This is a genomic window from Idiomarina fontislapidosi (assembly GCF_003226255.1).
GTDB lineage: Bacteria > Pseudomonadota > Gammaproteobacteria > Enterobacterales > Alteromonadaceae > Idiomarina > Idiomarina fontislapidosi.
In genome coordinates this window covers 1-54,963 of sequence record NZ_QJST01000009.1, presented here as the reverse complement: position 1 = coordinate 54,963, position 54,963 = coordinate 1, and the positions used below count along the sequence as shown (strand labels likewise).

The window sequence follows — 54,963 nt, the reverse complement described above, 5'->3', positions numbered from 1 at the left end:
AAAGCCACTTCCTTGACCAAGGTTGATGAAATAAACGAGTTTTCTTCAGCAGGGGTCAAAAAAACACTTTCAAGGTCGGGGAATAAACGGCGATTCATGTTCGCAAGTTGAAACTCATACTCAAAGTCAGAGACCGCACGCAAACCACGAATCAATACCGATGCCTCATGGCTCTTAGCGAAGTTTACCAGTAATCCAGAAAAACCAACCACACGTACATTATCAAGCTTTTCGGTTACTTGCTGAGCCAACAGCACACGCTCTTGTAAACTAAATAGCGGCTTTTTGCTTGGGCTCTCTGCAACACCCACAATGATCTCACTAAATAAGCTTGCCGCACGTTCGATAAGGTCGGCATGACCATTCGTGATGGGGTCAAAAGTGCCAGGGTAAATCGCTCTACGGTGCATAGGTTCCTCGTCTTAACGTTGTGCAAACTTTACAGTACATCTTAAAAACTGGCTCATCATCATGCCTTTTGCAAATTAGGGATGCGGCTTTCAATGAACATGCGTAAAATACAGGGTAATGTTAAGAAAGCCAAATCACTGAACAGGATTTCGTAATGAACACAAATTTTTATCAACACCTGAACGAACAACTCGAACAGACAAAAGCAGACGGTCTGTATAAAAAAGAACGTGTCATCACCTCTGATCAAAGCTCAGAAATCACCGTCAATGGTCAGCAAGTATTGAACTTTTGTGCCAATAACTACTTAGGCCTCGCTAACCACCCTGAGCTCATCAAAGCTGCAAAACAAGGGCTCGATGAGCACGGCTTTGGCACCGCATCGGTGCGCTTCATTTGCGGGACGCAGGATATTCACAAGACACTTGAAACTAAGTTAAGTGACTTCTTGGGCACTGAAGATACTATTCTTTATTCATCGTGCTTTGATGCGAACGGCGGCTTATTCGAAACCTTGATGGGCCCTGAAGATGCCATCATCAGCGATGAGTTGAATCATGCGAGTATCATTGACGGTATTCGCCTTAGCAAAGCTAAACGCTATCGCTACAAAAACAATAACCTCAACGATCTTGAGCAACAATTAAAACAAGCGGATGCTGATGGCGCACGCTTTAAGTTGATTGCCACCGACGGTGTCTTCTCAATGGACGGCGTAATTGCCGATCTGAAAGGTATTTGCGATTTAGCTGACAAGTACAATGCGTTAGTGATGATGGATGACTGTCACGCAACAGGCTTTTTAGGCGCTAATGGTAAAGGCACTCATGAATATTGCGACGTACTCGGTCGCGTCGACATCATTACCGGTACGCTCGGTAAAGCACTTGGTGGTGCTTCAGGCGGATACACATCGGGTAAAAAAGAAGTCATCGACTGGTTACGTCAGCGTTCACGCCCGTACTTGTTCTCTAACTCAGTAGCGCCTGCGATTGTTCAGGCGTCGATTAAAGTGATTGAAATGCTTGAGCAAGGTAATCAATTACGCGAGCAACTATGGGATAACGCGAGTTATTTCAGAACACAAATGGAAGCCGCTGGTTTCACCTTGAGTGGTGCTGACCATGCGATTATTCCGGTCATGATCGGTGACGCACGTTTAGCTTCTGAAATGGCTGATCGCCTATTGGAAGAGGGCATTTATGTCATTGGCTTCTCTTTCCCTGTCGTACCGAAGGGTAAAGCGCGTATCCGTACACAGATGTCTGCGGCGCACACCCGCGAACAACTCGATCGCACTATCGAAGCATTCACACGTATTGGTAAAGAGCTGGGTGTTATTTAACACCCGGTCTAAGGACTGATTATGAAAGCATTAGCTAAATTACATTCTAAACCGGGCATCTGGATGACCGACGTTGAAAAACCAGAATATGGTTACAACGACGTGCTCATCAAGATCAAAAAAACCGCTATCTGCGGCACCGATGTGCATATCTATAAATGGGACGATTGGTCACAAAAAACCATTCCTGTACCGATGGTCGTGGGTCACGAATACGTCGGTGAGATCGCTGCGATGGGCGACGGTGTGCGCGGTTTTGAGATTGGCGACCGTGTATCAGGCGAAGGTCACATTACCTGTGGTCACTGCCGCAACTGTCGCGCGGGTCGTCGTCATTTATGCCGCAATACCTATGGCGTGGGCGTCAACCGTCCTGGTGCATTTGCAGAGTACTTAGTGATCCCTGCCGATAACGCGTTTAAATTACCTGACGACGTTACGGATGATATGGCCGCCATCATGGATCCGTTGGGCAATGCCGTACATACCGCATTGGCATTTGATTTAGTCGGCGAAGACGTACTCATTACAGGTGCGGGTCCGATTGGCATCATGGCGGCTGCCGTTGCTCGTCACGTGGGTGCGCGCCACGTTGTGATTACTGACGTTAACGAATACCGACTTGAACTCGCCAAGAAAATGGGTGTGACGCGCGCAGTTAACGTAGCGAAGGAGAGCCTCAAAGACGTCATGTCAGAGTTGGGCATGAAAGAAGGCTTTGACGTCGGCTTGGAAATGTCTGGCGTTCCATCTGCATTCTCTCAAATGCTGGCAACCATGAATCACGGTGGCAAGATCGCGATGTTGGGCATTCCGCCTGAAAACGTTGCGATTGATTGGAACGAAGTTATTTTCAAAGGACTTGTTATCAAGGGCATCTATGGTCGTGAGATGTTTGAAACCTGGTACAAGATGGCGAGTTTACTGCAATCAGGCTTAGATATTTCGCCTATTCTGACGCATCAAATGTCAGTTGATGATTATGAGGAAGGCTTTGAAACCATGGTTTCAGGTCAATCGGGTAAAGTCATCTTAAACTGGGATTAATCATGACACAGTCTGTACGTCATATAGCACTCTCTGAAGCCCATCAAGCATGGGCTTCAGACAAGCCACCCCTGTTTGTAGATATTAGAGACCCGCAGTCTTTCCACGCAGGACATATCCCAACAGCCCAACCGCTTAATAATGATAATATCAGTGAGTTTCTTGCCAACACCGATAAAGATGCTCAGGTTATTGTCGTTTGCTATCACGGTATTAGCAGTCAACAAGCCGCGTTGGTGTTAGAGGCACAGGGCTTAACGCACGTAAGTAGCATGGACGGTGGGTTTACGGCGTGGCAAACAGCCTACCCTGATGCGGTGGAGCAAGGATAATTCGATGAAACGCTTACTGACGACACAGGACGGACCCTATCTACAACAGTTATATGCATGGCTCCGTAGCCAAGGTATTCCCGTCAGTGTCAGTGAGCGCAATGGCAAACTCGATCTGTTGCTGCATCAAAGTAGTTATGAAGCACGAGCGCGCCAACTTATCGATGAATTTAAAGCAAACCCAGATATTGTCGCAGTGCGCGAAGAAGGCAAGAGTCGACAGCTGTTTGCCGATCTAATGAAAAACACCGGCTGGCTAACGCGGGTTATTGCGGCCATTTGTGCGCTGGTGTTCGTCGGCGTTATGCTCGGTGGCGACACCTTTGTGCGTTATTTTATTATCAGCGATAGTTTTACTGAGTTACCATTAAACACACCGTGGCGACTGCTAACCCCTGCATTTTTGCACTTTTCAGCAACGCACATTGTTTTTAATCTGTTCTGGTGGTGGTACCTCGGTGGTCGCATAGAGGTCTATTTAGGGACTCGCTGGCTACTTGCCTTATTTGTACTCACGGCTATTAGCGCGAACGTTATTCAGTTTTATGTCAGTGGACCTAACTTTGGTGGTATGTCAGGGGTGGTCTATGGTCTTCTCGGCTTTTGCTGGTTATACAGCGGTCAGCGCAATACACCGTTGAAGCTGCCCCCTGCCTTGATCATCTTCATGTTGGGCTGGTTGATACTTGGCTACACCGACGTGCTGTGGGTTAACGTGGCAAATGAAGCGCACTTAGCCGGACTTATTGCGGGTTGTATTGCGGGCATTACTGTGCGCCAGTTAAAACCCCAACCTCGTTATTGATACAGGTACTTCGTAAATATCACTTGTTTAATGATCGGGTTGCCTGTTTCTTGTGTCATTAGCTCTTGTGCACGTTCAAAGCACTTTAGGCGTAGCTGGTCACGACCTGTCATCGTCTTAATTTGATGTTCACTGGCGGTACTTAAAATTTGAATAAATGCATCGCGTAGCAGCGGTGCATGGTGTTCGACGACACTTACATTCTGCGGGTTATCAATCATTACCTCGACTGCAACACGAATAAAACCGAGTCGGTACTCCTCCTGGTCTTTGACGAAGTTGGTAATAATATCGGGTTCAAATCCGTAGTAAGCGATGTCTTGCGCCCGCACTGTCATCGTCGATAAGACGGTTAAACTCAAAAGCAATAATATATTGGCTAACCAACGTTGTACGGTCATAATTCTGTAGCCTTGATAATGTTTAACGGCAATGGCTTTGGTATGATAGCTAAAGAATATCTTGAGTACCAATACCTATGTCCGTTGAATTCTTAAGTACTGAGCCCTGTGACTGGCAACTTGCGACCCATGCCCAACTTCCACCGCTAACACGAGAGTGGTTGCTTGACGAAGGCTCATTGACAGCAAAACTCCGCGCGCTTCCTGGAGACTTTGCGGTGCACCTCATTGGTCAGGCAGTGGCAACCCCTTTTGCAAACGAACGTTCGGAGTTTCCTCAACAAACACACTTTGTTATTCGAGAGGTGCTACTCACACTCGACGAGCAGCCATTCATATTTGCCCGCAGTGTTTTTCCTATATCGGCGGCGGAGCACAAAAACCTTAATCTTGCCGAACTTGGGACGCAGTCACTCGGGCAGTCATTGTTTAACCAACCCGATCTGACACGTTCGACTTTTGAGGTGACTCAACTACCATTAACTCATGGCATCAGCCAACTTAATCGTTTGTTTCATGATTGCGATGAGCTGATATGGGGCCGACGTAGTTTGTTTGAGACTCGGGGTCAAAGCGTATTAGTCAGCGAGTTCTTTTTAACGCCTGTGCCGATATACTGAGGTATCCAATGACTAAACTAAACAGCTACTGGCGCTTAATGCGCGCTGATCGTCCAATAGGCACCTATTTACTGGCATGGCCCACGCTTTGGGCATTACTCATTGCGGGCGCAGGCAACCCACCACTGAAAGTCGTGGTGGTGTTTATGTTAGGTACATTTCTGATGCGTTCTGCAGGTTGCGTTATTAATGACTTCGCCGATCGTAATTTAGATGGTCATGTGGAACGCACCAAATTACGCCCACTCGCGGCTGGGGAGGTCACCAGCACCGAAGCCATCATGTTGTTTTTTGGGCTACTATTGCTGGCTTTTCTCTTAGTTATACAATTTAACATACACACCATTATGCTCGCCTTTGCGGCAGCGGGTGTTGCGGCATTGTACCCATTTTGCAAACGTTGGACACAGCTACCCCAAGTGGTGCTCGGGGTGGCTTTCAGTTTTGGTATATTGATGGCGTTTAGTGCGTTAAATAATGACCAGTGGTGGCTCGCTAGCGGGCTGTTTTTAGCGAATATCGTGTGGACCGTCGCTTACGACACCGAGTACGCAATGGCTGATCGACCCGATGACTTAAAAGTCGGTATTAAAAGTACCGCCATTTTGTTTGGTCAGTACGACAAGATCATCATTGCAGGATTGCAACTGATCACGCTACTGATTCTTGCCGCTGTATGGTGGCACTTAGATGTGCAGTGGTATGCGTGGGCTGGTCTTATTGCAGCAGTCGCGCTATTTGGCTATCAACATTGGATGATACGCGAACGTGCCCCCAAGGCGTGCTTCCAGGCCTTTCTCCACAACCATTATGTAGGTATGGCGATCGGTGTCGGCCTGGCACTGCATTACTGGTACTAGCTTAGCTCAGGGGTTGTCAGCGCGATTATTCTGCGCTGACAATTAATTGCTGAACTGACTGGCGGATTGTCTGCAGGATAGTCGGATCTAACAATTCATCAATGCCATCGCTCAGCGCACTAATTTCTGGTGCGGCCACCTGATCGCCGTCGTCGTTCACTTGCAACAACGACTGTGCTTTTAGGCTTGCGATGAAGCTCGTCATGACCTTTTTGTCATAAAACTCAGGTGCGTCGATGCCGTGGATCGAGCTTAAACGCTCGGCGAGTGTAATTGACTGTCGCTCCAGCTCTGCTCGTTTAATCGGTTGCGCCTGCTGTAACAGCTCCAATACGATGGCATAACGCTGCAGCGTCTCACTCGCGCTTCCGGCTAATAATTTAAGTTGTAACCAAGCGGCTGTCTCGCGGCTTGCAGCACTCACCGTCTCACCATCGCAAGTCACTAATTGCTGACGTTCTAATTCCTCGACGATAGCCGCCACCCATGTGTTTAACTCGTCTTGCTCGTGGGACAAGAACAACTCCGCCTGCAACATTGGATAAACCGCGCGACACCGTTCGACAATAGTTGTAATAGAGACGTTTTGTTTGGCGTGAATCAACGACGCAACGACGCCCGGGACAATCATGAGATGCAAGACGTTATTGCGGTAATAAGTCATCGCAATCGCATTCGCAGCATGAAGCGACACCACTTGCCCCATCGAGTCGTCTTGCACTTCGAACTTATCGGTACGCAATGCTAACGCCAACAACTCATCAGCCGATTGTTCAGGCACATTAACATGGTGTGTGTATGGCACTTCGCGAAGTAAGTTAAGGTACACATTAATTTGTGCGATCAGCTCTTCACGCGTCAACGCATTGTGCTCAGAGCTTAATAAGGCCAACGCAGTTAAATTAACGCTATTGGCGGCCGCACAGTCATTGATGCCACGCATAACTTGCTCAGCTAAGCCATTAACCGTTGGGGTTAACCAGCTGGGACGTTCCGGCTCTTCAGCACCGCGAGTAACAGAACGTTGCCAGTCATCCACGTGAGTATCCAGATGGCTCTTCAAGTCGATAGGCGAGCCGAAGGTAACAAAACCCTGCCCAAAGTTTTTTAACTTAGTGACCGATTTAAGCACTTGGAAGAGCGATTCCTTCTCTTTGTTTTTACCCTTAAGCTCTTTAAGGTAAGTCGCAACTTCCATCACATGCTCGTACCCCAAATACACGGGTACAATTGAGATAGGTCGTTGCTGACCGCGCAGCATACCCTGCACCGTCATCGCAAACATCCCAGTCTTAGGCGGTAATAAACGACCTGTGCGCGAACGCCCGCCTTCAGTAAAGTACTCAACAGGATAACCTTTTTGAAATAACCAACAGAGGTATTCCCGAAATACCGACGAATACAGCTTGTTGCCGCGAAACGAACGACGGATAAAGAACGCGCCACCACGGCGAAAAATCGAGCCCACAGGGAAAAAGTTTAAGTTAACCCCTGCCGCAATGTGGGGAGGCACCAAACCTTGCTTATAAATCACATAACTTAGCAACAAATAGTCCATGTGACTGCGGTGGCAAGGCACATATATGATTTCATGGCCCTGTTGTGCGAGCTTTCGTACTTCATCGGCACCGCGAACATCAATACCGTTATAAATCCGGCTCCACATCCACGTCATAAAGCGGTCGAGAATACGCACCAGGGTTTCGCTGTAATTGGCTGCGATCTCGTTTAAATAACTTTTGGCTTTTTTTACTGCCTGCTCTTCGTCTGACTTGTTGGAGCGTTGCTCGTCTTTAATCGCCTTTTTCAGAGCGGGCGTTTTCAACAGTTGATTCATCAACTCATTTCGATCACTCAATTTAGGACCCGCAACCGCATAGCGCATGCGTACAAAGTGCACGCGTGCAACCCGAGCGAGTTTATGAGCGATACGGTAATCCGCACCACTTTGTCGGCTCATTTGACCTAAACTGACTGGACGCGACATACGGCAAAGCACTTGGCGTCCAGAAAACATAATGAGCCAAAACTTCCGCAAGTGACCCGGGTTATCTAAGTCACCCGTCATGGTGTTCCCTGCGTGCGCTTCTTGCCCCGGTTTGCGTCCCCAGAATATGCCGACTGGGAGTAATTGCACATCCAGTTCAGAATCGGCTTGATGCGCTTCTAGTAGCGCCTGGAATTGCGACAATGCTCGCGCGGAAGCGGCTTCATCACGCTCAGGTAGTAACAACACACGATCAAATGACTTACCGTTGATGTACAAAGGCTTCTGCGGGTCTGGTAGCTGATTTTCGCGCGCAGAGCGCTGTAAAATAGCAAAGTCCGACTTGGCATTTGAGCGCATCACGTATACCACTGGGGCTTCAGTGATATCCGCCTGATCGGCTTCGGGTTTATCAATAATCGTCATTGCTCGCGTCATCCAACGGATAGGATGCTTTAAGAGCGCGTAACTCCAACTCACCGCTGTCATGATATTCCTTGGCTACCCTTGCGTTTAAAACAGTAAGACAATAATCATAACAATTCCGTTCTAAAAAGTCGTCGAATAAAATGACTTGCATATCAAAAATACCTGTATATACTCACAGTATACTGTACAGATAAACAGGTAATTGATATGCGTCCACTGACTCCCAGACAAGCCGAAATTCTTGAGTTAATTAAAGATAACTTACAAGCAACCGGTATGCCGCCTACGCGCGCCGAAATCGCGAGTCGGTTGGGCTTTCGCTCAGCTAACGCTGCTGAAGAGCATTTAAAAGCGTTAGCCAAAAAAGGTGTGATTGAAATCATGCCGGGTATGTCGCGCGGCATTCGATTAATTGGCGAGGATATTGAGGAAGAGCTTGGCTTGCCATTAATTGGTCAAGTCGCTGCCGGCGAACCCATCTTAGCGCAAGAGCATATCGAACGACATTATCAGCTCGATGAATCCATGTTTTATCCCAGCGCTCAATTCTTGCTTCGGGTAAACGGGATGAGCATGAGAAACATTGGTATTTTGGATGGTGATTTACTCGCTGTCCACAAAACTGAACAGGCACGAAATGGGCAGATTGTAGTCGCCCGCGTCGAAGACGAAGTCACAGTTAAACGATTTGAACAGAAAGGCCGTCAAGTCTTGTTGCATCCTGAGAACGACGAGTTCTCCACGATTGTTGTCGATCTCGCACAACAAGTGTTTGCAATTGAAGGGCTTGCTGTCGGCATTATTCGTAATGGAGCTTCTTTATGAAAAGACTACAATCAGACATCAATAACCATCCTGGCATGTGGACCTACAACGGTCAACATCCAGAAACAGCAACGAATGCTATCGCTCCATCAAGTTTATCAGCGGCGCTAGAAGCTGCGGTTCATAGCATTGGACAGCGTTGGATTACAGTGATTGGTGGTCACAGTCATTTCGTACAACAACTGGTTGATGCTGGAATTCCTCGTCAACGCATCCGTTGGCTACGACCAGGTAAAACTCATGACCGCGCTTGGGCACTTGAGCAAGCCGTTTTATCAGGTACTAGCGATGTTGTAGTCGCTTGGGTTAGCGGTTTTGATAAACGTGCTGTGCAACGTATTCGTTTGTCTTCACGTTTGAGCCAAACACAAAGTTTTATGTTTGAAGAGGATGTATTAACCCCCCACCTGCACTAATCCCCTAATGGGTTAATACGTTTCTGGCTGCTTCGGCAGCCTTTTTTTTAACATTAATGGCTACTTTTTAACCGTTCAGCGTTTTTGATCTAGATCTTTGTGTAGAATTTAGTTAATAAATGATACTACCCAACTATATAAATTAGTATAACTTATAAACTACAACAAAGAGTTGGTAGAGAAAGTGATTTCTGGGGAGAAGCTGTTCCTTTTTCTGCTTACCTCTTTGTTCTTCTTAGCTAGCAATTTGCTAAAGCAACGAAGAATGAGAGGAGAAGTCACGTGAAAATGAAGCCGTTATGGGCACTACCCCTGTTGTATAGTGCATCTGCGCTGTCCCAAGAGCGCAGCCTCAACCTCACGCAAGGTGTCACCGAAATCAGTCGTGACGTGTACGACTTGCACATGACGATATTTTATATCTGTTGTGTCATTGGTGTGGTGGTGTTTGGGCTCATGTTTTATTCCATGATCCGACACCGTAAGTCGAGCGGTCGCGAACCGGCTAAGTTCCATGAGAACGTCAAGGTAGAAATCCTTTGGACGCTCATACCCTTCCTTATTTTGGTCGGTATGGCGATACCTGCAACGATCACCCTCATTGATATGGAAGATACCTCGGATGCGGATGTCACTATCCAAGTCACGGGTTCTCAATGGAAATGGCACTACAAATACTTCGACCGAGAAGTGTCCTTTTTTAGTCGTCTCGCCACTCAACAAGAACAAATAAGTAATAAGTTTGATAAAAGCGAGAACTATCTGCGTGAGGTCGATAACCCGCTGGTATTACCAACAGGTCAGAAGGTGCGGTTCTTAGTTACCTCAGATGACGTTATTCACAGTTGGTGGGTACCCGCATTTGCGGTGAAGAAGGACGCGAATCCCGGCTTTATTAACGAGGCTTGGACGCGTATCGATGAACCCGGTATTTATCGCGGTCAGTGTGCTGAGTTGTGTGGTAAAGACCACGGCTTTATGCCCATCGTGGTCATTGCTAAGACACCTGAGGACTACGCTAAGTGGATCGATGAAACCGAGGCTGAACAAATCGCTGAACGTGAGCGCCAGCAAGAATTGCTCGACATGGAAATGTCGATGGATGAATTGATGGCAATGGGTGAGAAAATCTACAACAGCACCTGCGCAGCCTGCCACCAACCGAATGGTCAAGGTATACCAGGGACCTTCCCAGCACTTGCAGGAAGCGCCGTGGCGACCGAGTCGGACAAGCTCGATCAGCATATTGATGTTGTCGTTAATGGCGTTCAAGGCACTGCGATGCAAGCCTTTGCGCAGCAGTTAACCATGCAAGAACTCGCCGCAGTGGTGACCTACGAGCGTAATGCCTGGGGTAATGATACCGGTGAAATGGTTCAAGCCGCTGACATTAACGCAGCAATGAATGAATAAGGAGACGGTGATGAGCACAGTAGTGGACGATCACAATCACGAAGCACACCACGATCATAAGCCGTCTGGCATTACTCGTTGGTTGTTTACCACAAACCATAAAGACATCGGATCGATGTACTTGTGGTTTAGTTTAATTATGTTTTTTGTCGGCGGTGCCATGGCGATGGTCATTCGCGCCGAATTATTTCAACCCGGCTTACAACTAGTCGAGCCGCAGTTCTTTAACCAAATGACGACAGTTCACGGACTCGTCATGATCTTTGGTGCCGTAATGCCCGCCTTTACAGGCTTAGCAAACTGGATGGTACCAATGATGATTGGCGCGCCAGATATGGCGCTACCGCGAATGAATAACTGGAGCTTTTGGATCCTTCCGTTTGCTTTTGTCATTCTGTTGTCATCATTGTTTATGGAAGGGGGTGGTCCTGATTTCGGCTGGACGTTCTATGCGCCACTGTCCACCACCTACAGTAATGATTCTACCGCTTTATTCGTATTCGCGGTTCACATCATGGGTATCTCATCCATTATGGGTGCGATTAACGTCATCGTAACCATTATCAACATGCGTGCGCCTGGCATGACTTACATGAAAATGCCGCTGTTCGTGTGGACTTGGCTCATTACTGCATTCTTGTTAATTGCAGTAATGCCGGTACTTGCAGGGGCTGTCACCATGGTACTGACGGATAAGTACTTTGGCACAAGCTTCTTTGACGCGGCCGGCGGTGGCGATCCAGTGATGTTCCAGCATATTTTCTGGTTCTTTGGGCATCCCGAAGTGTACATCATGATCTTACCTTCGTTCGGTATCATCTCGGCGATTATTCCGACCTTCTCAAGGAAGAAACTGTTCGGCTACTCATCCATGGTATATGCAACCGGGTCCATCGCGATTCTATCGTTTTTGGTCTGGGCGCATCACATGTTTACCACCGGGATGCCGGTATTCGCAGAGCTGTTCTTCATGTACTTTACAATGCTCATCGCGGTACCAACGGGTGTGAAAGTATTCAACTGGGTCGCGACCATGTGGCGCGGTGCCATTACGTTTGAAGTGCCCATGCTATTTGCACTCGCCTTCGTCATTTTATTCACTATTGGTGGTTTCTCTGGCGTCATGCTGGCGATGACACCGGTGGACTTCCAATATCATGACACTTACTTTGTCGTTGCACATTTCCATTACGTGTTAGTGACTGGCGCCATCTTCTCGATTATGGCTGCGAGTTACTACTGGCTGCCTAAGTGGACCGGGCATATGTACGACACGACGCTGGCACGGCTGCATTTCTGGACCTCGTTGATATCCGTCAACTTGCTGTTCTTCCCGATGCACTTTGCCGGCTTAGCGGGTATGCCGCGTCGTATTCCAGACTATGCCGTACAGTTTGCCGATATCAACCAAATCACCAGTATTGGCGGCTTCGCCTTTGGTTTATCGCAGCTCCTATTCCTCTGGGTCGTCATTAAGTGTGCACGTGGTGGCGAAAAAGCGGCAGCTAAGCCATGGGAAGGCGCTGAAGGACTTGAGTGGACAGTCCCCTCTCCAGCGCCTTACCACACCTTTGAGACGCCACCAAAAGTGGAGTAATGGTTATGTCTGACCAAGGTCCGAATAACAGTAAAATCGTCAAACGCCTGCTACTCACGGTAGCAGGTATGTTTGCCTTTGGTTTTGCATTAGTGCCGCTGTACGACGTCTTTTGCGAAGTGACCGGCTTTAACGGTCGCACAAACAATGAGCCGGCAGCGGTGAGCCAACACGAAGTCGATAAAAGCCGCACAGTACGCGTGCAATTTATCACGCGTAATGCGCAAGGCATCCCTTGGAAGTTTGAGCCGGAAATTAATGAAGTCCGTGTTCATCCGGGTGAGGTTCGTGTGGTGAACTTCCTGGCATCGAATCCGACGCGCGACGACATGGTGGCACAAGCGATTCCATCGATTGCCCCCGCCGAGGCTTCACTGTACCTGAACAAGGTCGAATGTTTTTGCTTTAATCAGCAGCCGCTAGCGGCGGGCAATGATGCCGAAATGCCTATGCAGTTCTATATTGATCCTGAAATTCCGGACCATATCACCACCTTTACCCTGTCATACACGCTGTATGATATGACAGCCAAGGCGACGCCAGAATCTCTGGCTTTGCTCGAGTCAACAGAATAAGGAATACGTCGTTATGGCAGAACAACAAAGTTATTACGTACCGCCCTCAAGTATTTGGCCGATTGTCGGTGCCCTCGGCTTAGGTTTGATCGCGTGGGGCGCAGCACATACTGTGATTGAGTCCACCAGTGACACGCAAGGATGGGGTTCGCATGTACTATTTGCCGGTATTGGCGTGATTGTTGTGATGTTGTTTGGTTGGTTTCGCGACCAAATTAACGAAACCATGAATGGGTTACACAGCGATCAGCTCGAAACCTCCTACAAGCAAGGTATGAGTTGGTTTATTTTCTCCGAAGTCATGTTCTTCGCGGCATTCTTTGGCGCTTTGTTTTACGCACGGATGATTGCAGTGCCTTGGCTCGATGGCGCCAGCAATAATGTGATGACAGGCGAAGTATTATGGCCAGAATTTGTCGCACAGTGGCCGTTGGTGGAGACGCCAGGAGGCACAACAACTCAAGCCATGGGTTGGTACGGTCTTCCGCTGATCAACACTGCTATCTTGATTGTCAGTTCAGTCACCTGTCACTTCGCGCACGTTGGTTTAGAGAAAAACAAACGGGGCCAGCTAACAGGCATGCTCAGTCTGACCATTATCCTGGGTTTAATATTCCTCTATTTACAGGGTGCTGAATATGTTCACGCTTATGAGGAACTGGGGCTAACGCTGCAATCAGGTGTCTACGGTAATACCTTTTACTTGCTGACTGGATTTCACGGCATGCACGTAACCCTTGGTACGCTGATGCTCATCATCATGCTACTGCGCGTACTCAAGGGACATTTTACACCCGAAAAACATTTTGCCTTCCAAGCAACCAGCTGGTACTGGCACTTCGTTGACGTGGTGTGGATCTGCTTGTTCGTTATCGTCTACGTGTTGTAGCCGTTAATACGGCCGAGGATGAAAGGGTAAAAAACCTGCATACGCCGCGATCACCATCAGTAGTAATACGATCGCGGCAATGCCGACTCGACGTCCTAAATAACGTGACATCGGCGGCTTCTCAGGATCATTGCTTAACATCACAAATAGAGCGCGAAACAAATTAAAAACCATATAAAGAAGAAGCGCGACAATAATGAGTTTGAAAAGAAGTAACATAAAAATCCCCTTGGTAGCGTCATTAGTTACTCTGATTGCTATTGCCATTTTGGTCAAGTTGGGATTCTGGCAGCTCGAGCGCGCTCAATTAAAACACCAGCTGTTCGCCGATTTCGCCGATGCTCAAACACAGCAAGCACGCCCTATTACACAACGGCTAGCAAGCGATACTGAGCTCGCTCGTTTTGAATTAGTAAGCATCAAAGGCCGGTTCGATACAGAACGCTATTTTCTGATTGATAATCAACTCGTCGACGGACGACCCGGTTACCACGTGATAGGGTTACTGAAAAGTCAGCAGTTAAGCGGCTACCTTCCGGTTAACCTCGGTTGGATAGCAGCACCGCGATCACGAACTGAGATACCCACCGTCGCTTTACCCGCGCAAATGATGACGGTTGAAGGCTTAGTGCGGAAGCCACAAGCCAATCAGTTTATTTCGCACGTATTTGAAGAACAAGACGGTATCTGGCCCAAACGCGTGCAGGAGTTTATTCCGAAAACCATCGCTGAACACACGGGCATCAGGCTTACGCCTTACGCGATCCTGCTGGTACAGCCACAGCTCGACGGTTTTCTTCAGCAATGGGAGCCACAAGTGATGGAGCCCACGAAACATCAAGCGTACGCGGTTCAATGGTTTTCACTCGCTATTGCTTGCTTAGTGGTATACCTTGTAGTGCTATACAAATTAAATAAAACAAAACAAGAGGAGACACCATGAGCTCCCTCACACGCTCACAACGCACCTTGCTCATAGTCATTGCGGTGTTTGCCTTGCCCGTTATTGGCGCTTGGCTCACGCTTAAAACCCATTGGTATCAACCCGCTACCAATAAAGGGGTTTTACTTGATCAACCTCTGTCATTATCGCAATTAGACGCGCTACCTGAGGGTTGGCGTGTTGCCTATCGAATGCCTGAGACATGTCATCAGCAGTGTAAAAATACGCTCTACGTGCTTGGGCAACTCGATGTTGCTCTGGGTAAAGACAGTGATCGCGTTACACCGATTATTCTCTCGCAGAGCCTGCTACCTGAACATCAGGAACTGCCCCATTGGGACGATATCGTCGCGGTACAGTCACAACAGATTATCGGCGAGGTCACATCGATTCCAAGTGACCACGTGTTCATTATCGATCCGCAAGGTCATGTGATGCTGCATTATCCAACGCATGCCGATCATGAAGCCATGGTGATGGAAGGCAAGAATATCTTGGCTGACCTTCGCAAAATGTTAAAACTCTCTCGGATTGGGTAGGACTCACTCATGCGAATGCTTGTTAAGATTAGTTTAGTTTTAGCATTTTTTGTCATCGTTTTAGGCGCGTTTACACGACTCACCGAAGCAGGCTTAGGCTGCCCCGACTGGCCAGGCTGCTACGGGTTCATGAGTGTGCCTACGCAAGAACACCATGTCGCAGAAGCCGAGATGCGGTTTCCGGATGCACCACTCGAACACGACAAAGCATGGAACGAAATGATCCATCGCTATTTTGCCGGAGCATTAGGTGTGCTCATTTTAGTCATTGCCGTAGCTTCATTAATTAAAAAACGCTCTGCTTTTGAGGCAAAGCCTGTCCCCAAAAAGCTGCCATTGTTTATTCTGCTATTGGTAGTATTTCAAGCGACCCTTGGCATGCTAACTGTCACCATGAACCTGCAGCCATTGATTGTGATGGGTCACCTGCTCGGGGGCTTTAGTGTACTGTCACTTTTGTTCCTACTCTCTTTACGTTTGGAGCCGTATCGTTTGGGAGGTGGCGATCCTGCGTTGAGAAATTACCGTGGGCTCGCGCTGTTTGCGCTGATTGTTGTTATTGGTCAGATTGCACTCGGTGGATGGGTCGCGGCTAACTACGCAGCGGTTGCCTGCACTGAACTGCCTTTCTGTGAGGGCGATTGGACGGCTCAACTCGATTTCACAGGTGCCTTCAGTGTACCAGAAGCAACAACTTACCAATTCGGTGCGCACGACTACGATGATCGTATGACCATGCACATCATGCATCGTTTTGGCGCGATATTTACTACACTGGTTTTAGCGTGGCTGCTTTTTAAATGTTGGCGAAAAGCGCAATCGGGCTTTTTCCGTCGCTCATTAAGTTGGGTTGCCTTATTACTGGTCGTACAGCTATGTTTAGGCTTAAGCAACGTTATCTACAGCCTGCCATTAGGTGTAGCAGTCGCACATAACGCAGTGGGTGCGCTATTGCTGCTCTCACTTGTCGCACTTAATTATAATCTTTCACGCAAAGCGTAAGAGGTGTTTATGCAAACTATAACAAGCAATAAAAAGCTCGAACACCACAGCATTAAATGGCGCGAATATTTAGAGCTTACTAAACCCCGTGTGGTTGCCATGTTATTGCTCACAGCCGTGGTCGGCATGTGTTTATCAACCCAAGGCGCATTACCCGTTTGGACACTGGTACCCGCACTCGCAGGTATTGGTTTGATGTCCGGCGCGGCAGCAGCGATTAATCATTTGGTCGATCGCCATATTGACGCGAAAATGGCGCGGACTTTACGTCGCCCCTTGCCACAAGGAAGCTTATCGCCAAAGCGCGTACTTACATTCGCCACGGCATTAGGATTGCTTGGGTTTGTGATGTTGTATGCATGGGTTAATCCGCTCACCGCGTGGTTGACCTTCGCTAGCATGGTGGGATACGCCGTGGTTTATACCATGTTTCTAAAACGTGCTACGCCACAAAATATCGTGATTGGCGGGTTAGCGGGCGCGGCCCCACCACTTTTGGGTTGGACAGCCATCACTAACGAAATTCATGGTTTCGCGATTCTCTTAGTCATGATTGTATTTACTTGGACGCCACCGCATTTCTGGGCGTTAGCAGTGCACCGTGAAAAAGATTATGCACGTGCCAAAGTACCGATGTTACCCGTCACACACGGCAGTGAGTTCACGAAGACCTGTATTTTCCTGTACACCGTTTTATTAACGGTCGTGTGCCTGTTGCCGTATTTGGTTGGCATGTCAGGCGTACTTTACCTCATCGGGTCGACGGCGCTTAACTTGGTGTTCCTCGGCTACGCATGGAAGTTAAAGTACGCGCCCGAGAAAAACACAGCGTATAGTATGTTCACATTTTCTATTTGGCACTTGATGCTGATGTTTGTCATCCTACTCGTTGACCATTATTTGTAAGGAAGCACGATGAACTCACGTTGGCTCATTGTTATCGGCGGATTACTTGCAGCAGTCGCAGGTGCGCTGGTATTTATTAACATGCCCAAGGAGCAGCCTGAAGCATTGGTGTATCAGCCGCCACGGGCATTAGCGCCATTTGAGATTGAATCGACAGCAGCCGAGGGTACCATTGATAGTAAAGCACTGGATGGACAATGGACGCTGCTATTTACAGGTTATACCTATTGTCCCGATATTTGCCCCACTACACTGTCTTCGCTTAAATCGATTTTACCTCAGTTACAGTCATACGCAGACGCGCCCGTAAAAGTGTGGATGATCTCGGTAGACCCTCAACGCGATTCACTTGAGAGACTTCGCGAATACACGGGTTACTTTGGCGATAATTTTGTCGGTGTACGCGCTGAGCATCCTCAGCTATTCCCATTTGTGCGTGATTTAGGATTGATGTATTCCGTCCCTGAAGAGGGCGAGGAAAACTATCTCGTTAACCACAGTGCCGCAATTATCTTAGTTAACCCCGATGGCAAACGGCTCGCGATCTTTAATGCGACGCACGAGCCAGGCGCTATTCCGACGGTCGATATGGAGCAGCTTGTCCGAGACTTCGCCCTACTCGCTGGCTAATCAGGCCAGCGACCCTCGCTATCTGGCCGGATAAATGCTACAGAAAACCAATGATAGCCACCTCTGGCACTAGGCGCCGTACAGTTGATACGCGACCGTCCCACAGGAATGTCATTGACTGGAGTAACGCTGAACCGGTGCGCTGTGTCCCACGTTGGCTCCAACACGTCACTACCCGCGAAACAGCGCAAGGCATCGGTATTCATTCCGTCGGTTTTATCGAGCTCGACAGTCACCTTCGGGCGCTTGTCACTATTTGACAGCAGCGGGTTAGCAGGGGAATAACTCGATACAGCCATCGGTAAACTATTCAGCTTCACGGATAACGTCTCTAAGTTGGCATAGCGCCCTGATGCTGGGAAACGAGGAATAGCCGTATCTGGGCTCCACTGACTCCATGCACCTGAATGTTGGGCAAACCCTTTAAAGCCCCACTCGCTGAGCAGCGCTTCGAGCTCTGGACCATACTCTCCATAGGGATATGCAAAATATTTGGGTTGCTCACCTAATTGCTCATCAATCGCCTGTTGCGCCGAGACAACATCGTACTTCATGCGAGCTTGCCACTGCGCTTCTGATTCATTTTCCTGACGTCTGATTAAATGATCGTGGGTCTGACCATGGTTTACGATCGTCGCTCCCTCAGCATCAATGGTCTTGAGTTGCTCCCAACTCATATATGCAGAAGGGTGCGCTTCAAGTAAGTCGGGATTCACAAATACCGCGTAGGGAAATTTGTACTCCTTTAACTTAGCGTGAGCATTTTCAAGCACGTTGGCGTACCCATCATCAAAGGTAATTACAACGGTTTTCCGAGGGATGTTTGCACCCTCATCAATCCACTGAGCGGCTTGTTCAATCGACACCACATTAAAGTCATTCTCTTTCAAAAAGCGCAAGTGCTCTTCAAATCGCTCCGGCGAAATTGATGTTACCGCTGGGGTTGTCTCAGACACATGGTGATACTGCAGTACTTGCACGCCAGGGTAGGTGTTCTCGATCGTCGCAGCGTGAGTTGATTGGCTTAACAATACAGCTAAGGTGAGCGAGTATATTAATAATTTCATCAAACTATCCAGAAAGTGGCTGGTGAATGTTACATTGATACCAGTGTACATGATTTAACTGGAATTCACTTAATGCAAACGGTTTTCGGCTTTGCACGTGCTGACCATCGACGCGTATTTGCGATAGCACTCCCCATGATCATCTCAAATATCGCGGCGCCCCTACTGGGGTTGGTGGACACCGCCATCATTGGACATCTGCCCAATAGTGTTTATCTGTCATCTGTCGCCATTGGTGCCATGGTCGTCAGCTTTTTATACTTACTGGCAGTATTCCTGCGTATGGCAACCACAGGTGCTGTCGCACAAGCCTTTGGCGCACGCGATCATGCCGAGCAACACCAACTATTCACGCACGGTTTGTTTACCGCGTTATTGCTCGGCGCGATCATTATTGCACTAAGCCCTTTTATTACGTCGTTTTCATTGTGGTTGGTTGCCCCTGATCCACAATTACTTGGGTACGCAAGTGACTATATTCAAATTCGACTATGGTCAGCACCTGCCGCGCTGACCACGCTTATCTGTCTTGGCGTGTTATTAGGACGCCAAGACAGTCGAACAGCGATGTGGCTGGTGATTATCACCAACTTAGTCAATGTCATACTGGATCTCATACTCATTGTCGGCCTAGACATGAATGTTAGAGGAGCTGCCTACGCCTCATTATGTGCCGAGTGGGCAACGGCCATCGTGGGTTTTTATTGGTGCCGTAAAACCATCGGCTGGGAATTCAGTAAAGCACGTATCGTTATCAGCAAGTTACGGTTATTTTTACAGGCGAACGGTAATATTTTTGTCCGTAGTCTGACACTACAACTTTGCATGGCAATGATGACTGGATATGCCGCACGCTATGGTACGACGATTGTCGCTGCCAATGCGGTATTGATGCAGTTTTTAATGCTCATATCACTGGGTCTTGACGGTATTGCCTATGCAGTCGAAGCGCTGGCGGGTGAAGCAAAAGGTAAAAAACGACCTGAGCAGGTTCGTTATTGGTGCCGCATTACCCTGTTATGGTCGGCCTTGTTTGCTATTGGCTATTCGCTACTATTCTGGCTCTTTGGGCAACACATTATTGGCTTAATTACTGATCTAAGTGCTGTCGTAAATACCGCCATGACGTTCTTGCCTTGGGTGGTCGCGCTTCCCTTGCTAGCTCATTGGAGCTATTGGCTGGACGGCGTATTCATTGGCTTATCGTGGTCAAAAGGCATGCGAGATACCATGCTACTGGCTGCGATTACGGGGTTTATTCCGCTCTGGTGGTTAAGTAAGCCACTCGAGAACCATGGTTTATGGCTGGCTCTGAGTGGCTTTCTAATCATGCGTGCAGTTTATCAAACGCTTTGGTTACTGCGCAGGGGTCGCCAAATCGTCTAGCAGAACCACTTGAGGCGGTGTACCACCACCATCTGCGTCTACCGCGACGACGGTATAGATGCCACCGCCTTCTAAGTTAAATAACGCAGGGCCAATTGCCGCGGTCTTGGTGCCAGCAGCTGTCACGGTGACGTAATACTCGCCTGGTGCAACTTGTAAGCTACCTGTTGATACCAAACCGTCGATATCAAAAGGCACATCAGCTACAGCTGGGTCGGCATCACTGATGTCTTCACCGGCAGTTAAATAGATATCGACATTGCCAGCTGAAGGCGATGCATGAACCACCTGAAGTTGAGCAGCCGTAGCGATACTGCGACGTTGCTCGGTCACTGCTTGCAAGGCTAACGACTCATCACCTAAGGCGCCCACGGCATAAATGCTGTAGCTCGTTGTTGCTGCTAATGAGAACTCGATATCATCTAACACTTGTGGCGTACCACCCGTTGCTGCCACATCAACTAAGTAATCGCCTTCGGCCACATTGATGTAATCAGTTGCAGACTTAAAGGCAAGATCACTGATCTGTGGGTCAGCGGCATTATTAAGCGTGACATCAACGTTCGGCGCATCGGCCGCGGCATGGATCACACGAACATCGGCACCGGCATTGGCATCAGGCACCAATACCGTACCGTCGCCTGTTGCAATTTGCAGGGTAACGGGCGAATCGCCGGTTGCTGTGTTGTCAGTGGCGGCGACGATATAATCACTGCCGTCTGGAAGTGACAGCGTTCCTGAATCATACACAACGGTCGTCTCACCGACTGGTGTTAACCGTACGCGATAATCACCCGCTTCGACAGACACTTGACCAGAGTCATCACTAAACTCAAGCGTGGCGGCAGGTGAGGCATCTGCCAGCGCAGCATCAGGTGCGGTCAGGTAGACATCAACACCAGGAGCATTATAGGCGGCATGTACAACTTGAATACGGCTATTGCCACTTTCAACGCCAGATACTGGATTACTGATGACTAATGGCTCGATACTCTCATCACCGACATTACCAACAGCAAATACTTCATAACGGGTATCAGCGTTGAAGGTCAGATCGGCAGGACCGATGACAGCAGCGGTCGACTCATCAGGTAGGATGCCTTCGACCGTAATTGAGTAGTCACCGGCTTCAACTTCAAGCACATCAGAGCTGGCTTGGTAAGGTACATCTTCTAATAACGCGGTATCGCCCGCGAGTACATTGACGTTTGGTGCGTCAGATGCGGTGTGGTGAACGCGGATAAAACTGCTTTCTGGGGTAGGCTCAACAACAACATCATCGTCGTTGTCGTCGTCATCTAGCCAACAACCTGACAAGACAAGCGTCGGCAAAAGTAGTAGACTAAACTTTGTGATTCCTCGCATTGTAATTTCCTCGTAATGATTAGGGCAAATATCACTACGATGCACTTAAATGCGAGGGATCACATTTGCTTAACAAATTTTGTAAAGATTCTGTAAGCTTGTATAACTAGATACGCTTAGTAGTAAGAGTGCTCGCCCCGTTCATGTTCAGTCACATCTCTGACGCCGGTAATCTCATTTGGGAAGCGCTCAATCAACTCTTTCTCGATACCGTTTTTAACAGTGACATCGATCATACTACAGCCATTACAGCCACCACCAAATTGCAGTACGGCTTTGCCGTCTTCAGTGATTTCAGTGACCAATACATGACCGCCGTGGTTAGCAAGCTGCGGGTTAATTTCGGCTTGGATAACGTACTCGACGCGATCGATTAAAGGCGCGTCGTCGGCCACTTTACGTGCTTTTGCGTTGGGCGCTTTGAGTGTCAGTTGCGAGCCAAGCTCTTGCTCTTCAAAATCAATAACAGCGTCTTCTAAAAACGGCGCACTTCCTGAATCAACGACGGCGTCAAAACCATTAAACGGTAGACGCTCATCATCCGGTTCAACTGAATCGGGTGGGCAGTAAGATACACCGCACTCAGCATTCGGCATACCTGGATTAACAACAAACACGCGAATGTTAGTGCCTTCGGGCTGATCAGCTAACAACTTACAGAAGTGCTTTTGTGCAGATTCCGAAATGCGGATCATAATTTCACCGTCCCTATACTTGAGTAATTTACTAGGTTTTATTCTAACGCAGACAGGTCTAAAAGACTAGTGTCCGAACGGGACTGTCGAGGGTTGTATGCTAAGCTCCACACATCCACCGTGCACGCGCCTACCCTATATACAGCCTCGCTTGCTGCACATAAACTCGCGCCTGTCGTACATATGTCGTCAATCACGGCAATCGAGCGATCCGATAATGCTCGTGTTGCACGAATGGCATCTAACCGATTAAGCCACCGTTGCTGACGCCCCACACGCTTTTGTTTCTCAACGCGCTTTATCCAATAGAGTCCACGCTTAACCACTTCGATATTAAGCAACCGACCGCATTCATAGGTAATCAGCCCAGCAGGATGAAAACCACGCTGTAGCCAATCGGACTCGGTGCAGGGCATCGCGACGAGGCAGTCGGGTAAGGCAAGCCCGTGATACCGGTATGCAAAAATGATCTGGGCGCTCAGCTGCAATGCCAATAACCGTGACCAGTGGCTGTTTCCTCCCTCTTTGTACCGGTTTAATAACCAACGAATCGATTGCCGATACCGCCACACACTGATGCACAGCCGCTGTCGCTTTAGCATGTGCGCGGCAAACTGTGGCGCATGACTGAGCAACACATGTTGATACGACCGAGGAAACATACGAGGCAGCTGTTCGCTGCACACGTCACATATGCCCGTTAACGAGCGCGTTGCTTGTTGGCAAAAGACACAATCATTCGATTGCAGTATGATAGCCAGGTGAGTAAGCCAATTCAGCATGCGTGTCATTAAGTCGGTTAAAAAGAGAATTATAGTGAGTATTGCGATTACCCAATTAGGACAAGGTGAGGATTTAGTTGTACTCCATGGCTGGGGGTTGAACCGCCATGTTTGGAGTACGGTACAAACACAACTCAGTCAACATTTTAGACTTTGGCTCGTTGACTTACCTGGATTTGGTGATAGCTACGAGACACCTTTAGCGACTTCGGTTAATGCAGTCGCCGAGCAACTGTTACCGCACCTGCCAGAGCAGTTTCATGTTTTAGGTTGGTCAATGGGCGGCTTGGTCGCTACAGCGATAACAGCCGAGTATCCTGAACGCGTGAAGACATTGATTACTGTCGCCTCATCACCCTACTTTTTGGAACAGGCAAACTGGCCTGGTATTAAGCCGCGCTTAATGGCACAGCTCGAGAAAGACTTACAACACGACTTTCGTAAAACGGTTGAGCGGTTCCTAGCATTACAAGCAATGGGGAGTAAGGACGCAAAGCAACAGGTGAAGCAGCTCAAACAATGGTTATTTGAATCACCACTAGCGTCGGCAGAAACACTATCAAGAGGACTGACGCTATTGGAGCAAACAGACCTCAGAGAGACGCTACAATCCATTCAAGTGCCGATGCTGCGTCTCTATGGGCGTCTCGACGGTTTAGTCCCGCTAAACGCCGCTCAGGCAACCGATAAGCTAGCACCACATACGTCGAGTTATGTGTTTAGCGAAAGTGCGCATGCTCCATTTATCACGGAGCCTGAGTTATTCGTCGAGCAAGTGACGGGATTCTTAACATCCAATTAGCGTTGACATTGAGTGCAATAAACGGTGCTGCGTTGACCCAGGCGGATCTCCTTTAAGGGCTTTTTGCAACGCATACACATCTTGCCACCGCGCCCATACACTTGCAGCTTTTGGGCAAAATAGCCGGGGGAACCATCGGCACGGGTAAAATCACGCAATGTCGTGCCTCCCTGTTGTATCGCTTCGGCTAAGGTTTCTTTAATGTGCTTCACTAAACGTTGGTAACGCGCTTTACTGATAGCGCCCGCTGCCCGCTTTGGATGAATGCCAGCCTTAAATAACGCTTCGTTGGCGTAGATATTACCGACTCCGACCACTTGATGGTTATCCATAATAAAGGTTTTAATAGGCTGCTTTTTATCCCGCGAACGCTGAAATAGGTAGTCGGCCGTAAACGATTCAGTCAGTGGCTCTGGACCCAACATCGCCAACAACTTGTGCTCCTCGACGTTATCCTCAGTAAACAGCAATGCGCCGAAACGGCGTGGATCGTTGAGTCGCAAACAGTGCCCCGTATCGAACTCTATTTCGATATGGTCGTGTTTTACGCGCGGTGTTTCGATAGGCACAACGCGTAACTTCCCAGACATCCCAAGGTGTAAAATTAACACCCCCTGCTCAGTCTCTAATAGTAGATATTTCGCACGACGGGTCACGCGAAGCAAACGGCACCCTTCAACCTGATGAACTTGCTCAGGTACGGGCCATCGCAATCGGGCATCATGAACATTAACCTTGTTTACCCTATGCCCCTCGATGTGCGGGGCGATGCCCATTCGGCTCACTTCAACTTCTGGTAACTCTGGCACAACATGGCTCCATCTAATTCGTTGGGGTTAATGATGCGTGGGTCGCATTCTCAATTAAAAATAACTGATCCTGCTGCGGTAATCTAAGAATAACGGTCGGCTCGCTATAAAGCTCGACTTGTGCATAATTTTGATTGGCAAAAAACAAAATCACCGATGTTGCCTCGCCCTGTGGGCGCTGGCTGGTCGATGAGATTGCTAAGTTTTGCCATCGGTCAACGAGCGCCTCAATGTGTTGCGTGGATTCGTTACAAGGACCTTGGCACTGCCATTGTTGCCCATCAAACTGATAAGTAACATTGGCAAACTCGATCCCAGTCAGCTGGTCGGTGTCACTCATTAAGCGCTCGGTGGGGCCTGAATTTATCGCGGTATTTGGATTAGGAAAAACAAACCAAAAAACGGCAACGATGAGAAGCACGATATAAACAATAATGTTGTTCCATGTGCTTTTTTTTAAGGTCAGCCCGAAAAAGCGTCGTTTCTCATTAATATCCATAAGCCATCTTAGCTAAAACAATTGTTGATTTTACAATAATACTTTATATTCTCGCCGCTCATATCATTTAAACATGGCTATGGAAAAAATACCCCATCATATCGAATCAATCCTCGACGCGCTTGTTGAGCGCGGCTACGCAATCGTTCCCGGTTTTCTACCGCAAACGATAGCTGAACCTTTGTATCAAGAGGCGAGTCAGATTGCATCACCGCATTGGCAAACGGCAGCCATTGGTCGCGCACAAAGCCATGCCATTAATACGATGGTACGAAACGATAAGATTATTTGGTTAGATGATACCAGTGCCTATGGCGAGCCCTTTTTAAATATCATGGAACAGCTGCGCCAAGCAGTAAACCGTTCTCTCTTCATGGGCTTGTTCGATTACGAATGTCACCTGGCACACTACCCTAAAGGCGCTTTTTATAAAAAGCACCTCGACGCTTTCAAAGGTAAAAGCAACCGTAAACTTACGACCGTGCTTTATCTAAATCCTGAATGGAGCGACACAGATGGGGGTCAGCTCGTCATGTATGGCAAACGGGGAGAAGTGCTAGAAACTGTCTTGCCAAAAAGAGGCACCCTGGTGGTGTTTCTTAGTGACCAATTTGTGCATGAAGTGCTGCCGAGCCAACGAGATCGCTTCAGCTTAACCGGGTGGTTCCGACTCAACTCGAGCATATCGGGGATCATTGATCCGCCTCGCTAACACCTTTTTGCAGGCATATTGCAGGCATAAAAAAACCGGCGATAAAGCCGGTTTTTTGTGAAACAAAATCAAATTACTTGATTTTAGCTTCTTTGAAAATCACGTGTTTACGAACCACTGGATCGAACTTTTTGATTTCCATTTTTTCTGGCATGGTGCGTTTATTTTTGTCTGTGGTGTAGAAGTAACCAGTACCCGCAGACGACACCAAACGAATCTTATCGCGCATAATATCTTTTCCTTACACCTTGATACCACGGCCGCGGAGATCCGCTAATACCGAGTCGATACCATTTTTATCGATGATACGCATACCTTTGGTAGAAATGCGTAATTTGACCCAACGCTTCTCGCTTTCAACCCAGAAGCGGTGAGTTTGTAAGTTTGGTAAAAAGCGACGCTTAGTCGCATTGCGTGCGTGCGAGCGGTTGTTACCGACTACCGGACGCTTACCTGTAACTTGGCATACTTGTGACATGTCTTTACTCCAAAATTGCTGCAAGCTCGCCTGTCGCCCAATTTGACCTTGCCTAGAAATCCGAGGGCGCATTTTATACAGCAAACAGGCCCGCTAATCAAGCTAAAACGGCGGTTTTTTGATCTCTGTGATCATTCGGGCGCAATTTTACGCTATCTTGCAACAGATCTCCAGTGATTATTAAATAAGCCCTCGTTCGGCAAATGACACCGGATCGCCGCTCCCGATCACAAAATGATCAAGCAATGCAACATCGATTAATGAGAGCGCTTTTTGCAGTCGTTCGGTCACACGTTTATCCGCTTGGCTTGGCTCGGCAACCCCCGAAGGGTGATTATGTGCAAGGATAACCGCAGCGGCATTATGCTGCATGACCAGTTTAAGCACCTCCCTTGGATAAACAGGCGCCGCATTGATGGTGCCATAAAAAAGTTCCTCGTAACGTAACAAGCGATGTTGGCTGTCTAATAACAAAAGCGCAAACACTTCGCGCCGCTGATGACGCAACTGAGTCGATAAGTACTCCTTAACCATGGCGGGTTCGGTGAACCCATCGCGCCGAGAAAGCTGCCATGCCAAATAGCGTTTGGAGAGCTCAAGCACCACCTGTAGCTGATTAATACGTGCCGGCCCAAGTCCTTTGACGGTCTTTAATTGTTCGTTCGATGACGTTAACAACGGTCCGATGCCATTAAATTGAACCAACAGTTGGCGCGCAAAACTAACGACATCGAGTCCTCGGCAACCACTGCCCAATAAAATGGCCAATAGCTCCGCATCCGATAACGCGCCCGCCCCCATTTGCTGCAGTTTTTCGCGAGGACGTTCAGACTCTGGCCACAACTTTACACTCATCTTTTAGGCTCCGCTAAAATGCTAGAGTCTAGCTGTACAGACTACCGCCTTGGCGTAGCTCATGTTATCTTTACGTGTCTTAACATACGCACGTTGGTGAATCATCATGAGCGCACTCGCAGGTCAACATATTTTACTCGGTATTACGGGCGGCATTGCTGCTTACAAAATACCTGAATTGATACGTCGCCTTAAGGATGAAGGTGCGCAGGTCCGTGTCATACTCACGCAAGGTGGTTCAGCCTTTGTTACTCCAATGACACTGCAAGCCGTTTCGGGTGAAGAGGTTCACACAGAGCTACTCGATACGCGTGCTGAAGCGGGCATGGGGCATATTGAATTGGCTAAATGGGCCGATCTTGTCATGATTGCACCCGCCAGTGCCAATACGCTTGCCCGGCTGGCTCATGGCTTTGCTGACGACCTGCTAGGTACCGTGTGTTTGGCCACCTCGGCTCCCCTCGTGTTGGCGCCTGCAATGAACCAACAAATGTGGAAACACCCCGCCGTGCAAGCCAACATGCAATTACTGACAGCTCGCGGCGTGCATGTCGTTGGACCGGAATCTGGTTCACAAGCCTGCGGTGACGTGGGAGCCGGTCGCATGAGCGAACCGTACCAACTTAAAGCATTTATTATCGAGCAATTACAGGGGCCGAGCACTCAGCTACTCGACGGTGTTCACGTTACGATTACTGCGGGACCCACCCGCGAGCCCATCGATCCCGTGCGTTATATTAGCAATCACAGTTCAGGAAAAATGGGTTTTGCATTAGCACACGCCGCTGCGCAACAAGGCGCTAACGTAACGTTAATCGCCGGTCCGGTCGATCTTGCCACCCCACCCGGTGTGCAGCGCATCGATGTCGAGTCAGCGCAAGATATGTTAGATACTGCGCTGGCTCAGGCTGCCGACATTTTTATTGGCTGCGCTGCTGTAGCAGACTATCGTGTAGCTGACGTCGCTGACCATAAAATGAAAAAAACGGCAAACACCGGTGCACCTACGCTTAAGCTGATTGAAAACCCCGATATTTTAAAAACCATTGCCGCACAGACAAAACCACCCATGTGTGTAGGCTTTGCGGCCGAAACACGTGATGTAGAAGCTTACGCGCTTGACAAACTCAAGCGTAAAAAACTTGCGCTTATTGTCGCCAACGACGTCAGCAACACAGCCATCGGCTTTAACAGCGACGACAATGCCGTTGTCGTATTAAGCGAAGATGATCGTGTCGTATTTGAGCAGCAAAGCAAGCAAATGCTCGCCCAACAGCTTATTCACCATATTGCCACCCATTACCACAAGCACTTTCGAAAATGATTAAGGAACCGAATCACTATGACCTCGGTAGAAGTCAAAATACTTAACCCAAAGATTGGTAACGATATTCCGCTTCCTACATATGCCACACAGGGTTCAGCGGGTATGGATTTACGTGCCTGCCTTGACGCACCACTGACGATAGGTGCAGGGGAAACGCAATTAATCGGTACGGGTATAGCCATGCATATTGGCGATCCTGGTTACGCAGCAACATTATTGCCTCGCTCTGGTCTAGGTCACAAACATGGAATCGTGCTAGGCAATTTAGTCGGACTGATTGACTCTGATTACCAAGGTGAACTCAAGGTATCTGTATGGAACCGGAGCCATCAGGATTACGTTATCGAGCCAGGCGATCGTATCGCACAGCTGGTTATCGTACCCGTGATTCAGGCACAACTGGCGATCGTTGATGAGTTTGCCGCAAGTGACCGTGGCGAAGGCGGATTTGGCCATTCTGGTAAGCAATAACTAATTGGATAACGCGATGACACAACAAAAAAGAAACCGTCGTGAAGAGATTCTACAAGCCCTTGCCGCAATGTTGGAAACCAGCCCAGGGCAACGAATTACGACAGCCAAATTAGCAGCGAATCTCGGCGTATCGGAAGCCGCCCTTTATCGTCATTTCCCATCAAAGGCGAGGATGTTTGAGGGGCTCATTGAGTTTGTTGAGGATACATTGCTCAGCCGCATCAATCTCATTATGAACGAAGAAAAAGACACGTTAACGCGCTGTCAAACGATACTAAAGTTAGTGCTTACTTTCGCCGAGAGAAACCCGGGAATAACCCGTGTGATTTCAGGTGATGCGTTGATGGGTGAACACGATAGATTACGCCATCGGATCGAAGATTTATTTAACCGTATTGAATCGCAACTAAAACAAGTATTGCGCGAGAAAGCATTGCGTGAGCAAAAACGTTTTGCGGTCGAAGAAGGTGTTTTAGCCAATCTGTTGTTATCTTTTGCCGATGGCAAGATAAGCCAATTTGTTCGTTCAGACTTTAAACGTCTACCAACAGAACATTTCGAGCAACAGTGGCAACTTATTGAACAACAACTACTGGCTGCTTCATAGCAGCCAGTTCGTCAATCACTCATTTTTCTTAGCACGGCTTAGTAAAGCGATGGCGGCTTCTTCAGGTGCCTTACCTTCATACAGCACTTTGTAAATCTGCTCACAAATGGGCATTTCGCAGGCTTCTCGGTGGGCTAACGAAACAACCTCTCGCGTATTACGGTAACCCTCAACGGCTTGCCCAATCGATGCCAACGCTTCATCGACTGATTTACCTTCGCCAAGTGCAAGTCCAAAACGACGGTTGCGAGACTGGTTATCCGTACACGTGAGGATCAAGTCACCTAATCCGGCCATGCCAGTGAACGTCTCGCTTTTGGCGCCCAATTTAAGACCTAACCGTGTTAATTCAGCTAAGCCTCGTGTGATCAATGCAGTTCTTGCATTCGCACCAAAGCCAATACCGTCAGCCATGCCTGCACCAATCGCGATAACATTTTTCACAGCACCGCCAAGTTGAACACCAATGAAGTCATCGTTCGTGTACACTCGGAATGACCGCTCACAATGGAGCATCTCAGAGAGCTCGTCGACAAACGCTTGATCCGTTGACGACATCGAAATGGCCGTAGGTAGCCCCTTCGCCATTTCGATTGCAAAGGTGGGTCCAGACAGAACAGCGAGCGCATGGGTATTACCCAGCACATCTTCGGCGACTTCATATAACAAGCGCCCGGTCTCAGGCTCAAGCCCTTTTGTCGCCCACGCCACACGTGCTTGCGGCTCGACCATCGGCTTGATGGTTTTTAAAATATCGGCAAAGGCATGGCTCGGTACCACCACAACGACATTTTTTACGCCGCGAACAGCTTCGTTGAGGTCGGCAGTGACCGCTAAACTCTCGGGAAACTTACAGCCTGGGAGGTAATGGGCGTTTTCGCGGTGCTCTCGCATCGCCGCAACTTGGATTTCGTCGCGTCCCCAAAGTAACGTGTTTACCCCTTTTCGGGCAAAACAAATAGCAAGGGCGGTGCCATAAGACCCCGCCCCTAAAATCGCAACTTCTGCTTGCTTCATGTTAAGCAACCAGTCCTTACGCGTCAGCTTGCTGTTGTTGCGCTTGCTGCTGCTGGATGTGTTGCGCGAAAATAGCGTCAAAGTTAACTGGCGCTAAGTTTAGCTGTGGGAACGTTGCACGGTTAACCAAACTTGCAACACACTCACGTGCATATGGGAACAAGATGTTCGGGCAGAAAGAACCCAGTGTATGAGCCAACTGGCCTTCTTGTACTTCGTCACCGATAGTAAAGATACCTGCTTGATGAACTTCACAAAGGAAAGCGACTTCTTCGCCTACTTTGTTTGTTGCAGTTAGCGTCAATACAACTTCATAAACATTGTCTTCAAGCTTTTCATGCTTAACGTTCATGTCTAGTTTTAGGTCAGGCTTCCACTCTTTACGGAATACTGAAGGTGAGTTAGGCGCTTCAAAAGAAACGTCTTTAGTGTAAACACGTTGGATAGCAAACTGCGGTTGTTGTTGTTGGTTTTCTGCAGTTGCGCCATTTGCTTGCTGTTCGTCAGCCATGATGATACTTCCTATTAAAACGTTGGTTGTTCACTAAACTAAGTTGTCGATTGACGACTTTAGCTAAATTTTTAATTAAAAACTACTTTCCTGTTGCAATGGGTAACTTATCATTACGCCAAGCATTCATGCCACCCGCCAGGACCGCGACTTGATTAAAGCCTTGTTCTTGTAAGCTTTTAGCGACCGAGATCGCAGTATGTCCAGTGTTGCATACCAATACTATGGGGGCATCCTTAAACTTTTCAATAGCATGCACTTTTTTGTCTTTAATCTGCTGTTGTGGCAACGATTTTGCGCCGCTCACGTGACCCTTACGGTATTCATCTGCAGAGCGAATATCAACAAAAATACCGTCTTCACGGTTAGTCCATATAATCGCTTGTTGCGCTTGTAACTGCTTGATACCTTGCATGGTCGAGCGAATAGTTACAATGATTAGCGCGAGCAATAGAACAATCCACAGTCCGCTCATGAATGGATTATTTGCTACAAATGTCATTAGTTGTTGCATGCTAACTCGTTTAGTTATTCGGTTGATGGTAGTCCCTCGCACGTCGAGGGCATGTCCTTTTCGAGGGTCAAAGTATACCCTCTGAACGCGCAACTACCAATAGCAAATCGAGTGGATGCGAAATAGACAGAAATCCAGTAAACTGGGCAAAATATATTTTTGCTTTCAAGCGCATAGGTAGTCGATATGGCACATGATAAAAAACCGTTGGTTTTGATGATCTTAGATGGCTGGGGATATCGCGACTCAGCTCCTGACAACGCAATCACCGCAGCGAACACGCCGGTTATGGATCGGTTGTGGGAAGAATATCCGCACTGTTTGGTCGATGGTTCTGGTGGCGCCGTCGGTCTACCCGATGGGCAAATGGGCAACTCTGAAGTGGGTCATGTCAACTTAGGCGCTGGTCGCGTGGTTTATCAAGACTTTACTCGAATTTCGCAAAGTATCAAAACAGGCGAATTCTTTAGCAATCCTGTGCTAACAGAGCAAGTTGAAAAGGCGGTCGAAAAGAACGCTGCCGTACACATCATGGGATTACTTTCTGCTGGTGGTGTTCACAGCCATGAAGAACATTTAATGGCAATGGTCGAGCTGGCTCAGCAAAAAGGTGCGCAGCGCATTTATGTTCATGGCTTCCTTGATGGTCGCGACACCCCACCCAAGTCAGCGCGTCCGTCCATTGAAAAGTTTGAAGCGTTATTTGAGCGTTTGGGTGTGGGTCGTTTTGCCTCGTTATCAGGTCGCTTTTTTGCGATGGACCGCGACAACCGTTGGGAGCGTATCGAAAGCGCCTTTAACGCGGTATACCACGGTCGTGCTGAACACCAAGCCAACAATGCACCGAATGCACTTGCCGACGCCTATGAGCGGGGTGAATCTGACGAGTTTGTCAGTCCGGTAGTGATTGGTGAGCCGGTAGCGATCGAGGACGGTGACGCAGTATTTTTCATGAACTTCCGCGCCGACCGCGCACGTGAAATGACGCGCGCGTTTATTGACAACGAACTGGATACCTTTGAACGTGGGATTCGTAAGCAACTCAGTGGCTTTGTCATGTTGACCCAGTACGCTGATGAGTTTGATACGCCATGTGCGTTCCCGCCAGTTAAACTTAATAATGTGCTGGGTGAATGGTTGGCCAAACACAACAAAACCCAGTTACGTATTTCAGAAACTGAGAAGTATGCGCACGTCACCTTTTTCTTTAGTGGCGGACGCGAAGATGAGTTTGAGGGCGAGCAACGCACACTGATCCCATCCCCCAAAGTTAAAACCTATGACTTGCAACCTGAAATGAGTTCAGAGCAACTCACCGATGCAATCGTCGACGCTGTCGAGCATCAACAGTACGACGTCATTATTTGTAACTATCCAAATGGTGACATGGTGGGCCACACGGGTAACTTTGATGCCGCGGTAAAGGCCTGTGAGGCGGTTGACCATTCGGTGGGACGCGTAGTCGAGGCATTACAGAAAGTGGGTGGTGAGTGTCTTATTACTGCTGACCACGGTAACGCTGAACAAATGAGTGACCCCAATACAGGGCAGGCGCACACCGCACACACCAGTGAATTAGTTCCGTTTATTTACGTAGGACGTCAAGCCACACCTCGCGATGGGATACTGTCAGACGTGGCACCGACCATATTGCATCTGATGGGGCTTGAGCAGCCAGACGAAATGACAGGCAAAACACTGATGCAGTTGGGCAATTAAACGATGTTTAAGCGCCTTGCGTGCGCCGCTGTTGTTGTCGCCCTGCAATTTGCGCCGGTTGCTTATAGTCAGCAACCGACCGAACAAACACGGGCAGAAAAGCAGGCGGAACTAAAAGCGATTCAAGCTGAGATCGAATCTCGGCTTGAAGCGCTTGAGTCGCGCAAACAAGCACTGACATCAAGCCAACAAGCACTCAAGACCCTTGAGCTTCGCACAGCTAAACTCGCTGAAGCACTGCAAAAGACACGCGAACGACTACAGCAGCTTGCCGACGAGATTAAAGCCAATGAGGTGGAGCAAGCGCGTTTAGAAGAGGATATCCGCAGTCAGCTCAATGCGCTCAAAGACCAAGTAATAGCTGCCTACGCAAATGGTCAATATGATTACCTCAAACTGCTGTTAAACCAACAAAAAGCTTCGTCATTAGAGCGACAGCTGACTTACTATAAATACCTCAACGACGCACGTATTGAAGCGATTGAGACTCTTAAGCAGACCCAAGCTGAGCTTGAGCACGTTAAGCGCACCTTACAAACTCAGTACCAACAGCAAACTCAATTACGTACCGAGCAAACATCGCAGCAGGCCGCACTTAAAGAACAGCAACAAAAGCAAGAACAAGCCATTGCCACGTTGCGTAGTGAGCAACGTACTGAAGAAGAAAAAATTACTGAACTGCGCAGCAGCCAAGCCGAGCTAGAACAAGTCATTGCGGCAATCGAAGAGGCGTTAAGCGACCGCATTGAGCTAGTTGGGTTAAAGCCGATTAAGGCGAGTTTGCGATGGCCGACCAACGGCAAAGTACAGCGTTTGTTTGGTGAGCGACGTGAGGGCCCGATTCGTTGGAAAGGTGTACTAATTGATGGTGACCAAGGTCAAAGCATTCGCAGTATTGCCGACGGCCGAGTGGTGTTTGCAGATTGGTTAAGAGGCTTTGGTCTTGTCATTGTGATTGATCATGGCGAAGGCTATATGAGCCTGTACGGCTACAATCAAGTCATCTTTAAAAACGTTGGCGAAGAAGTGCAGCAAAACGAAGAAATCGCCTTGATGGGTCAAAGTGGTGCGCAAAACTCACCTGCTCTGTATTTTGAGATTCGTTTTAAAGGCCAACCTGAAAACCCAACCCAGTGGATCCGCTAGCCACCATGAACCGATTTCTGCTCGCATTAGTGATTGCCCTCAGTCTCGTAACTCACGTAGCGGCTGCTGATAAAATCGCCATTATCATTGACGATATTGGTAATCACCCCGAGGACTTGGCCGCAGCAGAACTCCCTGGTGATGTGACTTTTGCCGTATTGCCCTTTACCCCTTACGGTCGAGCGTTTGCGTTAAAGGCTCATCATCAGGGCAAACAAATTATGGCTCATGTGCCGATGCAGGCGTTGGCTGGTAACGCCCTCGGATTAGGCGCGCTAACCGCAGATATGTCGAGTGCGGAAATAAAGCTCAAACTGCGGCAGGTGTTGGACGACATTCCTTATGTCGCAGGCATTAATAATCATATGGGGAGTCAACTAACACAGTTGACGCAACCGATGCAGGCGGTCATGGAGTCACTAAGAAATCATGATTTATACTTTATCGATAGCCGCACAACCGAGTATACCGTCGCCGAGCAAATCGCTCATCGTTATCAAGTGCCTGTCGCACGGCGACATGTCTTTATCGATAATGAGACAAATAAACAGTATCTCAGCCAGCAGTTCGATGAGTTAATTCGACTCGCGCGCCAACAGGGCACTGCGATTGCTATCGGACATCCTTATCCTGAAACCATCGCGTTTCTAAAGCAGCGCCTCAGCACGCTTGAACAAGAGGGTATTCAACTTGTGTTTGCATCTGAATTGACAGTGACGAGCGAGCTAAGCATCCCCAGTGGCTTGCTCGAGACGCGTCAATAGGATCAGCGCTTGCTCGCGGTTATCGCCGCAAACATCGTGAGTGGCATCAAAGCTCGAGCAGACTCTTGGCCTACGAGGGTCGCCAAATAAGCGGCACAGGTTATTTTCATCCAATTGAACACAACGCTCACCCGCCTTTTTACCATTCGGCATACCGGGTATAGGCGAGCTAATGGACGGTGCGATACAGCAGGCGCCACACCCCATACGACAGTCCATAAACATCTCCGATAAAAGTAATCAGCACATAGAAACGAAAAAGGCGCTACTCAAGTAGCGCCTTTCTGCAAAACCAATCGATGATTACGACATCGCTGCACGCAGCTTTTTCATAGCGTTCTGTTCAAGCTGGCGAACACGTTCAGCGGACACTTCATATTTCGCTGCCAAATCATGCAGTGTCGACTTGCTGTCTGACAACCAGCGTGACTGAACGATATCCTGACTACGCTCATCCAACTCACCCATCGCTGAAAATAGCTTTTTCTGAGTGTGCGCTTCGTAGTCTTCCGCCTCGATTTCTTCAGCAAGGTCTGAGCGTTTATCCTCAAGGTACATTGCAGGCGAATACGTCGAGCCCTCTTTCGAGTCATCGTCATCTGAACTTAATTCGAAGGCTTGGTCATGTGCGCTCATGCGCGCTTCCATTTCCATCACCTCTTTGGTTGAAACACCGAGCTCTTTTGCAACGGTTTCAACTTCGTCTTGGTTGAACCAACCGAGACGTTTTTTCATTTTACGTAAGTTAAAGAACAACTTACGCTGCGCTTTAGTTGTTGCGACTTTGACAACACGCCAATTACGCAATACATATTCGTGAATCTCTGCCTTAATCCAATGCACAGCAAATGAAACAAGGCGTACACCCACTTCAGGGTTAAAGCGTTTAACGGCTTTCATCAGGCCGATGTTACCTTCTTGAATCAAATCCGCTTGCGGCAGGCCGTAACCAGAGTAGCCACGGGCAATGTGCACGACAAAACGTAGATGCGACATGATTAACTCTTTTGCGGCATCTAAGTCTTTATCTTCCTGCAAACGTTTTGCGAGCGCTTTTTCTTTCTCTGCGCTCAGCATTGGAATGCGGTTGACTGACTGAATGTAACCGTCAAGACCCCCGCCCTGAGGGACCGATAAAGCCATGGTTTTTAATTCAGTGCTCATTTAACAACCTCTAATTACTCACTACATGTATCGACTAGCATAGCCTACGCGTATGACCGTTTTTTTACACGCAAGTTCCGTTTAACGCAACGCTTTCTATAGCTTTGAAAGCGAAAAAACTATCGCCAAGAATCTCAGTATAACGCGCATGTTTGTCAACGCAAGTGTTGCGATCGTTTTCGATCATGCATCGGGTTCGATGCTCTTTATGTGCTTCCGCACCGCTAAAAAGCTGCCCACTAATCCGAGCGCAACCGCTACAAGCCACACCATTAACATTTCGCCGACTGTCAAACCAGCAAGCGCAAACTGCGACTGATATAACTCCGTCACATCTGTTACGGCCGAGCCAATCCACCAGATCAACAATTGCGTCGCGAGCCACGCAATCACACCGCCCGCAACGCCGTACCAAACCCCCGTATATAAGAACGGACGTTGAATAAAGGCATCAGTCGCGCCGACCAGTTTCATGATCACGATCTCATCGCGTTTACTTAAGATATTAAGACGAATGGTATTACTCACGATCAGGATGACAGAGATGCACAACAGTAAGGCAAGCGCCGCCAATACATCTTGGATCAGATCAACGATGGCTTGTAGTCGCGTAAGCCAGTCGACATCAAGTTTACCCATTTGCACTTCGCGCGCTTGCGATAATTCATCAAGCAACGCTTGAGCACGTGTTGGAGTGCGTGCTTGCTCGGCCGGAGTGACAACTAAAACATCCGGCAATGGATTACTGTCAAAGTAATCAAGCGTTTCACCGAAACCCGAAGTCGCTTTAAATTGTTCAAACCCTTGTTGCTTGGTTATCCACTGCACCGCCTCGACATCGTTGCGAATGCTAATCTGCTGCTTGAGTGTAGCGACCGATTGTTCACTCGCATCGGTACGAAGAAACAAAGAAATTTCGGATGCCTGTTGCCACTGATCCGCGATTTGTGTGGTATTTTTCACCATGACATACAAAGCGCTGGGTAATGTTAAGCTGAGACCGAGCACTGCAACCGTCATTAAGCTCGCGATCGGGTTGCGCCATAGTTCGCCTAAACTACTCACTGCTTGCTGAAGATGATGAACTGGGACCATCAACAGCCGACGCCATAGCGGTAAGCCTTTTTGCTGCTGAGCGCCCTTTTCGACAACTCGATTACGGAACAATAGGCTCATGCCGGTTGCTCCTCTAAGCCATCGTTAATTAAACGTCCCTCTTTTAACGTCAGCGTGCGGTATTTTAAGCGCGCAATTAAACCCAAATCGTGAGTCGCTATCAGCACCGACACCCCCACTTGATTGAATTCTTCAAACAACCGGATAATGTCCATCGATAACTTGGGATCCAGATTACCCGTAGGTTCATCAGCTAATAGCAGTGGTGGTTTAGTTACAATCGCGCGTGCGATACCCACACGCTGCTGTTCGCCCCCCGAAAGCATCATCGGAAAATGACGATACTTATCGGCTAGCCCTACTTTTTCTAGCGCTGCTAGGACCCGTTTACGTGCCTCTTGTACGCTATAACCCTCGATAATAAGCGGCAACGCGACGTTATCGAATACCGATTTATCCATCAGTAATCGGTGGTCCTGAAATATCATACCGATATCACGTCGGACAAAAGGCACCTGTTTGGGCTTAATTGTATTCAGATCATGACCATTGATGCGTACTCGACCCGCAGTCGGTCGCTCCATCACGCTGATTAATTTGAGCAAGGTACTTTTGCCGGCCCCCGAGTGACCCGTAAGAAATGCCATTTCTCCAGGTGCTACGTGAAAATCAACGTGACTGAGGGCTTGGTGGCCCCCAGAATAGGTTTTACTGACTTGCTCGAAGCGGATCATAGTGTCTTAGCGTTGCTCTATTCTTGCTCTAGCTTACGGTCAAATAACGCTTGAATAAAGTCTCGCGCGATAAATGGTCGTAAATCGTCAAGTTGCTCACCCACACCAATGTAGCGAATTGGGATCTTAAACTCATCAGCTACGGCGAAGATGACGCCCCCTTTTGCGGTGCCATCCAACTTCGTCATCACGATACCTGTCACACCCACTGCCTCGGTGAACAATTTAGCTTGCGAGATGGCATTCTGACCTGTACCGGCATCTAATGTCAGCATCACTTCATGGGGCGCTTCAGGATCTTGCTTTTTCATCACCCGGACAATTTTTTTCAGCTCTTCCATGAGATTGGATTTATTCTGCAAACGTCCCGCAGTGTCCGCAATGAGCACGTCGATACCACGTGCTTTAGCCGCCTGCATAGCATCAAATAATACCGATGCACTGTCCGAACCTGTTTGTTGAGCAATGACTGGGATTTCATTACGTTCGCCCCAGATCTGTAACTGTTCTACGGCAGCAGCACGGAACGTGTCGCCCGCCGCTAACATGACCGATTTACCCTCGCGCTTGAACTGCTTGGCGAGTTTACCAATGGTGGTCGTTTTACCCACGCCATTGACTCCGGTCATTAAAATGACGTAAGGCGTCTTAGTGCTATCAATAGCCAACGGCTTGTCTACGGGTTCGAGTAAGGCTTCCATCTGCTCTTGCAGTAATTCATAAAGCGCCTCAGCATCTTTAAGCTGCTTACGATCCGCTTGCTGTGTCAGGTTATCGATAATTTTAGTGGTCGTTTTAACACCAAGGTCCGCCATCAGTAGCTGCGTCTCGAGCTCCTCAAAAAGATCGTCATCAATCTTTTTACCCTTAAAGACGCCAAACAAGCCCGAACCAATACTGCCCGATGTGCGTTTCAGCCCTTCGGTCAGGCGTGCCCAAAGACCTTTTTTCTTGGTCGGTTCAGCAGGCTGCTCAGCAACAGGTGCAGCCGCTGGCGTCGGCTCGTCTTCGCGTTCAGTTATCTCAGCCGCGTGTATATCATGTGCCGACTCAGGGGCCTCCTCGTCAGCTTTTGGCTCATCCTCAACCGCTTCTACGACCTTAGCTTCAGGTTGCTTAGGAGGCTCTGGCTGAATCTCAGGTAAGGGTTTGCCAGCAGCGGAATCGGCAGTCACCTGCGCACAGTCTTCAGCCGCATCAACCGCACGTTGCGCAGGCGCCTGCTGCTGTTGCTCGTCCTGTTTTACTTCTTTCTCATCTTGCTTCGACGATTTATTCCGCCGAAACATGGAAAACAAACCTTTTGCCATAATTGAATACCTTGGAACTGCGACCATTAAATCGTTAAACTAGCCATAGTTTACCACGCTGTGGCGAAACTGACGACGCACCGACATAATTAAGCAGGCCGATTATATTGTGAAGAAACAAAACAACAAGAGAACAGGTGAGTTGCGACTGATTGCAGGTCAGTGGCGCGGACGCAAGTTACCCATACTCAGTGCTGAAGGGCTTCGCCCCACCACCGACCGTGTGCGCGAAACGCTGTTTAATTGGTTGCAGTTTGATATTCACGGCGCACGGGTTGTTGATTTATTTGCGGGCAGCGGCGGGCTCGGTTTTGAGGCAGCTTCCCGTGGCGCAGCGCATGTTAACCTCATTGAACTCGATAAAACGGCCGCTAAGCAACTACGTGATAACGTCAGCCGCTTGTCCGCAAACAATGTTGAGGTAGTACAACACAGCGCGCTTGATTGGTTAAACGCAACAACAGCTCCACAGCCGGCAATCGATATTGTCTTCGTCGATCCACCCTTTAGTAAGTCGCTGGTATCGCCGGCGCTCGAAGCGCTTAAGAAAAACGGTTGGCTACATGCTGAGTCACTGATTTATGTCGAAAGTGAGCGCAACCTGCCAATCGACGTGTTGACAGGATTCAATATCCTCAAAGAAAAACATCATGGTCAAGTCAGCTTTAGACTGCTGACACCATCAACTTAAGAGATAACACATTCATGACTATTATTTTACTTCTTGGTAAGGCTATCTTCGCGATCATTTGGCTCGCTTTACTCGCATTGCTATCTGGATTGGTCGTTGAGATGAGTACGCAAGCTTATGGGCTGATTGCGATGCTGCTGGGTGTTTTAGTGATCATGCACCTGTTACTGCTTGGGATTTTTGTCGCCACCATGAAAAGCCAACTCCCGTGGAAAAAGGGAGATGGCTGGCAAATACTTATTTTTGGGATTTTTGGCTGGCTAACGATCTACGCACGTCAATCTGACGACTGATCGACCTCAAGGCCGATGTTGGAGATGCCTTCATCGGCTACCATTTGTTTGAGCTGATTGACCAATGCTTTGGTCACCGTCGGTTGTGCCTCGAGATAAGTCAGCATTGCCTGCTGCATCTCCACTTCGTATTGATACAGCTCGTGTTGATTGACCGCTTCTCGCAACTGTTCAGCCGGCACTTCATCAACGATATTAAGCTCAATAAATTTCGCCACAGACGCTTGCGAGACTTTAGCGACATCAACAAAATTCTTGGCGTCTTTATCCAGTATGCCTTGAAGCAACGTGCTTATCGCGGTACATGCATCCATTGCAGGATAGACACCTAGCATGTCATGACCATACTCGCTGGGGGTTACTTCATCGACTTTTTCTTGCCATCGCTCAGCGTTCAACTTGCTATGTTTTGGATTGGCGTGACGATCCCATAACGCGTTCAAGGCTCCGCGTAGCGGTTTGAGTTCACCGAATCCCGTGAGTTGATGAAAGAATTCATAATTTGGCAGCATCCGCTCGCACAGATACAATGCAAACAATGATTGTTTCTCGGTTTCCATCGCGCGTATGCGTTGGAACGTATTTAGTTGACCCACAAGCAATCCTCGTTTTCGCTGAAGGACCCGTATTATGCCTAAAATAAGCTTGCCTCGCTACGATGACATTATATTAGCCGCAGAACGATTGCAGGGTTTTATCACTCACACGCCGGTGCTGACTAACACAGAGATTAATGAGGCACTGGGCTGTGAGATCTTCTTTAAGTGTGAAAACCTGCAAAAGTCAGGGGCATTTAAATATCGGGGCGCCAGCAATGCGTTGTTAGCACTTGCTGAGCATGAGCGTAAAGCCGGTGTTTTTACCGTTTCATCAGGTAACCATGGCGCAGCGCTTGGTTACGCTGGGGCACGCTTAGGTGTTTCGGTCACCGTCGCAGTGCCAAGCAATGCGCCAGCCATTAAACGCAACAATATTGAAGCCAGCGGAGCCACAATCGTTACCATTGAGCCAGGTATGGAAGCACGCGAGCAGTTCGCCACGCAACGAGCCGAAACCGGTGAGCAGTTTATTCCCCCTTACGATCATCCCGATATTATCGCTGGACAAGGTACAGCAACCTTAGAATTACTGAAGCAAGTTGACAACTTAGATGCAGTAATAACGCCATTAGGTGGTGGCGGTTTGTTGGCAGGGGCGTGCTTAGCCGCTCAGGATATTAAAGTCTTTGGTGCTGAACCCGCACTGGCTAATGATGGATTTGAATCGCTACAAAGCGGCATACGCCAACCGGCGAAACCGCCGCGCAGTATTTGCGATGGCTTGCTGACGCAATTGGGGGCACTCAATTTCGAGATTTTACAGCGGCATCTCAGCGGATTATTCGTCGTCGAAGACCGTGACACAAAAGCTGCGCTTGAGGTTATCTGGCAGCGCCTTAAAATCATTGTAGAGCCGTCGTCAGCAATTGCTCTAGCGGCGCTCAAACAGGAGCAAACGAAGTTCGCGGGTAAACGTGTGGGGATTATATTAAGTGGCGGCAATATTGCGGCTGAGCCGAGTCAGCCGCTGCAGGTTTAAGTCGCGAAGATGTCGTCATCGTTTTTAAACGTTTTGAACTCTAGCGCATTGCCGCAGTAATCGTAAAAGAACATTGTGCCTTGCTCGCCAGGTTTACCCTGAAAGCGGATGTAAGGCTCAATAACAAACTCAATGTCAGACTCTGCTATCTTACGCGCAACTTCATCCCAATCTTCGCGTAGCAACACGACCCCAAAATGAGGTACGGGCACGTTGTGGCCGTCGACACCGCTGTGATTTTTCACACCCGCTATTTCGGGCGCTACATGCGTAACAAATTGATGACCAAAAAAGTTCCAATCGATCCATTCGTCACTACTACGACCCTGTTCGAGTCCCAAAATATGACCGTAGAATCGACGCGCGTTATCCAGTGACTTTACAGGTAAGGCTAAATGAAATGGGCGTACTGCTGACATCGGTGTTTACATCCGTGCTTGAGGTTCGTGCATCGATTGACGCATCGCTGGCGAACGTTTCCACATGCGGTGACCAATCGCTGCGAGCAACAGGCCCCAATTGAGTGGGGGAATAAACCCTGCAGTCAGAACCGCTAATAAACTCCAAAGGGGTTTAGATTGATACTGACCGACTAAGCCGTAAAACAATAACGCGGCTACGAGTCCCTGAAGTAACAGTAGGCTCAATAGCATAATTATTTCCTTCTTTAGCGAACATTTTTATCACTGCAAATCGCAGTTTTTTGTTATTCCTAAGCCTACTCAATTATGACGAAACTGTAAAATAATGTATAAGTCTTTGATTTAAATATAAAAAAACCGGTCAGATGACCGGTTTTAAAGTTGTATAACTTTGTTTTTAATCGATAAGATCGTTTAGAACGCGTTTAGAGCCGCATCAAGATCGGCTTTAAGATCATCCAGATCTTCAATACCCACCGACACGCGAACAAAGTTGTCTAAGATGCCAAGCTTCTCGCGATTTTCTTTAGGGACTGACGCGTGCGTCATGATCGCTGGGTGTTCGATTAATGATTCAACCCCACCTAAACTCTCAGCAAGCGCAAAGATTTCAACTGACTCCAGGAATTTACGAGCAGCCGCTAAATCGCCTTTCAATAGAATTGAGATCATACCGCCAAAACCAGACATCTGCCGTTTAGCAAGCTCATGTTGTGGGTGGCTTTCAAGCCCTGGGTAGATCACTTTCTCAACTTTCGGATGTTGTTCAAGCCATTGCGCCAACTCAAGCGCTGCTTCGTTGTGATGACGCATACGCAACGCGAGGGTTTTCACTCCGCGTAGCGCCAGATACGAGTCAAAAGGACCCGCAACAGCACCTACCGAGTTTTGCAAAAACAGCATCTGTTCGACTAGGTCTTGGTTATCACCCACAACGGCGATACCACCCACCATATCGGAGTGACCATTTAAATACTTAGTCGCCGAGTGCATAACGATATCAGCGCCGAGCTCAATCGGACGTTGATTGAAAGGCGTCGCAAAGGTGTTATCAACTACCACGATGATGTCTGGGTTGTGTGCCTTTGCAGTTTTCACAATGGCTTCAATATCAACCAGTTTCAACATCGGGTTGCTTGGCGTTTCAACCCAGATCATGCGTGTTTCTGAAGTCATCGCTTGCTTGACTTGCTCAATATCGGCAAGGTCAACGTAGGAGAACTTAAGTCCTGCTGAACGCCCGCGTACCTTATCAAACAAGCGGAAGCTACCGCCGTATAAGTCGTCCATAGCGACAACGTGGTCGCCACTATCAAGCAACTCTAAGATTGTTGAGGTCGCCGCCATGCCGGAAGCAAACGCAAGACCTTGTGTGCCACCTTCCAAATTAGCGACAGCGCGCTCCCATGCGAAACGCGTTGGATTATGCGAACGAGAATACTCAAAGCCTTTGTGCTCACCCGGACTCTCTTGCGCATAGGTTGAACTGGTAAAAATCGGAGGCATAACAGCCCCAGTAACCGGCTCAGGTGACTGACCACCATGAATGGTGCGTGTCGCAAATTTCATTGGTTTATTTGATGCCATTATTACAACTCCTTACAGCAAATTATTTTCACGCATCCACTCATCGTTGAATAATTTCGATAAGTAGCGGTTACCCGTATCACATGCAAGTGTGACGACTTGCTTCTTCTCTGTTTGATCTTGGCAATAACGGACTGCTGCTGCGATCAAGGTACCGCTCGATGAGCCGACCATCACACCCTCTTTCTCAAGCACCTGACGTGCCATCTGCATACCTTCTTTATCCGAAATCGCGTAGGCTTTGTTGGCTAATTCGATCTCACAAATTTTCGGGACAAAGTCTTCACCAATCCCCTCAGCCAACCAACTACCGGCTTCGACATGCTCGCCACGGTTAACCAGCGGCTCAAGAATAGAGCCCGCCGGATCGGCAAGCACGAGATCAACGTCCGATTTTTGCTCACGCAAGTATCGACCAATCCCGGTTAAGGTACCGCCTGAGCCAACACCGCACACAAAAGCGTCAATCTCGCCATTTGTTTGTTGCCAGATTTCAGGACCCGTACTCTTGTAGTGCGCTTCGACGTTGGCGGGGTTCTCAAATTGGTTTACGTAGAACCAACCGTTCTCTTCTGCTAACCGTGCGGCCATATCTTGGTAGTACTCAGGGTGACCTTTTTGTACGTCTGAGCGAGTCTGTTTGACCGTCGCACCCATTGCACGCAAATTATTTACTTTCTCTTGGCTCATTTTATCAGGCATCACGATCATCAGTGGGTAGCCCTTGCTCGCCGCAACTAACGCCAGACCTAAACCTGTGTTACCTGCAGTCGCCTCAATAATCGTATCGCCAGGCTTTAATTTTCCGTCCCGCTCGGCAGCATTGATCATCTCAACGGCGATGCGGTCTTTGATAGACCCACCCGGGTTTTGCAGCTCTAACTTGAGATACAAGTCACAGGGACCTGTATCAATGTTATTCACCTTTACCAACGGCGTGTTGCCAATCATTTCCAATACGTTGTCATATACTTTCATATCGCGTCGCTTTTTCTCATCTGTTCAATGTTGTTCATTATCCCTATACTTTGACCACTTAACAACCACCGCCTTAGAACGCTTTGTTCAATACAATAACTAGTTAAGCGAGACCAAAATGGATTTAAGAAGCGATACAGTGACCCAGCCAACATCAGCGATGCGTGATGCGATGATACGTGCTGATGTGGGTGACGATGTGTATGGTGAAGATGCCACAATTAACGCGTTAGAACAGCGTGTTGCGCGTTGGTTAGGAAAGGAAGCGGCACTGTTCTGTAGTTCAGGGACACAAAGCAATTTACTGGGTTTATTGAGTCATTGTCGTAATGGTGAAGAATATATCGTCGGTCAGGAGTATCACACGTACCGCTATGAAGCGGGCGGCGCTGCTGTGCTGGGTGGTATTGTACCGCAAACCATCGAGGTCGAAGCCGATGGTACTCTGTCGCTAGACACCATTGCCGAACGCATTAAGCCAAACGACCCACACTTTCCAATTACCCGCTTACTTGCGTTTGAAAACACCCATGCCGGCCACGTGATCTCTCAAGATTACTTTATCCGAGCGCGAACCCTCGCTGAACAGCACGGATTACGCATGCACCTCGACGGTGCCCGATTAGTTAACGCTATGGCAGCAACACAATTGACGGCCGCAGAGCTCGCTGAACCATTTGATTCTGTTTCTGTATGCTGCTCGAAAGGTTTAGGTGCTCCGGTGGGGTCACTACTTGCTGGTTCGGCTGACTATATTGCCCGTGCTCGACGTTGGCGTAAGATGGTCGGTGGCGGTATGCGTCAAGCGGGTATTTTAGCCGCTGCTATTAATTATGCATTAGATCATCACATTGAACGTATTCGCGACGATCACGATAATGCTCAGTGGCTTGCCAACGCCCTCAAAGCACGCTGCGAGCACTCCGATATCGTGGTCAGTGAAGCTCGCACTAACATGGTGTATTTAACTTTACCTTCGCTTGAACTCGCTCAATCTCTAAAGCACTTTATGGAGCCACATCATATAAAAATTGGCGCAGCGAAGAAATTGCGTTTAGTCACGCATTTAGACATTTCTCGAGACGATCTAGAACGTTTTGTTGCGCTTTTTGAAGACTTTTTGAAAAGCTAACACGGTTGCTAAACCGCTAGAGTTAAGTGGCACTAAAAGTGCCACTTAACCAGTAAATTCGGGTTATGTTCGTTGACGCCATCAATATAGAATTTGTTGCGCCAATACACATATTCAACACCTACGTATAGAGGTGAATCGATATTTAAGTAGGGTGCTAAATCGAGTTTGAGTTGAGAAGTAAAGTTAAGGTTGGCGGGACCTACACCTGAAATCCCTGATGCATAATCAATAAAGCCATCATACAACCATTGCGTATTCGCGATGCTAAAGCGTGCTCCCCAAGATGCCGTTAACTGATAGTTATTAGGTAAACCGTCGTTGTTACGTTTATAGGCATCTAGCTCTAAAAAGTCGAACCCGGGTGCATCGAACGCAACACCAAGACCGTACAAATAGTGGGTAAAGCCATCGCCGACTTCCGCCGTACCTGACGCGCTAATATTCTTAACCCATGTATCCTCAAACTCGACAACGTAGTACTCGGGCGATAGCTCAATATAGGTTTCCTTAAATCCATCACTCGATTCTAACCGATCAGCAAAGCTAAATAGCTTGCCCCAGTCATAGCCGGCGACATACTCAAAGGTCAAAACCTGTCGATCCGGGTCACCAACTTCGTATTGATGGCCATTTAGGTAAGTCAAACTGGCGTCTGACCAGTATTGTTCCGCAGAAGCGTTGGCCGAGGTCAAACTCAACAACACCAAGCTACTGATTGAGATAAGGCTGCGCGGCATAGTACTTATTTCCATTCTGGTTAAATCTGGTTAAAAATAAGCCGCGGATTATGCCAACATCAGCCAATAAAGTACATTTCTCCCGTCCCTTATAATTTTTTCAATTGTTCTAACAAACGGTCCAGTGCGCGATAACTTAATGCCTCCGCAAGGTGACGCCGACCCACCGAGGTTGCCTCATCAAGATCGGCTATCGTGCGAGCAAGCCGTAACGTTCGATAGAATGCACGATGTGACAATCCCAACTTTTCGACCACTTCTACCAGGAAAGCATGATCGGTTTTGCTTAATTGACTATGCTCTAACACCGCTTGTGTTGCCAGCTCGCCATTTAAACACCCTTGTCGCTCTCGTTGTTTAGCATGACACACCGCAACTTGATTACGAATTTGAGGTGACGTAGGTGCCGGCTTATGCTGAGCATCAAGCTGACGAAGTGACTCTGTTTCTCTTGGCACTTCAACTTGCAGATCGATTCTATCAAGCAATGGTCCTGACAATTTGTTTAGGTATTTTAGTATTTGATCGGGCGTTGAACGACAACTATCAAGCGTCCCGTCAAACTGCCCGCAAGGAGAAGGATTAAGCGCCGCAATCAGCTGAAATTGAGCCGGATAAGTCGTTTGGTATCCCGCTCGGCTTATGGTGACCTCGCCCGCTTGTAATGGCTCACGCAATGAATCAAGGACATAGCGCGAAAACTCTGCCAGCTCATCAAGAAACAACACGCCTTGGTGAGCGAGGCTGGCTTCACCGGGTTTAGGTGGTGAACCATGTCAGTTCGCAAATTAAATTCTACGGAAAAACCATAAATCAATAACTTAGGAATAGTTTTCGCAAAATACCCATTTGTTGCGTTCGCAAAATAAACCCTACCAACATTGATTTTTCGCATAATAAGAACTTCTAATCAGGTAACCTCGAAGAGCTACTTAAATAGCTTGTAAGAATATTTGCTATTGCCACCGAAGCCACTCGTGAAATGTTGACAAATGTGACCAACCAAGGCTCGAGCTAATTAATATCAACGCCTCTTAGGTAAGTTCTCGCTGTATGTAGCCATAATTTGAAATTATTTTCTTAAAAGGGCTAATCCTCAAAAGGTGAACACTAAATAAGAGGGCGTAGAGATTTTTTCTGCGTCTTTTTGGATTTTTTATAAATAAGAGAGTACCCGCCGATTTCGCGGTACCATTAACAAATAACTAGAGGGTTTTCCTAATGGAAGTAACGATTAGAAAAGGCGTCTTACGCCATACAACCGACTTTTTCAAACATAGTATACTCTGCCGCCCAACCTTAACGACGCAGGCACGCAAGCTCGCTCTAAAACGCTATTGCAATAGAACAAATTTCGAGACCAGTGCAGTACAACGTGTGCTTGAAGTTGTCCATGGCGCCACATGGATATACGACAGTTACGGTCTGAGTAAGCCATACACGCACCATTTGAAAAGCAACCCGCTATTTTCACCGAGCTTGGATGACATCTGGAGCGACAGCATCAGTATTAGTTTCGGTGGCCGCAGCATTGCTGCTGAGCGTTTAGCTGGCGAGAGTGGTCGATTAAAGGCCTTGCCAGAATCGCCAGCGGCGCTTGTGATATCTCAATCCATTCACGGTGACGTATTTGCCATTATTTTTCCACCAAGCTCTGAACAGACCGAGACAGAAAAAGCGTATTATGCAGTACGTCGTTGGGATTGTCCGGCCGACATCAAGCAGCGTCACTTAGTCAAGCTGCTGGAGATGACAGCCAGAGCCGATGTTTTCTTAAGTGCTAATAGGGCTTTTAATAAAAAGGGCGCAAGCTTACTGGCCGATCTGAGTGCTATTGATAACTTTTATGCCAAACCACTGGTGCGTTGGCAAGACAGAGTGCTGAAATGGTTTCTTAAACTGGTTGGTGCCGGTATCCGCGCAGTTAAAAAGGCACTATGGGGCTAACTTAGCGTTGAGCAAACCCGATTATGTGTTCCCACCCATCGACATAATAATCAAAGTAGCGTCCGTGGTGTGCATGTGACACGGTAGCATTACGGAACGCGGCTTGGCAGGTAGCCACCATTATTCGAGCAGACGCGTAGAGCAGAATATTGGAGTCGTCATTAGCGCGAAGTACTCTTGCATGGTCGCTACAACACAGACCTAGGAGTCATCTTAGTATTCCCGAGGAATTGCTCAACAAAGTGATGGTGGTTTTCCTCCAGCGCGGTAAAGATAGAAGTGGATTTAGGGGGCAGTTGCGCAACATACTGCTAATAACAACTATAAATCAGGGCGAGAAATGAGTAATTCTTTATTCCGGAAAGATGCATACGGCTTGTATCACTATTTCGAGCAGATTATCGAGATACGTAATGATATTTTAAATTTGAATCATGCACGAGCCCAAGAAATAGTCACAAGTAAAGGCCTGGCAGCAGTTACGGATGAGGAAATCGAGTTTTACAAGACATATATACATGAATCAGTTCACTTTATTGACTCTACCTCGACTCTCTGGGGGATGGAGTATACCTGTCGCTTGTACAACTGCTTTAATAGCAACAACTCAAAGGAAGCTATCGAAGTTTTTCTCGTTAATGACTCTGAAATAGAACAGCACGCTCACTCAAGAATCCCAACCACTACCGCTTTCATAGAATATCGTACGATGCGCTCGATACTGTCTTATAATCCGAGATACGGAGCTTATATAAATTTCAAGTATTACAGTCATGACGGCAATAGGTTCTCGGAAGTGTTCTCAACCCCTCTTACAATGCTTGCTCTATTAGAAGGTCATGCCTATGCTCAGGAATTGTTAACCGCACTAGCCCTTTTTAAATCAAAAGATGACCCTATCAGTACCCATTTGTTGAAAAAAGAGTATGAGAAGACGTTAATTGACACAGCGTTATCAGAATATACCTGCATTCTCTCATTTACCGAGCAGCTTTTTGATGTTTATAAATTTGAAGAGAGACTATCTATCGTGGTGTTAGCCTGCAGGTTTGTGCTTGACTTACCCGATCTGTTCCCTTTCCCACAAGCATATATAGATTCATGCTTTAGCAATAACACCGATGAACAAATCATAAGCGCATTCAAGATGGAGCTAAACAGAGGGATGAACCGTTCCTCGCTTGTTGCAATAATACTGATCTTATTGCATTGCAGCTTGGAGGCTAAACCGATAAACACCTCCTCCTATGAATTTTCGACAGAGCTCGAGAACCGGATATTTGAGCTGTTTGCGAAAGAGGGAGAAAGTGTCGAGAGCTGCAAACAAACGTTCAAAACTCTTCATGACATCAGTTACGAGACCAGCCTGAACTTACTACATGAAAAAGGAGCTGAATTAGCATATTTGTCAGCTTTAGCTAATAAGGATAGAGACTGGCTTAGTTTCAACCCAACTGAAGTAGCCTTACCTTGCGTCTTGTTGACGACAGGAGAGTTCTTAAGTGCCAATCATGAGCTTGATTATGACATCAAAAAACTCGTTTTTTCCGACGATGAAAAAGCCAGCGAGCTAACAAAAAGACTTAAACAAGAAAAAGTTCGAAAACCACATTTAAGACCGACAGTCTGTCATGACTGGCTGAAAAAAATCGAATCAGGAGAGATAGGAGTTCATTACTACCCTGAGGACTTTTAGTTTGTAAGTTGCATGCTGTCTAGTGCTACCTGAAAACGTCAATCTTGGCAACTACCTGAAGTCCTGCTATGTTAAATCAATATTCGCACAATAGCCGCTACTATCATGAACTTCAAAACGCCGGTACGAAAAATCAAGCCTACGCGCAGAAGCGTATCTGGCTACTTTTCATTCCGAGGTAAAGAGCCTATCCCATACGAGTCAACCCTCGAACGCGACTTCGTTATGCGAATGGATTATGACCGCTCTGTAGAGCGAGTTGTCTCGCAGCCTGCTCGCTTATTCTATATCGATGCAAATGGCATAGAGCGCCGGTATACGCCAGATTATCTGGTTTACTTCACTAACCCTATGCGCAAACCATTACTGGTAGAAGTTAAAGAGAAGCAAGAGCTGGAAAGTGACTTCCATAAGCTGCGTTATAAGTTCTCTGCAGCATTCGCATTTGCAAAGAAAAACGGATGGATCTTTAAAATCTATGATGAACGACGTATCAGAAGCGACATACTTGAGAACCTTCAGTTACTTAGAAGCTTCGCCAGCCGAAAAGTAAATACTGCCATAGTAAATGAAGTTAGAAACGACTTAGAGAGCATGCCTCTTCCGATTTCAGTACAAAATTTTACTCAGAGGTTTAACTCAGAGCGAGGAGCGCCTGGTATCCGGAAGAACGATATTTGGCGATTAGCCTTGGACCATTTACTAGAACTAGATTTATCTGAGCCGCTATCTGAGGAAACCGCTATCGTCGGAGTTAATCATGGCAGCTTCTAATGGACATCAGTTAAAAAGACGCCGATTTAAATTAACGCCAGGCGCCTCAGTTATCATGGATGGTGATGAGTACCTGGTAAAAGAAATACTCAACGAAAAAGAATGCATCGTCAAAAATATTACCTCAAATACGGCCGATATCGTTGCAATTAGTAAACTCATCGAGCATGCCACGACAGTTACATCTGATTTAATACCTGCTGAGTCCGATTTAGATGACATTTCAAAGGCCGACTACCGAATAGCGAAAGACAGGCTCGAAGCTATCAAACCTTTACTAGAACTCGATCAGCCAAGGAAAAGTGATGTCCGTTTACGTGCCGCTGAGGTTGATTGCCACTATACGACACTCTACGACTGGCTCAGGGCTTATCAATCAACTAAAGCCCTTACCAGCCTTATTCCAAAACGGCGGGGGTGGAAATACAACCGTAAGCGGCTCGACAATGACGTTAACGCCATAGTTGAGCACTATATTGAGAACCTTTACCTGACGATAAAGCAGCCAAGTCCTAAAAAGGTTTATTCCGAAATCAAAAGTGCCTGCATTAAAGCCGGACTAACACCACCTCACCAATCCACTATTTACCGGCGTATTGACAGGATCCCAGAAGAAAAACGCTTACGCGGTAGAGGCCGGATTGAAGAGGCAAACAACCGCTTTTCAATAAAAGCAGGCAAGTTCCCGGGCGCCAATACTATCCTGAGTGTTGTGCAAATTGATCATACGTCTGTGGATCTAATTGTAGTCGACGAGGATACCCGCCAGAGTATTAAAAGAGTCTGGATTACCGTAGCGATTGACGTATTCTCCAGAGTTATTACAGGCATATATCTCTCATTGGACGCGCCGAGCTTAACATCCGTAGCCATGTGCATATCTCATTCAATACTGCCCAAAGATAAATGGCTAAAGTATGTTGGTATTGAAGGTGAATGGAATGTCTGGGGTTACCCGAAAAAGATACACACCGACAACGGCGCAGACTTTCGCTCTATTAACCTATCAGACGCCTGTGCCAGCAACGGGATTGACATTGAGTTTAGACCAGTTAAGAAACCTAATTTTGGTGGGCATGTCGAACGTTACCTGGGCACTTTCGCCAAAAAAATAGCAGAGTTGGACGGAAAAACGTTTAACCGTAGCAATAAACGGGAAACTTACGATCCTGAAAAACACGCTAATATGACGATAGATGAAATTGAGAAATGGCTGGTGAACGCAATTATTGAATATCACCATACACCGCACAGCTCAATTGGCGTCGCGCCGGTAACTCAATGGAAAATGGGTATAGAAGGCGGGTCTGGAATTATGGCGGCAGGATTGCCGGAGGTCCCTGATGATCCTTTAACACTCGAGCTCGACTTCTTGCCCAAAGCGCTACGAAGCATATCGGGACAAGGTGTAGTCTGGGACAATATTCATTATTTTTCGGATGGCATACGCCATTTGATTGGTCACAGAGATAGTAATGGTAAGAGTCTCAAGTATATCGTTCGGCGCGACCCCAGAGACATTAGGAAAGTATGGGTTTACGACCCGTTCCAGAGGTTATATCACGAAGTCCCTTATGCTGACCCAACACACCCATACACCAATAAATGGGAGCTTGATGAGGCCAAGCGCTACCTGAAGTCTCTCGACGATAAAACGTTTAACGAAAGCGCCATTTTCCGCGCCATAGAAAATATGCGAGAGATAGAAGAGCAGGCAAGAACGAAGACCAAAAAAGCGCGTCGCAATAAAGAAGCTCATGCACGACGGAAAAAGCAGGCTTCTCCTGCGAAGATATATACTGATAAAGTCACGAATAACAAAAACGGCTCAACAGACCCTGTGGTTAATAATGAAACCCGTGGTACAGACGATGATATTTGGGGGGCAGATATTGAGGGGTTTGAGATAGAGTGAAGGCCACATGGACGAATTAAAGCATATTGATAAAAAGTATCGTCAGGTAGCACTTCTACCGGATGAAGAGCGCATCGCCTTCATACAACAAAAACGATGGATAGGATACCCAGTAGCGCTCAATGCTATTCAAGAATTGAAAGCCCTTATGGAGCAGCCAACACAACAACGAATGCGCTCAGCATTGCTTATTGGTGACTCCAACAACGGCAAATCGTCCATCATAGAAAAGTTTTGTGAAGCGCATGGACAACCCGTTGTTAATGAAGATGAAATACTTAACAAGCCGGTTCTCGTAACTGAAGTATCAGCTCCGAAAGTCAAAGATATCTACATTTCTATTCTGGAAGAGTTTTGGGCTCCATTTAAAACGACCCAAACTGAAAGCCAGTTACGGGCGCAGTCCTTTGAGCTGATGCGGGTTTGTGGCGTAAAAATGCTTATTTTGGATGAATTTCACACGCTCCTGGCCGGGACGGCCCAAAAGCGAACTAACGCCTTAGCTGAGTTAAAAATGATATCGAATAAGCTCAAAATTCCTATTGTCGGTGTAGGCACAAAAGATGCGCTGTCAGTTATCAGAAACGACCCTCAGCTACAAAGTCGTTTTTGGGTAATGGAATTACCCCTTTGGAAACCCAATACGGACTTTGCTCGATTATTATCAAGCTTTGAAAAAGCTCTTCCTCTGAAACATAAATCCAATTTAGCAAGTAAAGAAATAGGTGAACGCATTCACACGATATCAGGCGGAAACTTAGGTAATGTACACGAATTGCTGAAAATTTGTGCAATTGAAGCTATACATAATGGTAGGGATAAAATCGATCTCGACATTGTGGAGTCCTTTTCATGGTTTACTCCAACGAGAGGGCAAAGAGCAATCAAGCTCACCTAAGGCGGTGGCCGGTATATATCGCTCCTTTTGACGACGAGCTGTTATCGTCGTGGTTGATAAGGGTAAGCTTCGACCATTTCACTGCCCCATTAATACTTACGTCATACCTTTGGGGCAACTGGCGAGCCTGGACATTCGATTTAGATAGAGAACTTTCTGTTGCCAGGCTTAACAAGCTAAGTGCATGTTCCGGCATATCGGTGAGTCAGCTGCAACGAATGTCACTGCGCTCAACAATAGAAAAGATTTCTCGCACCAATTTAATACAGCAGTCGATGTGGCCGTGGGTCGTCGCAAGACACACGAGAAACCGTAATACATACCGCTACCAACCATTTTGTCCCAAATGCCTAAAAAGCGATTCAGAGCCTTACTTTCGGCGCACATGGAGGTGTAACTATCCCGTAAAATAATACAGCTCACTCGTAGAATTTCTTTTAAACTAAAACAAAGGAGTTTTACGATGAGCAAACGAATGACTGAAAGC

64 protein-coding genes and 1 pseudogene (1 of these 65 only partly in view) are annotated in these 54,963 nt (G+C 47.7%); 36 read left to right on the top strand and 29 right to left on the bottom strand.

Translation table 11 applies throughout. The features are described from left to right. Window positions 1-410, bottom strand: the 5' portion of a protein-coding gene (gene coaD, locus DFP83_RS09935; RefSeq protein ID WP_110575286.1) for a pantetheine-phosphate adenylyltransferase. 82 nt of this gene lie to the left of the window's left edge; the window shows 410 of its 492 coding nt (coding positions 1-410); its start codon is at window positions 408-410; the stop codon falls past the left edge of the window. Between the two features lie 155 nt (window positions 411-565). Here coaD and DFP83_RS09930 point away from each other — a divergent pair, with 155 nt between their 5' ends. From DFP83_RS09930 to DFP83_RS09915, 4 genes are read left to right on the top strand one after another with little or no spacing between them, the layout of a single operon-like run. Further along, window positions 566-1,756 carry a glycine C-acetyltransferase gene (locus DFP83_RS09930; RefSeq protein WP_110575284.1) on the top strand — a complete coding sequence of 397 codons (1,191 nt, stop codon included), beginning with the start codon at window positions 566-568 and terminating at the stop codon, window positions 1,754-1,756. A 21-nt stretch (window positions 1,757-1,777) separates the two neighbouring features. Next, the gene (gene tdh / locus DFP83_RS09925) at window positions 1,778-2,803 is read left to right on the top strand and encodes an L-threonine 3-dehydrogenase (RefSeq protein ID WP_110575283.1); all 1,026 of its coding nucleotides are present in this window, start codon (window positions 1,778-1,780) and stop codon (window positions 2,801-2,803) included. A 2-nt stretch (window positions 2,804-2,805) separates the two neighbouring features. Further along, window positions 2,806-3,135, top strand: a complete 330-nt coding sequence (gene glpE, locus DFP83_RS09920) for a thiosulfate sulfurtransferase GlpE (protein WP_110575281.1) — start codon at window positions 2,806-2,808, stop codon at window positions 3,133-3,135. A gap of 4 nt (window positions 3,136-3,139) precedes the next feature. After that, entirely contained in the window at window positions 3,140-3,940 is an 801-nt protein-coding gene (locus DFP83_RS09915; RefSeq protein ID WP_110575279.1) for a rhomboid family intramembrane serine protease, read from the top strand. Here the strand turns inward: DFP83_RS09915 and DFP83_RS09910 are convergent. Next, the gene (locus tag DFP83_RS09910) at window positions 3,934-4,341 is read right to left on the bottom strand and encodes a flagellar basal body-associated FliL family protein (RefSeq protein WP_110575277.1); all 408 of its coding nucleotides are present in this window, start codon (window positions 4,339-4,341) and stop codon (window positions 3,934-3,936) included. The genes DFP83_RS09915 and DFP83_RS09910 overlap by 7 nt on opposite strands. A gap of 77 nt (window positions 4,342-4,418) precedes the next feature. On the opposite strand from DFP83_RS09910, the gene DFP83_RS09905 reads away from it, so the two are divergent. Continuing rightward, a complete protein-coding gene (locus DFP83_RS09905) occupies window positions 4,419-4,961 on the top strand; it encodes a chorismate--pyruvate lyase family protein (RefSeq protein WP_110575275.1) in 543 nt (180 codons plus the stop codon). Window positions 4,962-4,969: 8 nt separating this feature from the next. Next, complete coding sequence (ubiA, locus tag DFP83_RS09900; RefSeq protein WP_110575274.1) at window positions 4,970-5,821, top strand: 4-hydroxybenzoate octaprenyltransferase; 852 nt, start codon at window positions 4,970-4,972, stop codon at window positions 5,819-5,821. Window positions 5,822-5,846: 25 nt separating this feature from the next. Here ubiA and plsB read toward each other — a convergent pair whose 3' ends face one another. Next, window positions 5,847-8,297 carry a glycerol-3-phosphate 1-O-acyltransferase PlsB gene (gene plsB / locus DFP83_RS09895; protein WP_110575272.1) on the bottom strand — a complete coding sequence of 817 codons (2,451 nt, stop codon included), beginning with the start codon at window positions 8,295-8,297 and terminating at the stop codon, window positions 5,847-5,849. A 147-nt stretch (window positions 8,298-8,444) separates the two neighbouring features. Between plsB and lexA the strand changes: the two genes are divergently transcribed. The 6 genes from lexA to DFP83_RS09865 all read left to right on the top strand — a co-directional run bounded on the left by lexA (window position 8,445) and on the right by DFP83_RS09865 (window position 13,952). Next, complete coding sequence (gene lexA, locus DFP83_RS09890) at window positions 8,445-9,062, top strand: transcriptional repressor LexA (RefSeq protein ID WP_110575270.1); 618 nt, start codon at window positions 8,445-8,447, stop codon at window positions 9,060-9,062. Next, window positions 9,059-9,478 (top strand): hypothetical protein, encoded by a 420-nt coding sequence (locus tag DFP83_RS09885; protein ID WP_110575268.1) that lies wholly within the window; start codon window positions 9,059-9,061, stop codon window positions 9,476-9,478. The genes lexA and DFP83_RS09885 overlap by 4 nt, the downstream gene beginning before the upstream one ends. A 288-nt stretch (window positions 9,479-9,766) precedes the next feature. Then, a complete protein-coding gene (gene coxB / locus DFP83_RS09880; protein WP_110575388.1) occupies window positions 9,767-10,891 on the top strand; it encodes a cytochrome c oxidase subunit II in 1,125 nt (374 codons plus the stop codon). A 10-nt stretch (window positions 10,892-10,901) separates the two neighbouring features. Then, window positions 10,902-12,488, top strand: a complete 1,587-nt coding sequence (gene ctaD, locus DFP83_RS09875) for a cytochrome c oxidase subunit I (protein ID WP_110575266.1) — start codon at window positions 10,902-10,904, stop codon at window positions 12,486-12,488. Window positions 12,489-12,493: 5 nt separating this feature from the next. Next, window positions 12,494-13,063 (top strand): cytochrome c oxidase assembly protein, encoded by a 570-nt coding sequence (locus tag DFP83_RS09870; RefSeq protein WP_110575386.1) that lies wholly within the window; start codon window positions 12,494-12,496, stop codon window positions 13,061-13,063. Between the two features lie 13 nt (window positions 13,064-13,076). Next, window positions 13,077-13,952, top strand: coding sequence for a cytochrome c oxidase subunit 3 (locus tag DFP83_RS09865; protein ID WP_110575264.1), 876 nt, complete (start codon window positions 13,077-13,079; stop codon window positions 13,950-13,952). Window positions 13,953-13,955: 3 nt separating this feature from the next. Here the strand turns inward: DFP83_RS09865 and DFP83_RS09860 are convergent, their stop codons facing one another. Next, window positions 13,956-14,126, bottom strand: a complete 171-nt coding sequence (locus DFP83_RS09860) for a DUF2909 domain-containing protein (RefSeq protein WP_338067698.1) — start codon at window positions 14,124-14,126, stop codon at window positions 13,956-13,958. Between the two features lie 22 nt (window positions 14,127-14,148). On the opposite strand from DFP83_RS09860, the gene DFP83_RS09855 reads away from it, so the two are divergent. Genes DFP83_RS09855 through DFP83_RS09835 form a run of 5 tightly spaced genes read left to right on the top strand, consistent with a single transcriptional unit; the run spans window position 14,149 to window position 17,972 of the window. After that, window positions 14,149-14,895, top strand: a complete 747-nt coding sequence (locus DFP83_RS09855) for an SURF1 family protein (RefSeq protein WP_110575262.1) — start codon at window positions 14,149-14,151, stop codon at window positions 14,893-14,895. Further along, window positions 14,892-15,434: a hypothetical protein gene (locus DFP83_RS09850; RefSeq protein WP_110575260.1), complete on the top strand. Its 543-nt coding sequence runs from the start codon at window positions 14,892-14,894 to the stop codon at window positions 15,432-15,434. Before DFP83_RS09855 ends, DFP83_RS09850 begins: the two co-directional genes overlap by 4 nt. Before the next feature lie 9 nt (window positions 15,435-15,443). After that, the gene (locus tag DFP83_RS09845; RefSeq protein WP_110575258.1) at window positions 15,444-16,436 is read left to right on the top strand and encodes a COX15/CtaA family protein; all 993 of its coding nucleotides are present in this window, start codon (window positions 15,444-15,446) and stop codon (window positions 16,434-16,436) included. Between the two features lie 9 nt (window positions 16,437-16,445). After that, the gene (gene cyoE / locus DFP83_RS09840; RefSeq protein WP_110575256.1) at window positions 16,446-17,342 is read left to right on the top strand and encodes a heme o synthase; all 897 of its coding nucleotides are present in this window, start codon (window positions 16,446-16,448) and stop codon (window positions 17,340-17,342) included. A 9-nt stretch (window positions 17,343-17,351) separates the two neighbouring features. Continuing rightward, the gene (locus DFP83_RS09835) at window positions 17,352-17,972 is read left to right on the top strand and encodes an SCO family protein (protein ID WP_110575254.1); all 621 of its coding nucleotides are present in this window, start codon (window positions 17,352-17,354) and stop codon (window positions 17,970-17,972) included. On the opposite strand, the gene DFP83_RS09830 is transcribed toward DFP83_RS09835, so the two are convergent. Further along, complete coding sequence (locus DFP83_RS09830) at window positions 17,969-19,039, bottom strand: polysaccharide deacetylase family protein (RefSeq protein WP_110575252.1); 1,071 nt, start codon at window positions 19,037-19,039, stop codon at window positions 17,969-17,971. The two genes, DFP83_RS09835 and DFP83_RS09830, sit on opposite strands and share 4 nt — an antisense overlap. Window positions 19,040-19,111: 72 nt before the next feature. Between DFP83_RS09830 and DFP83_RS09825 the strand changes: the two genes are divergently transcribed. Beyond that, entirely contained in the window at window positions 19,112-20,425 is a 1,314-nt protein-coding gene (locus tag DFP83_RS09825; protein WP_110575250.1) for an MATE family efflux transporter, read from the top strand. On the opposite strand, the gene DFP83_RS09820 is transcribed toward DFP83_RS09825, so the two are convergent. From DFP83_RS09820 to DFP83_RS09810, 3 genes are all read right to left on the bottom strand, one after another. Next, a complete protein-coding gene (locus DFP83_RS09820; protein WP_110575248.1) occupies window positions 20,396-21,790 on the bottom strand; it encodes a DUF4397 domain-containing protein in 1,395 nt (464 codons plus the stop codon). The two genes, DFP83_RS09825 and DFP83_RS09820, sit on opposite strands and share 30 nt — an antisense overlap. 116 nt (window positions 21,791-21,906) lie before the next feature. Continuing rightward, window positions 21,907-22,485 (bottom strand): Fe-S biogenesis protein NfuA, encoded by a 579-nt coding sequence (gene nfuA / locus DFP83_RS09815; RefSeq protein ID WP_110575246.1) that lies wholly within the window; start codon window positions 22,483-22,485, stop codon window positions 21,907-21,909. A gap of 38 nt (window positions 22,486-22,523) precedes the next feature. After that, entirely contained in the window at window positions 22,524-23,267 is a 744-nt protein-coding gene (locus DFP83_RS09810) for a ComF family protein (protein WP_110575244.1), read from the bottom strand. Between the two features lie 34 nt (window positions 23,268-23,301). Between DFP83_RS09810 and bioH the strand changes: the two genes are divergently transcribed. Next, window positions 23,302-24,069: a pimeloyl-ACP methyl ester esterase BioH gene (gene bioH / locus DFP83_RS09805; protein ID WP_198679853.1), complete on the top strand. Its 768-nt coding sequence runs from the start codon at window positions 23,302-23,304 to the stop codon at window positions 24,067-24,069. Here bioH and mutM read toward each other — a convergent pair. Then, on the bottom strand, window positions 24,066-24,878 hold the full coding sequence (gene mutM, locus DFP83_RS09800; RefSeq protein ID WP_110575242.1) for a bifunctional DNA-formamidopyrimidine glycosylase/DNA-(apurinic or apyrimidinic site) lyase: 813 nt from the start codon (window positions 24,876-24,878) through the stop codon (window positions 24,066-24,068). The genes bioH and mutM overlap by 4 nt on opposite strands. A 13-nt stretch (window positions 24,879-24,891) precedes the next feature. Beyond that, a complete protein-coding gene (locus DFP83_RS09795) occupies window positions 24,892-25,377 on the bottom strand; it encodes a hypothetical protein (RefSeq protein ID WP_110575241.1) in 486 nt (161 codons plus the stop codon). Between the two features lie 73 nt (window positions 25,378-25,450). Here DFP83_RS09795 and DFP83_RS09790 point away from each other — a divergent pair, with 73 nt between their 5' ends. Continuing rightward, window positions 25,451-26,089 (top strand): 2OG-Fe(II) oxygenase, encoded by a 639-nt coding sequence (locus DFP83_RS09790; RefSeq protein WP_241971622.1) that lies wholly within the window; start codon window positions 25,451-25,453, stop codon window positions 26,087-26,089. A gap of 73 nt (window positions 26,090-26,162) precedes the next feature. Here DFP83_RS09790 and rpmG read toward each other — a convergent pair whose 3' ends face one another. The 3 genes from rpmG to radC form a co-directional block, all read right to left on the bottom strand. After that, on the bottom strand, window positions 26,163-26,318 hold the full coding sequence (gene rpmG, locus DFP83_RS09785) for a 50S ribosomal protein L33 (protein ID WP_006953863.1): 156 nt from the start codon (window positions 26,316-26,318) through the stop codon (window positions 26,163-26,165). A gap of 12 nt (window positions 26,319-26,330) precedes the next feature. Then, window positions 26,331-26,567 (bottom strand): 50S ribosomal protein L28, encoded by a 237-nt coding sequence (rpmB, locus tag DFP83_RS09780; protein WP_006953864.1) that lies wholly within the window; start codon window positions 26,565-26,567, stop codon window positions 26,331-26,333. Window positions 26,568-26,747: 180 nt separating this feature from the next. Next, window positions 26,748-27,422 (bottom strand): RadC family protein, encoded by a 675-nt coding sequence (gene radC / locus DFP83_RS09775; protein ID WP_110575239.1) that lies wholly within the window; start codon window positions 27,420-27,422, stop codon window positions 26,748-26,750. Window positions 27,423-27,528: 106 nt separating this feature from the next. Here radC and coaBC point away from each other — a divergent pair, with 106 nt between their 5' ends. Genes coaBC through slmA form a run of 3 tightly spaced genes read left to right on the top strand, consistent with a single transcriptional unit; the run spans window position 27,529 to window position 29,830 of the window. Further along, on the top strand, window positions 27,529-28,746 hold the full coding sequence (coaBC, locus tag DFP83_RS09770) for a bifunctional phosphopantothenoylcysteine decarboxylase/phosphopantothenate--cysteine ligase CoaBC (protein ID WP_110575238.1): 1,218 nt from the start codon (window positions 27,529-27,531) through the stop codon (window positions 28,744-28,746). Window positions 28,747-28,764: 18 nt separating this feature from the next. Then, window positions 28,765-29,220, top strand: a complete 456-nt coding sequence (gene dut, locus DFP83_RS09765; RefSeq protein WP_110575236.1) for a dUTP diphosphatase — start codon at window positions 28,765-28,767, stop codon at window positions 29,218-29,220. Window positions 29,221-29,236: 16 nt separating this feature from the next. Next, window positions 29,237-29,830, top strand: coding sequence for a nucleoid occlusion factor SlmA (gene slmA, locus DFP83_RS09760; RefSeq protein ID WP_110575234.1), 594 nt, complete (start codon window positions 29,237-29,239; stop codon window positions 29,828-29,830). Between the two features lie 15 nt (window positions 29,831-29,845). Here the strand turns inward: slmA and gpsA are convergent, their stop codons facing one another. The 3 genes from gpsA to DFP83_RS09745 form a co-directional block, all read right to left on the bottom strand. After that, window positions 29,846-30,847 (bottom strand): NAD(P)H-dependent glycerol-3-phosphate dehydrogenase, encoded by a 1,002-nt coding sequence (gene gpsA, locus DFP83_RS09755; protein WP_110575232.1) that lies wholly within the window; start codon window positions 30,845-30,847, stop codon window positions 29,846-29,848. Between the two features lie 16 nt (window positions 30,848-30,863). Beyond that, window positions 30,864-31,358 carry a protein-export chaperone SecB gene (gene secB, locus DFP83_RS09750; RefSeq protein WP_110575230.1) on the bottom strand — a complete coding sequence of 165 codons (495 nt, stop codon included), beginning with the start codon at window positions 31,356-31,358 and terminating at the stop codon, window positions 30,864-30,866. Window positions 31,359-31,440: 82 nt separating this feature from the next. Further along, window positions 31,441-31,872 carry a rhodanese-like domain-containing protein gene (locus tag DFP83_RS09745; RefSeq protein WP_110575228.1) on the bottom strand — a complete coding sequence of 144 codons (432 nt, stop codon included), beginning with the start codon at window positions 31,870-31,872 and terminating at the stop codon, window positions 31,441-31,443. A gap of 186 nt (window positions 31,873-32,058) precedes the next feature. On the opposite strand from DFP83_RS09745, the gene gpmI reads away from it, so the two are divergent. Genes gpmI through DFP83_RS09730 form a run of 3 tightly spaced genes read left to right on the top strand, consistent with a single transcriptional unit; the run spans window position 32,059 to window position 35,501 of the window. Next, window positions 32,059-33,591 (top strand): 2,3-bisphosphoglycerate-independent phosphoglycerate mutase, encoded by a 1,533-nt coding sequence (gpmI, locus tag DFP83_RS09740; RefSeq protein ID WP_110575226.1) that lies wholly within the window; start codon window positions 32,059-32,061, stop codon window positions 33,589-33,591. A gap of 3 nt (window positions 33,592-33,594) precedes the next feature. Then, window positions 33,595-34,737, top strand: coding sequence for a murein hydrolase activator EnvC family protein (locus DFP83_RS09735; RefSeq protein WP_110575224.1), 1,143 nt, complete (start codon window positions 33,595-33,597; stop codon window positions 34,735-34,737). A 5-nt stretch (window positions 34,738-34,742) separates the two neighbouring features. Then, a complete protein-coding gene (locus tag DFP83_RS09730; protein ID WP_181416402.1) occupies window positions 34,743-35,501 on the top strand; it encodes a divergent polysaccharide deacetylase family protein in 759 nt (252 codons plus the stop codon). Here DFP83_RS09730 and DFP83_RS09725 read toward each other — a convergent pair. From DFP83_RS09725 to ftsY, 5 genes are all read right to left on the bottom strand, one after another. After that, window positions 35,463-35,720 carry a YkgJ family cysteine cluster protein gene (locus tag DFP83_RS09725; protein ID WP_110575222.1) on the bottom strand — a complete coding sequence of 86 codons (258 nt, stop codon included), beginning with the start codon at window positions 35,718-35,720 and terminating at the stop codon, window positions 35,463-35,465. The genes DFP83_RS09730 and DFP83_RS09725 overlap by 39 nt on opposite strands. 84 nt (window positions 35,721-35,804) lie before the next feature. Next, window positions 35,805-36,665, bottom strand: coding sequence for an RNA polymerase sigma factor RpoH (rpoH, locus tag DFP83_RS09720; protein ID WP_110575220.1), 861 nt, complete (start codon window positions 36,663-36,665; stop codon window positions 35,805-35,807). A gap of 183 nt (window positions 36,666-36,848) precedes the next feature. Next, window positions 36,849-37,841: a permease-like cell division protein FtsX gene (ftsX, locus tag DFP83_RS09715; protein ID WP_110575219.1), complete on the bottom strand. Its 993-nt coding sequence runs from the start codon at window positions 37,839-37,841 to the stop codon at window positions 36,849-36,851. Further along, on the bottom strand, window positions 37,838-38,515 hold the full coding sequence (ftsE, locus tag DFP83_RS09710) for a cell division ATP-binding protein FtsE (protein ID WP_110575216.1): 678 nt from the start codon (window positions 38,513-38,515) through the stop codon (window positions 37,838-37,840). Before ftsE ends, ftsX begins: the two co-directional genes overlap by 4 nt. A 17-nt stretch (window positions 38,516-38,532) precedes the next feature. Continuing rightward, window positions 38,533-39,825 carry a signal recognition particle-docking protein FtsY gene (gene ftsY / locus DFP83_RS09705; RefSeq protein WP_110575214.1) on the bottom strand — a complete coding sequence of 431 codons (1,293 nt, stop codon included), beginning with the start codon at window positions 39,823-39,825 and terminating at the stop codon, window positions 38,533-38,535. Window positions 39,826-39,934: 109 nt separating this feature from the next. Between ftsY and rsmD the strand changes: the two genes are divergently transcribed. Then, entirely contained in the window at window positions 39,935-40,516 is a 582-nt protein-coding gene (gene rsmD / locus DFP83_RS09700; protein ID WP_110575212.1) for a 16S rRNA (guanine(966)-N(2))-methyltransferase RsmD, read from the top strand. A gap of 14 nt (window positions 40,517-40,530) precedes the next feature. Beyond that, on the top strand, window positions 40,531-40,809 hold the full coding sequence (locus tag DFP83_RS09695; RefSeq protein WP_110575210.1) for a DUF1145 domain-containing protein: 279 nt from the start codon (window positions 40,531-40,533) through the stop codon (window positions 40,807-40,809). Here the strand turns inward: DFP83_RS09695 and DFP83_RS09690 are convergent. Beyond that, complete coding sequence (locus DFP83_RS09690; protein WP_110575208.1) at window positions 40,794-41,405, bottom strand: YjaG family protein; 612 nt, start codon at window positions 41,403-41,405, stop codon at window positions 40,794-40,796. The genes DFP83_RS09695 and DFP83_RS09690 overlap by 16 nt on opposite strands. Window positions 41,406-41,439: 34 nt before the next feature. Between DFP83_RS09690 and DFP83_RS09685 the strand changes: the two genes are divergently transcribed. Further along, on the top strand, window positions 41,440-42,387 hold the full coding sequence (locus DFP83_RS09685; RefSeq protein ID WP_110575206.1) for a threonine/serine dehydratase family protein: 948 nt from the start codon (window positions 41,440-41,442) through the stop codon (window positions 42,385-42,387). Here the strand turns inward: DFP83_RS09685 and DFP83_RS09680 are convergent. The 4 genes from DFP83_RS09680 to DFP83_RS09665 all read right to left on the bottom strand — a co-directional run bounded on the left by DFP83_RS09680 (window position 42,384) and on the right by DFP83_RS09665 (window position 45,374). After that, window positions 42,384-42,806: a VOC family protein gene (locus tag DFP83_RS09680; protein ID WP_110575204.1), complete on the bottom strand. Its 423-nt coding sequence runs from the start codon at window positions 42,804-42,806 to the stop codon at window positions 42,384-42,386. The two genes, DFP83_RS09685 and DFP83_RS09680, sit on opposite strands and share 4 nt — an antisense overlap. A gap of 6 nt (window positions 42,807-42,812) precedes the next feature. Then, a complete protein-coding gene (locus DFP83_RS09675; protein ID WP_110575202.1) occupies window positions 42,813-43,040 on the bottom strand; it encodes a hypothetical protein in 228 nt (75 codons plus the stop codon). A gap of 183 nt (window positions 43,041-43,223) precedes the next feature. Further along, window positions 43,224-44,396 carry a cystathionine gamma-synthase gene (locus DFP83_RS09670; RefSeq protein WP_110575200.1) on the bottom strand — a complete coding sequence of 391 codons (1,173 nt, stop codon included), beginning with the start codon at window positions 44,394-44,396 and terminating at the stop codon, window positions 43,224-43,226. A 12-nt stretch (window positions 44,397-44,408) separates the two neighbouring features. Next, the gene (locus DFP83_RS09665; protein WP_110575198.1) at window positions 44,409-45,374 is read right to left on the bottom strand and encodes a cysteine synthase A; all 966 of its coding nucleotides are present in this window, start codon (window positions 45,372-45,374) and stop codon (window positions 44,409-44,411) included. 118 nt (window positions 45,375-45,492) lie between these two features. On the opposite strand from DFP83_RS09665, the gene ltaE reads away from it, so the two are divergent. After that, a complete protein-coding gene (ltaE, locus tag DFP83_RS09660; protein WP_110575196.1) occupies window positions 45,493-46,506 on the top strand; it encodes a low-specificity L-threonine aldolase in 1,014 nt (337 codons plus the stop codon). A 32-nt stretch (window positions 46,507-46,538) separates the two neighbouring features. Here ltaE and DFP83_RS09655 read toward each other — a convergent pair whose 3' ends face one another. The 3 genes and pseudogenes from DFP83_RS09655 to DFP83_RS13745 form a co-directional block, all read right to left on the bottom strand. Then, on the bottom strand, window positions 46,539-47,246 hold the full coding sequence (locus DFP83_RS09655; RefSeq protein ID WP_241971621.1) for a DUF5020 family protein: 708 nt from the start codon (window positions 47,244-47,246) through the stop codon (window positions 46,539-46,541). Window positions 47,247-47,335: 89 nt separating this feature from the next. Next, window positions 47,336-47,704, bottom strand: coding sequence for a magnesium chelatase subunit ChlI family protein (locus DFP83_RS13750; RefSeq protein WP_275540966.1), 369 nt, complete (start codon window positions 47,702-47,704; stop codon window positions 47,336-47,338). Beyond that, window positions 47,702-48,007 (bottom strand): annotated as a pseudogene (locus DFP83_RS13745) (ATP-binding protein); the annotation flags it as partial. The pseudogene DFP83_RS13745 and the gene DFP83_RS13750, both read right to left, overlap by 3 nt. Window positions 48,008-48,467: 460 nt before the next feature. On the opposite strand from DFP83_RS13745, the gene DFP83_RS09645 reads away from it, so the two are divergent. The 6 genes from DFP83_RS09645 (at window position 48,468) to DFP83_RS13805 (ending at window position 54,889) form a co-directional block, all read left to right on the top strand. Beyond that, window positions 48,468-49,193 (top strand): hypothetical protein, encoded by a 726-nt coding sequence (locus DFP83_RS09645; protein WP_110575190.1) that lies wholly within the window; start codon window positions 48,468-48,470, stop codon window positions 49,191-49,193. Window positions 49,194-49,533: 340 nt separating this feature from the next. Continuing rightward, on the top strand, window positions 49,534-50,889 hold the full coding sequence (locus DFP83_RS09640; RefSeq protein WP_110575188.1) for a hypothetical protein: 1,356 nt from the start codon (window positions 49,534-49,536) through the stop codon (window positions 50,887-50,889). A 105-nt stretch (window positions 50,890-50,994) separates the two neighbouring features. Further along, on the top strand, window positions 50,995-51,663 hold the full coding sequence (locus tag DFP83_RS09635) for a TnsA endonuclease N-terminal domain-containing protein (protein ID WP_110575186.1): 669 nt from the start codon (window positions 50,995-50,997) through the stop codon (window positions 51,661-51,663). After that, a complete protein-coding gene (locus DFP83_RS09630; protein WP_110575184.1) occupies window positions 51,650-53,578 on the top strand; it encodes a Mu transposase C-terminal domain-containing protein in 1,929 nt (642 codons plus the stop codon). The genes DFP83_RS09635 and DFP83_RS09630 overlap by 14 nt, the downstream gene beginning before the upstream one ends. 7 nt (window positions 53,579-53,585) lie before the next feature. Beyond that, window positions 53,586-54,476 (top strand): TniB family NTP-binding protein, encoded by an 891-nt coding sequence (locus DFP83_RS09625; RefSeq protein ID WP_110575182.1) that lies wholly within the window; start codon window positions 53,586-53,588, stop codon window positions 54,474-54,476. Beyond that, window positions 54,431-54,889: a TniQ family protein gene (locus DFP83_RS13805; RefSeq protein WP_110575181.1), complete on the top strand. Its 459-nt coding sequence runs from the start codon at window positions 54,431-54,433 to the stop codon at window positions 54,887-54,889. Before DFP83_RS09625 ends, DFP83_RS13805 begins: the two co-directional genes overlap by 46 nt. Window positions 54,890-54,963 lie beyond the last annotated feature (74 nt).

Excerpts from the sequence above, each read along its gene's own strand:
- DFP83_RS09910 (WP_110575277.1), bottom strand. The coding sequence starts at position 4,341 with ATGACCGTACAACGTTGGTTAGCCAATATATTATTGCTTTTGAGTTTA.
- DFP83_RS09810 (WP_110575244.1), bottom strand. The coding sequence starts at position 23,267 with ATGCTGAATTGGCTTACTCACCTGGCTATCATACTGCAATCGAATGAT.
- rpmB (WP_006953864.1), bottom strand. The coding sequence starts at position 26,567 with ATGTCACAAGTATGCCAAGTTACAGGTAAGCGTCCGGTAGTCGGTAAC.
- dut (WP_110575236.1), top strand. The coding sequence starts at position 28,765 with ATGACCTCGGTAGAAGTCAAAATACTTAACCCAAAGATTGGTAACGAT.
- DFP83_RS09855 (WP_110575262.1), top strand. The coding sequence starts at position 14,149 with ATGAGTTTGAAAAGAAGTAACATAAAAATCCCCTTGGTAGCGTCATTA.
- DFP83_RS09640 (WP_110575188.1), top strand. The coding sequence starts at position 49,534 with ATGAGTAATTCTTTATTCCGGAAAGATGCATACGGCTTGTATCACTAT.
- plsB (WP_110575272.1), bottom strand. The coding sequence starts at position 8,297 with ATGACAGCGGTGAGTTGGAGTTACGCGCTCTTAAAGCATCCTATCCGT.
- ubiA (WP_110575274.1), top strand. The coding sequence starts at position 4,970 with ATGACTAAACTAAACAGCTACTGGCGCTTAATGCGCGCTGATCGTCCA.
- DFP83_RS09850 (WP_110575260.1), top strand. The coding sequence starts at position 14,892 with ATGAGCTCCCTCACACGCTCACAACGCACCTTGCTCATAGTCATTGCG.
- DFP83_RS09680 (WP_110575204.1), bottom strand. The coding sequence starts at position 42,806 with ATGTCAGCAGTACGCCCATTTCATTTAGCCTTACCTGTAAAGTCACTG.
- rpmG (WP_006953863.1), bottom strand. The coding sequence starts at position 26,318 with ATGCGCGATAAGATTCGTTTGGTGTCGTCTGCGGGTACTGGTTACTTC.
- nfuA (WP_110575246.1), bottom strand. The coding sequence starts at position 22,485 with ATGATCCGCATTTCGGAATCTGCACAAAAGCACTTCTGTAAGTTGTTA.
- coaBC (WP_110575238.1), top strand. The coding sequence starts at position 27,529 with ATGAGCGCACTCGCAGGTCAACATATTTTACTCGGTATTACGGGCGGC.
- DFP83_RS09625 (WP_110575182.1), top strand. The coding sequence starts at position 53,586 with ATGGACGAATTAAAGCATATTGATAAAAAGTATCGTCAGGTAGCACTT.
- DFP83_RS09675 (WP_110575202.1), bottom strand. The coding sequence starts at position 43,040 with ATGCTATTGAGCCTACTGTTACTTCAGGGACTCGTAGCCGCGTTATTG.
- ftsX (WP_110575219.1), bottom strand. The coding sequence starts at position 37,841 with ATGAGCCTATTGTTCCGTAATCGAGTTGTCGAAAAGGGCGCTCAGCAG.
- DFP83_RS09745 (WP_110575228.1), bottom strand. The coding sequence starts at position 31,872 with ATGCAACAACTAATGACATTTGTAGCAAATAATCCATTCATGAGCGGA.
- DFP83_RS09870 (WP_110575386.1), top strand. The coding sequence starts at position 12,494 with ATGTCTGACCAAGGTCCGAATAACAGTAAAATCGTCAAACGCCTGCTA.
- DFP83_RS09885 (WP_110575268.1), top strand. The coding sequence starts at position 9,059 with ATGAAAAGACTACAATCAGACATCAATAACCATCCTGGCATGTGGACC.
- lexA (WP_110575270.1), top strand. The coding sequence starts at position 8,445 with ATGCGTCCACTGACTCCCAGACAAGCCGAAATTCTTGAGTTAATTAAA.
- DFP83_RS09860 (WP_338067698.1), bottom strand. The coding sequence starts at position 14,126 with ATGGTTTTTAATTTGTTTCGCGCTCTATTTGTGATGTTAAGCAATGAT.
- DFP83_RS09790 (WP_241971622.1), top strand. The coding sequence starts at position 25,451 with ATGGCTATGGAAAAAATACCCCATCATATCGAATCAATCCTCGACGCG.
- DFP83_RS09830 (WP_110575252.1), bottom strand. The coding sequence starts at position 19,039 with ATGAAATTATTAATATACTCGCTCACCTTAGCTGTATTGTTAAGCCAA.
- DFP83_RS09645 (WP_110575190.1), top strand. The coding sequence starts at position 48,468 with ATGGAAGTAACGATTAGAAAAGGCGTCTTACGCCATACAACCGACTTT.
- rpoH (WP_110575220.1), bottom strand. The coding sequence starts at position 36,665 with ATGAGCACTGAATTAAAAACCATGGCTTTATCGGTCCCTCAGGGCGGG.
- DFP83_RS09795 (WP_110575241.1), bottom strand. The coding sequence starts at position 25,377 with ATGGATATTAATGAGAAACGACGCTTTTTCGGGCTGACCTTAAAAAAA.
- coxB (WP_110575388.1), top strand. The coding sequence starts at position 9,767 with ATGAAGCCGTTATGGGCACTACCCCTGTTGTATAGTGCATCTGCGCTG.
- ftsE (WP_110575216.1), bottom strand. The coding sequence starts at position 38,515 with ATGATCCGCTTCGAGCAAGTCAGTAAAACCTATTCTGGGGGCCACCAA.
- DFP83_RS09665 (WP_110575198.1), bottom strand. The coding sequence starts at position 45,374 with ATGAAAGTATATGACAACGTATTGGAAATGATTGGCAACACGCCGTTG.
- secB (WP_110575230.1), bottom strand. The coding sequence starts at position 31,358 with ATGGCTGACGAACAGCAAGCAAATGGCGCAACTGCAGAAAACCAACAA.
- DFP83_RS09695 (WP_110575210.1), top strand. The coding sequence starts at position 40,531 with ATGACTATTATTTTACTTCTTGGTAAGGCTATCTTCGCGATCATTTGG.
- slmA (WP_110575234.1), top strand. The coding sequence starts at position 29,237 with ATGACACAACAAAAAAGAAACCGTCGTGAAGAGATTCTACAAGCCCTT.
- tdh (WP_110575283.1), top strand. The coding sequence starts at position 1,778 with ATGAAAGCATTAGCTAAATTACATTCTAAACCGGGCATCTGGATGACC.
- DFP83_RS09905 (WP_110575275.1), top strand. The coding sequence starts at position 4,419 with ATGTCCGTTGAATTCTTAAGTACTGAGCCCTGTGACTGGCAACTTGCG.
- DFP83_RS09820 (WP_110575248.1), bottom strand. The coding sequence starts at position 21,790 with ATGCGAGGAATCACAAAGTTTAGTCTACTACTTTTGCCGACGCTTGTC.
- gpsA (WP_110575232.1), bottom strand. The coding sequence starts at position 30,847 with ATGAAGCAAGCAGAAGTTGCGATTTTAGGGGCGGGGTCTTATGGCACC.
- DFP83_RS09655 (WP_241971621.1), bottom strand. The coding sequence starts at position 47,246 with ATGCCGCGCAGCCTTATCTCAATCAGTAGCTTGGTGTTGTTGAGTTTG.
- DFP83_RS09835 (WP_110575254.1), top strand. The coding sequence starts at position 17,352 with ATGAACTCACGTTGGCTCATTGTTATCGGCGGATTACTTGCAGCAGTC.
- ltaE (WP_110575196.1), top strand. The coding sequence starts at position 45,493 with ATGGATTTAAGAAGCGATACAGTGACCCAGCCAACATCAGCGATGCGT.
- radC (WP_110575239.1), bottom strand. The coding sequence starts at position 27,422 with ATGAGTGTAAAGTTGTGGCCAGAGTCTGAACGTCCTCGCGAAAAACTG.
- DFP83_RS09825 (WP_110575250.1), top strand. The coding sequence starts at position 19,112 with ATGCAAACGGTTTTCGGCTTTGCACGTGCTGACCATCGACGCGTATTT.
- DFP83_RS09635 (WP_110575186.1), top strand. The coding sequence starts at position 50,995 with ATGAACTTCAAAACGCCGGTACGAAAAATCAAGCCTACGCGCAGAAGC.
- DFP83_RS09735 (WP_110575224.1), top strand. The coding sequence starts at position 33,595 with ATGTTTAAGCGCCTTGCGTGCGCCGCTGTTGTTGTCGCCCTGCAATTT.
- DFP83_RS13805 (WP_110575181.1), top strand. The coding sequence starts at position 54,431 with ATGGTTTACTCCAACGAGAGGGCAAAGAGCAATCAAGCTCACCTAAGG.
- DFP83_RS09685 (WP_110575206.1), top strand. The coding sequence starts at position 41,440 with ATGCCTAAAATAAGCTTGCCTCGCTACGATGACATTATATTAGCCGCA.
- DFP83_RS09730 (WP_181416402.1), top strand. The coding sequence starts at position 34,743 with ATGAACCGATTTCTGCTCGCATTAGTGATTGCCCTCAGTCTCGTAACT.
- gpmI (WP_110575226.1), top strand. The coding sequence starts at position 32,059 with ATGGCACATGATAAAAAACCGTTGGTTTTGATGATCTTAGATGGCTGG.
- DFP83_RS09725 (WP_110575222.1), bottom strand. The coding sequence starts at position 35,720 with ATGGACTGTCGTATGGGGTGTGGCGCCTGCTGTATCGCACCGTCCATT.
- cyoE (WP_110575256.1), top strand. The coding sequence starts at position 16,446 with ATGCAAACTATAACAAGCAATAAAAAGCTCGAACACCACAGCATTAAA.
- ctaD (WP_110575266.1), top strand. The coding sequence starts at position 10,902 with ATGAGCACAGTAGTGGACGATCACAATCACGAAGCACACCACGATCAT.
- DFP83_RS09670 (WP_110575200.1), bottom strand. The coding sequence starts at position 44,396 with ATGGCATCAAATAAACCAATGAAATTTGCGACACGCACCATTCATGGT.
- DFP83_RS09915 (WP_110575279.1), top strand. The coding sequence starts at position 3,140 with ATGAAACGCTTACTGACGACACAGGACGGACCCTATCTACAACAGTTA.
- DFP83_RS09865 (WP_110575264.1), top strand. The coding sequence starts at position 13,077 with ATGGCAGAACAACAAAGTTATTACGTACCGCCCTCAAGTATTTGGCCG.
- glpE (WP_110575281.1), top strand. The coding sequence starts at position 2,806 with ATGACACAGTCTGTACGTCATATAGCACTCTCTGAAGCCCATCAAGCA.
- ftsY (WP_110575214.1), bottom strand. The coding sequence starts at position 39,825 with ATGGCAAAAGGTTTGTTTTCCATGTTTCGGCGGAATAAATCGTCGAAG.
- DFP83_RS09845 (WP_110575258.1), top strand. The coding sequence starts at position 15,444 with ATGCGAATGCTTGTTAAGATTAGTTTAGTTTTAGCATTTTTTGTCATC.
- DFP83_RS09630 (WP_110575184.1), top strand. The coding sequence starts at position 51,650 with ATGGCAGCTTCTAATGGACATCAGTTAAAAAGACGCCGATTTAAATTA.
- DFP83_RS09930 (WP_110575284.1), top strand. The coding sequence starts at position 566 with ATGAACACAAATTTTTATCAACACCTGAACGAACAACTCGAACAGACA.